This is a genomic window from Burkholderia oklahomensis C6786, from assembly GCF_000959365.1.
Lineage (GTDB): Bacteria > Pseudomonadota > Gammaproteobacteria > Burkholderiales > Burkholderiaceae > Burkholderia > Burkholderia oklahomensis.
Genome location: NZ_CP009555.1, coordinates 3,070,599 through 3,128,269, shown reverse-complemented (window position 1 = coordinate 3,128,269; position 57,671 = coordinate 3,070,599). Strand labels below are relative to the sequence as shown.

The 57,671-nt window shown below is 67.4% G+C and carries 45 protein-coding genes and 1 tRNA gene (2 of these 46 cut by a window edge); 21 read left to right on the top strand and 25 right to left on the bottom strand.

Going from position 1 to position 57,671, the window contains the following annotated elements:
• The 3 genes in view from BG90_RS14090 to BG90_RS14080 are tightly spaced (at most 4 nt apart) and all read right to left on the bottom strand, a layout consistent with a single transcriptional unit that may run on beyond the window.
• On the bottom strand, positions 1 to 541 hold the 5' portion of the coding sequence (locus BG90_RS14090; protein ID WP_010116194.1) for a TatD family hydrolase. 248 nt of this gene lie to the left of the window's left edge; only the first 541 of its 789 coding nucleotides appear in the window; it begins with the start codon at positions 539 to 541; its stop codon lies beyond the left edge, outside the window.
• A 4-nt stretch (positions 542 to 545) separates the two neighbouring features.
• Positions 546 to 1,295 (bottom strand): lipoprotein-releasing ABC transporter ATP-binding protein LolD, encoded by a 750-nt coding sequence (gene lolD, locus BG90_RS14085; RefSeq protein WP_045568178.1) that lies wholly within the window; start codon positions 1,293 to 1,295, stop codon positions 546 to 548.
• The gene (locus tag BG90_RS14080; RefSeq protein ID WP_010104965.1) at positions 1,288 to 2,541 is read right to left on the bottom strand and encodes a lipoprotein-releasing ABC transporter permease subunit; all 1,254 of its coding nucleotides are present in this window, start codon (positions 2,539 to 2,541) and stop codon (positions 1,288 to 1,290) included. The genes lolD and BG90_RS14080 overlap by 8 nt, the downstream gene beginning before the upstream one ends.
• Before the next feature lie 337 nt (positions 2,542 to 2,878).
• On the opposite strand from BG90_RS14080, the gene BG90_RS14075 reads away from it, so the two are divergent.
• From BG90_RS14075 to BG90_RS14055, 5 genes are all read left to right on the top strand, one after another.
• Positions 2,879 to 3,961, top strand: coding sequence for a regulator (locus BG90_RS14075; protein WP_082094623.1), 1,083 nt, complete (start codon positions 2,879 to 2,881; stop codon positions 3,959 to 3,961).
• Between the two features lie 15 nt (positions 3,962 to 3,976).
• On the top strand, positions 3,977 to 5,671 hold the full coding sequence (recJ, locus tag BG90_RS14070; RefSeq protein ID WP_010104975.1) for a single-stranded-DNA-specific exonuclease RecJ: 1,695 nt from the start codon (positions 3,977 to 3,979) through the stop codon (positions 5,669 to 5,671).
• A 421-nt stretch (positions 5,672 to 6,092) separates the two neighbouring features.
• Positions 6,093 to 7,197, top strand: a protein-coding gene (gene prfB / locus BG90_RS14065) for a peptide chain release factor 2 (protein WP_099976032.1) whose coding sequence is annotated in 2 segments (ribosomal slippage) — positions 6,093 to 6,173 and positions 6,175 to 7,197 — 1,104 coding nt in all. Because the reading frame shifts where the segments join, the coding sequence is not laid out codon by codon here.
• Between the two features lie 90 nt (positions 7,198 to 7,287).
• Positions 7,288 to 8,814: a lysine--tRNA ligase gene (gene lysS / locus BG90_RS14060; RefSeq protein ID WP_025989904.1), complete on the top strand. Its 1,527-nt coding sequence runs from the start codon at positions 7,288 to 7,290 to the stop codon at positions 8,812 to 8,814.
• Positions 8,815 to 9,169: 355 nt separating this feature from the next.
• Positions 9,170 to 9,889 (top strand): glycine zipper 2TM domain-containing protein, encoded by a 720-nt coding sequence (locus tag BG90_RS14055; RefSeq protein ID WP_010104984.1) that lies wholly within the window; start codon positions 9,170 to 9,172, stop codon positions 9,887 to 9,889.
• Positions 9,890 to 10,242: 353 nt separating this feature from the next.
• Here BG90_RS14055 and iscX read toward each other — a convergent pair whose 3' ends face one another.
• From iscX to BG90_RS13990, 12 genes are all read right to left on the bottom strand, one after another.
• On the bottom strand, positions 10,243 to 10,452 hold the full coding sequence (gene iscX, locus BG90_RS14045; protein ID WP_010104988.1) for a Fe-S cluster assembly protein IscX: 210 nt from the start codon (positions 10,450 to 10,452) through the stop codon (positions 10,243 to 10,245).
• An 18-nt stretch (positions 10,453 to 10,470) separates the two neighbouring features.
• Positions 10,471 to 10,812: an ISC system 2Fe-2S type ferredoxin gene (gene fdx / locus BG90_RS14040; protein WP_010104990.1), complete on the bottom strand. Its 342-nt coding sequence runs from the start codon at positions 10,810 to 10,812 to the stop codon at positions 10,471 to 10,473.
• A 92-nt stretch (positions 10,813 to 10,904) separates the two neighbouring features.
• Positions 10,905 to 12,773: a Fe-S protein assembly chaperone HscA gene (hscA, locus tag BG90_RS14035; protein WP_010116215.1), complete on the bottom strand. Its 1,869-nt coding sequence runs from the start codon at positions 12,771 to 12,773 to the stop codon at positions 10,905 to 10,907.
• 56 nt (positions 12,774 to 12,829) lie between these two features.
• Positions 12,830 to 13,357 (bottom strand): Fe-S protein assembly co-chaperone HscB, encoded by a 528-nt coding sequence (gene hscB, locus BG90_RS14030; RefSeq protein WP_010116216.1) that lies wholly within the window; start codon positions 13,355 to 13,357, stop codon positions 12,830 to 12,832.
• Positions 13,358 to 13,474: 117 nt separating this feature from the next.
• A complete protein-coding gene (gene iscA, locus BG90_RS14025) occupies positions 13,475 to 13,798 on the bottom strand; it encodes an iron-sulfur cluster assembly protein IscA (RefSeq protein ID WP_010104993.1) in 324 nt (107 codons plus the stop codon).
• A gap of 85 nt (positions 13,799 to 13,883) precedes the next feature.
• A complete protein-coding gene (gene iscU / locus BG90_RS14020; protein WP_010104994.1) occupies positions 13,884 to 14,291 on the bottom strand; it encodes a Fe-S cluster assembly scaffold IscU in 408 nt (135 codons plus the stop codon).
• Positions 14,292 to 14,356: 65 nt separating this feature from the next.
• A complete protein-coding gene (locus BG90_RS14015) occupies positions 14,357 to 15,580 on the bottom strand; it encodes an IscS subfamily cysteine desulfurase (protein WP_010104995.1) in 1,224 nt (407 codons plus the stop codon).
• Positions 15,581 to 15,650: 70 nt separating this feature from the next.
• The gene (gene iscR, locus BG90_RS14010; RefSeq protein ID WP_010104996.1) at positions 15,651 to 16,190 is read right to left on the bottom strand and encodes a Fe-S cluster assembly transcriptional regulator IscR; all 540 of its coding nucleotides are present in this window, start codon (positions 16,188 to 16,190) and stop codon (positions 15,651 to 15,653) included.
• Between the two features lie 101 nt (positions 16,191 to 16,291).
• Entirely contained in the window at positions 16,292 to 16,771 is a 480-nt protein-coding gene (locus BG90_RS14005; protein ID WP_010104998.1) for a low molecular weight protein-tyrosine-phosphatase, read from the bottom strand.
• A 91-nt stretch (positions 16,772 to 16,862) separates the two neighbouring features.
• Positions 16,863 to 17,072, bottom strand: coding sequence for a hypothetical protein (locus BG90_RS14000; protein ID WP_010105000.1), 210 nt, complete (start codon positions 17,070 to 17,072; stop codon positions 16,863 to 16,865).
• 195 nt (positions 17,073 to 17,267) lie between these two features.
• Entirely contained in the window at positions 17,268 to 18,707 is a 1,440-nt protein-coding gene (locus tag BG90_RS13995; RefSeq protein WP_010116217.1) for a lactate utilization protein B, read from the bottom strand.
• A gap of 68 nt (positions 18,708 to 18,775) precedes the next feature.
• A complete protein-coding gene (locus BG90_RS13990) occupies positions 18,776 to 19,498 on the bottom strand; it encodes a (Fe-S)-binding protein (protein ID WP_010105003.1) in 723 nt (240 codons plus the stop codon).
• 181 nt (positions 19,499 to 19,679) lie between these two features.
• On the opposite strand from BG90_RS13990, the gene BG90_RS13985 reads away from it, so the two are divergent.
• Positions 19,680 to 20,492, top strand: coding sequence for an IclR family transcriptional regulator (locus tag BG90_RS13985; RefSeq protein WP_010105004.1), 813 nt, complete (start codon positions 19,680 to 19,682; stop codon positions 20,490 to 20,492).
• A 123-nt stretch (positions 20,493 to 20,615) separates the two neighbouring features.
• On the opposite strand, the gene pbpG is transcribed toward BG90_RS13985, so the two are convergent.
• Complete coding sequence (gene pbpG, locus BG90_RS13980) at positions 20,616 to 21,737, bottom strand: D-alanyl-D-alanine endopeptidase (protein WP_050814377.1); 1,122 nt, start codon at positions 21,735 to 21,737, stop codon at positions 20,616 to 20,618.
• Between the two features lie 662 nt (positions 21,738 to 22,399).
• On the opposite strand from pbpG, the gene BG90_RS13975 reads away from it, so the two are divergent.
• Positions 22,400 to 22,972: a phasin family protein gene (locus BG90_RS13975; protein ID WP_025989906.1), complete on the top strand. Its 573-nt coding sequence runs from the start codon at positions 22,400 to 22,402 to the stop codon at positions 22,970 to 22,972.
• Positions 22,973 to 23,241: 269 nt separating this feature from the next.
• On the opposite strand, the gene lpdA is transcribed toward BG90_RS13975, so the two are convergent.
• From lpdA to BG90_RS36455, 4 genes are all read right to left on the bottom strand, one after another.
• A complete protein-coding gene (gene lpdA, locus BG90_RS13970; RefSeq protein ID WP_010116219.1) occupies positions 23,242 to 24,996 on the bottom strand; it encodes a dihydrolipoyl dehydrogenase in 1,755 nt (584 codons plus the stop codon).
• 299 nt (positions 24,997 to 25,295) lie between these two features.
• Complete coding sequence (gene aceF, locus BG90_RS13965; protein WP_038802695.1) at positions 25,296 to 26,912, bottom strand: dihydrolipoyllysine-residue acetyltransferase; 1,617 nt, start codon at positions 26,910 to 26,912, stop codon at positions 25,296 to 25,298.
• A gap of 129 nt (positions 26,913 to 27,041) precedes the next feature.
• Positions 27,042 to 29,738 (bottom strand): pyruvate dehydrogenase (acetyl-transferring), homodimeric type, encoded by a 2,697-nt coding sequence (aceE, locus tag BG90_RS13960; protein ID WP_025989907.1) that lies wholly within the window; start codon positions 29,736 to 29,738, stop codon positions 27,042 to 27,044.
• Positions 29,739 to 29,870: 132 nt separating this feature from the next.
• Entirely contained in the window at positions 29,871 to 30,092 is a 222-nt protein-coding gene (locus BG90_RS36455; protein ID WP_010105030.1) for a hypothetical protein, read from the bottom strand.
• Between BG90_RS36455 and fixL the strand changes: the two genes are divergently transcribed.
• The 4 genes from fixL to BG90_RS13940 all read left to right on the top strand — a co-directional run bounded on the left by fixL (position 30,012) and on the right by BG90_RS13940 (position 37,039).
• Positions 30,012 to 32,522: an oxygen sensor histidine kinase FixL gene (gene fixL, locus BG90_RS13955; RefSeq protein WP_010105032.1), complete on the top strand. Its 2,511-nt coding sequence runs from the start codon at positions 30,012 to 30,014 to the stop codon at positions 32,520 to 32,522. The two genes, BG90_RS36455 and fixL, sit on opposite strands and share 81 nt — an antisense overlap.
• The gene (gene fixJ / locus BG90_RS13950; RefSeq protein ID WP_006025940.1) at positions 32,519 to 33,157 is read left to right on the top strand and encodes an oxygen response regulator transcription factor FixJ; all 639 of its coding nucleotides are present in this window, start codon (positions 32,519 to 32,521) and stop codon (positions 33,155 to 33,157) included. The genes fixL and fixJ overlap by 4 nt, the downstream gene beginning before the upstream one ends.
• Positions 33,158 to 33,440: 283 nt before the next feature.
• Entirely contained in the window at positions 33,441 to 34,298 is an 858-nt protein-coding gene (gene folD / locus BG90_RS13945) for a bifunctional methylenetetrahydrofolate dehydrogenase/methenyltetrahydrofolate cyclohydrolase FolD (RefSeq protein ID WP_010116227.1), read from the top strand.
• A 581-nt stretch (positions 34,299 to 34,879) separates the two neighbouring features.
• Positions 34,880 to 37,039, top strand: a complete 2,160-nt coding sequence (locus tag BG90_RS13940; protein WP_010116232.1) for a M3 family metallopeptidase — start codon at positions 34,880 to 34,882, stop codon at positions 37,037 to 37,039.
• A gap of 161 nt (positions 37,040 to 37,200) precedes the next feature.
• On the opposite strand, the gene dinB is transcribed toward BG90_RS13940, so the two are convergent.
• A complete protein-coding gene (dinB, locus tag BG90_RS13935) occupies positions 37,201 to 38,385 on the bottom strand; it encodes a DNA polymerase IV (protein WP_010105037.1) in 1,185 nt (394 codons plus the stop codon).
• Between the two features lie 366 nt (positions 38,386 to 38,751).
• A tRNA-Met gene (locus BG90_RS13930) sits at positions 38,752 to 38,828 on the bottom strand.
• 203 nt (positions 38,829 to 39,031) lie between these two features.
• On the opposite strand from BG90_RS13930, the gene BG90_RS13925 reads away from it, so the two are divergent.
• The 10 genes from BG90_RS13925 (at position 39,032) to xth (ending at position 53,610) form a co-directional block, all read left to right on the top strand.
• The gene (locus BG90_RS13925; protein WP_010116234.1) at positions 39,032 to 40,312 is read left to right on the top strand and encodes an MFS transporter; all 1,281 of its coding nucleotides are present in this window, start codon (positions 39,032 to 39,034) and stop codon (positions 40,310 to 40,312) included.
• A 41-nt stretch (positions 40,313 to 40,353) separates the two neighbouring features.
• Entirely contained in the window at positions 40,354 to 41,739 is a 1,386-nt protein-coding gene (locus BG90_RS13920) for a NarK family nitrate/nitrite MFS transporter (protein WP_010116236.1), read from the top strand.
• Between the two features lie 256 nt (positions 41,740 to 41,995).
• Positions 41,996 to 45,721 (top strand): nitrate reductase subunit alpha, encoded by a 3,726-nt coding sequence (locus BG90_RS13915; protein ID WP_010116237.1) that lies wholly within the window; start codon positions 41,996 to 41,998, stop codon positions 45,719 to 45,721.
• On the top strand, positions 45,718 to 47,271 hold the full coding sequence (gene narH / locus BG90_RS13910; RefSeq protein WP_010116239.1) for a nitrate reductase subunit beta: 1,554 nt from the start codon (positions 45,718 to 45,720) through the stop codon (positions 47,269 to 47,271). Before BG90_RS13915 ends, narH begins: the two co-directional genes overlap by 4 nt.
• Positions 47,268 to 47,972 (top strand): nitrate reductase molybdenum cofactor assembly chaperone, encoded by a 705-nt coding sequence (gene narJ / locus BG90_RS13905; RefSeq protein ID WP_010116241.1) that lies wholly within the window; start codon positions 47,268 to 47,270, stop codon positions 47,970 to 47,972. Before narH ends, narJ begins: the two co-directional genes overlap by 4 nt.
• 36 nt (positions 47,973 to 48,008) lie before the next feature.
• Complete coding sequence (gene narI, locus BG90_RS13900; protein ID WP_010105052.1) at positions 48,009 to 48,695, top strand: respiratory nitrate reductase subunit gamma; 687 nt, start codon at positions 48,009 to 48,011, stop codon at positions 48,693 to 48,695.
• Between the two features lie 150 nt (positions 48,696 to 48,845).
• The gene (locus tag BG90_RS13895) at positions 48,846 to 50,780 is read left to right on the top strand and encodes a type IV pili methyl-accepting chemotaxis transducer N-terminal domain-containing protein (RefSeq protein ID WP_010116243.1); all 1,935 of its coding nucleotides are present in this window, start codon (positions 48,846 to 48,848) and stop codon (positions 50,778 to 50,780) included.
• Between the two features lie 23 nt (positions 50,781 to 50,803).
• A complete protein-coding gene (locus BG90_RS13890) occupies positions 50,804 to 51,505 on the top strand; it encodes a response regulator (protein ID WP_010116246.1) in 702 nt (233 codons plus the stop codon).
• Between the two features lie 384 nt (positions 51,506 to 51,889).
• The gene (locus tag BG90_RS13885; protein ID WP_232288886.1) at positions 51,890 to 52,687 is read left to right on the top strand and encodes an FkbM family methyltransferase; all 798 of its coding nucleotides are present in this window, start codon (positions 51,890 to 51,892) and stop codon (positions 52,685 to 52,687) included.
• Positions 52,688 to 52,833: 146 nt separating this feature from the next.
• Positions 52,834 to 53,610 (top strand): exodeoxyribonuclease III, encoded by a 777-nt coding sequence (xth, locus tag BG90_RS13880; RefSeq protein WP_010116251.1) that lies wholly within the window; start codon positions 52,834 to 52,836, stop codon positions 53,608 to 53,610.
• A gap of 203 nt (positions 53,611 to 53,813) precedes the next feature.
• Here xth and ntrC read toward each other — a convergent pair whose 3' ends face one another.
• From ntrC to glnA, 3 genes are all read right to left on the bottom strand, one after another.
• Positions 53,814 to 55,343: a nitrogen regulation protein NR(I) gene (ntrC, locus tag BG90_RS13875; protein WP_010116263.1), complete on the bottom strand. Its 1,530-nt coding sequence runs from the start codon at positions 55,341 to 55,343 to the stop codon at positions 53,814 to 53,816.
• Positions 55,344 to 55,380: 37 nt separating this feature from the next.
• Positions 55,381 to 56,523, bottom strand: coding sequence for a nitrogen regulation protein NR(II) (glnL, locus tag BG90_RS13870; RefSeq protein WP_010105082.1), 1,143 nt, complete (start codon positions 56,521 to 56,523; stop codon positions 55,381 to 55,383).
• Positions 56,524 to 56,689: 166 nt separating this feature from the next.
• Positions 56,690 to 57,671: the 3' portion of a type I glutamate--ammonia ligase gene (glnA, locus tag BG90_RS13865; protein WP_025989908.1), read on the bottom strand. The gene runs 434 nt beyond the window's last position; only the last 982 of its 1,416 coding nucleotides appear in the window; its start codon lies off the right edge, out of view; the stop codon is at positions 56,690 to 56,692.

The following is a 57,671-nucleotide window of genomic DNA, read 5'->3' as shown; positions in this document are numbered from 1 at the left end:
TCACGTTGCCGCCGAAGCCGAGCTTGAGCCCTTGCGCGAGATACGCATCGGCCTGCTGGAAGCTGCCGTTGAACGCGTGCGCGATGCCGCGCCGCACGCCCGCGCGCCGCAGCCCGGCCAGCACGCGATCCTGCGACTTGCGCACGTGGCACACGACCGGCAGATCGAAGTCGCGCGCGAGCCGCAGCTGCGCGTCATAGAAGCATTGCTGCCGGTTCTCGTCGAGCCCCGGCACGAAGTAGTCGAGGCCGATCTCGCCGATGCCGACGAAACGCGGATCGTCGAGGCTCGCCTCGACCTCCATCCGCAACCGGTCGAGATCCTCGTCGCGCGCATGCGGCGTGTACATCGGATGAATGCCGAGCGCGTACGCGCCGCCCTCCGTCGCGTGCGCGAGCTCGCGCACCGTCGCGAAATTCATGCGCCCGACGCTCGGGATCACGATCCGCGACACGCCTGCCGCCCGCGCCGCATCCGCGACGGCCTCGCGATCGGCGTCGAACTCGGCCGCGTCGAGATGGCAGTGCGTGTCGATCCACATCGCGTCACACCGGCACGGCCGGCTCCTCGTGCAGCACGCCGTCGCGCAGCCGCAGGATGCGGTCGCAGCGCGCGGCGAGATCGGGATCGTGCGTGACGATCACGAAGCTCGTGTCGAGCGTCCTCGACAATTCGAGCATCAGGTGGAACACGTGATCGGCGGTCGAGCCGTCGAGGTTGCCGGTCGGCTCGTCGGCGAGCACGCACGCCGGCTTCGTGACGAGCGCGCGCGCGATCGCGACGCGCTGCCGCTCGCCGCCCGACAGCTCGCCCGGCCGGTGCTTCGCGCGTGCGCCGAGCCCCACCTCCTCGAGCATCTCGCGCGCGCGCTGGCGCGCCTCCTCGGTCGACATCCGGCGGATCCGCAGCGGCATCGCGACGTTGTCGAGCGCGGTGAACTCGGGCAGCAGATGGTGAAACTGATAGACGAAGCCGAGCGCGCGGTTGCGCAGGTCGTTGCGCTCGCGCTCGGCGAGCTGCGTGAACGGCTTGCCGAGCAGCGACACCTGTCCCGCGCTCGGCTCGTCGAGGCCGCCCAGCACGTGCAGCAGCGTGCTCTTGCCCGAGCCCGACGCGCCGACGATCGCAAGCTTCTCGCCGCGCCGCACCGACACCTCGGCGTTGTCGAGCACCTGCACGTTGAAGCCGCCCTGCACGAACGTCTTCGTGATCCCGTGCGCCTCGAGCACGCACTCGCGCGCGGCGCCATCCTGATAGTTCTGATTCATCGTTTGTTCGAAGACCCGGTCATTCATAGCGCAGCGCCTCCGCGGGGCGCACCTTCGCGCCGCGCCAGCTCGGATAGAGCGTCGCGAGCGCGGACAGCGCGAACGCGATCACGCCGATCTTGATCACGTCGCCCGGCACGAGCTCGGACGGCAGCTCGCTGATGAAGTACACCGACGGCGGCAGGAACTGCACGCCGAACGCATGCTCGATCATCGGGATGAGCCACGGGATGCTCCACGCGATCAGGCAGCCGAGCGCGACGCCCGTCGCGGTGCCGACGAAGCCGATCGTCACGCCCTGCACGACGAAGATCTTCATGATCGAGCCCGGCTGCGCGCCGAGCGTGCGCAGGATCGCGATGTCCGCCTGCTTGTTCGTCACGGTCATCACGAGCGACGACACGAGATTGAACGCCGCGACCGCGATGATGAGCGTCAGGATGATGAACATCATCCGCTTCTCGATCTGCACCGCGGAGAACCACGTCTTGTTCTGCTGCGTCCAGTCGCGGATGTACAGGTCGCCCGACAGCGTGTGCGCGAGCTCGCGCGCGACCTGCGGCGCCTTCTGCATGTCCGTGAGACGCAGCCGCACGCCCGTCGGCGCGGGCAGCCGGAACAGCGCCTGCGCGTCCTGGATGTCGATCATCGCGAGCGAGCTGTCGTATTCGTAATGGCCGGATTCGAAAAGGCCGACGACCGTGAACTGCTTCAGGCGCGGCATCATCCCGGCCGGCGTGATCGTGCCTTCCGGCGCGACGAGCGTGACCTTGTCGCCGACGCCCACGCCGAGATTGCCCGCGAGCGCGTTGCCGAGCACGATCCCGAACTGGCCGGGCGCGAGCGCCGTGAGCGCGCCCGCCTTCATGTCCTTGCCGATGTCGGACACCTGCGGCTCGAGCGACGGCTCGACGCCGCGCAGCATCACGCCGCTCACCGCGTCCTGGCGCGTGAGGAGCGCCTGCGCGTCGACGTAGGGCGCCGCGCCGATCACGGACGGATTCAGGCGCGCCTCCTTCGCGGTCAGCTGCCAGTCGGGCATCGAGCCCGTCGGCGAAAAGACCTCGACGTGCGCGAGCACCGACAGCATCCGGTCGCGCACTTCTTTCTGGAAGCCGTTCATCACGGACAGCACGACGATGAGCGCCGCGACGCCGAGCGCGATCCCGAGCATCGACACGAGCGCGATGAAGGAGATGAAGCCGTTGCCGGTCGTGCGTTTGCCGGCGCGCGTGTAGCGCCAGCCGATCTGCCATTCGTACGGAAGTTTCAAGCGTATCCTTTCTGCTGGTTGGGACGCCGCGCGCTGCGCGAGTCCGCGCGCAGGAACCGGGCCTGCCCGGTCACGCGCGCAGTGTGCCACACAATGCTTAACCGACCCTGAAAACGTTCCGGATCGGAGCGGCCGGCGGCGGCGCGGCGGATTCGATCGATGCGGCGTCGACCGATACCCGCGGGCGCGCCTTCGCCGCAGGCCGCGTGCGTCGGCGAGCGACGCGCGCGCTGCGCCGATCCGCAATTTTACCAACGCCGCCATGCACGCCGCGCATGCGGCGCGCGGCGCGACATCGGCGACCGGCCCCGCCGTTTGGCCTACAATGCGCACCATCATGCGCGCCCAACGTCTTCACCTCCTCGTGCCTTTCGCGCTGCCGTCGGCCGCCGACGCCGCGTCTTCCCTCCACACGCTCGACAGCCCCGCGCTCGACAAGCTTCTCGCGCGCGCGCGCCTCGTCGAACACACGGTCGGCGAAGATTTCCAGCGCACGCTGCCGAACGAACGCTGGCTCGCGCGCCAGTTCGGCGCGATTCCCGCCGACGCCGACGACGCGCCGCTCGCGCCGTACATGCTCGTCGCCGACGGCGGCACGCCGGGCGACGACACATGGGCGTGCGTCGAGCCCGTGCACGTGCGGATCGCGACCGATCACCTCGTGCTGATCGATCCCGCGTCGCTCGAGATCGGCGACGACGAAGCCGCCGCGCTCCTCGACACGGCGCGCCCGCTGATCGAGGAGCTCGGCGTGAAGCTGCAGGCGCCGCGGGCATCGCGCTGGTATCTGTCGAGCCCGCAGCTCGCCGGGCTCGCGGGCGCCGCGCCGCTGCGCGCGAGCGGACGCAACATCGAGATCTGGCTGCCGCACGAGACGCAGACGGGCGAACGCTCGCGCACATGGATGAAGCTGCAGAACGAAGTGCAGATGGCGTGGTTCCAGCATCCCGTCAACGAGGCGCGCGAAGCGCGCGGCTACCCTGCCGTCAATTCGATCTGGTTCCACGCGCAAGGCGCGATGAAGCCGGTGACGAGTCCGTTCGCGCGCGTGCTGTCGCGCTCGCCCGGCGCACGCGGGCTCGCGCTTGCGGCGGGTTCGGCCGCGGGCGAGCCGCCCGCCGCGTTCGACGCGCTCGCCGCCGGCGCCGGCGCCGCGTCGCAATCGAGCGACACGACGCTTATCGAGCTCGATGCGCTGACGGCGCCGTTCATCGAGCAGGACTGGGCGCGCTGGCACGACGCGCTCGCCGCGCTCGAGCGCGACTGGTTCGCGCCCGCGCTCGACGCGCTCGCGCAAGGCCGCATCGGCGAGCTCACGCTCACGCTCTGCGGCGACACGAGCACCGCGACGCTCGCCGCGACGCGCGGCGATCTGCGCAAATTCTGGCGCCGCCGCACGCTCGCCTCCCTGTTCGAATAACGACAACCGCTTCGCATGACCCACATCGTCACCCGCTCAGCCGCCCCCGCCGCGCTCGACGCGCTCGCCCGCCACGGACTGCATCCCGTGCTCGCCCGCCTCTATGCGGCGCGCGGGATCACGTCGCCCGCCGACATCGAGACCGCGCTGTCGCGCCTCGTGCCGCCCGCGCAGTTGAAAGGCTGCGCCAACGCCGCCGCGCTGCTCGCGGACGCGCTCGAGGCCGGCCGCAAGATGCTCGTCGTCGCCGACTACGACTGCGACGGCGCGACCGCATGCGCGGTCGCCGTGCGCGGCCTGAGAATGTTCGGCGCGACGATCGACTACCTGGTGCCGAACCGCTTCGAGTACGGCTATGGCTTGACGCCCGAGATCGTCGAGCTCGCCGCCGCGCGCAAGCCCGATCTGCTGATCACCGTCGACAACGGGATCGCGAGCGTCGACGGCGTCGCGGCCGCGAACGCGCGCGGCATCGACGTGCTCGTCACCGATCATCACCTGCCCGGCGACACGCTGCCCGCCGCGCGCGCGATCGTCAATCCGAACCAGCCGGGCTGCGCGTTTCCGAGCAAGCACATCGCGGGCGTCGGCGTGATGTTCTACGTGCTGCTCGCGCTGCGCGCCGAGCTGCGCGCGCGCGGCGCGTTCGGCGACGCACGCCCCGAGCCGCGTCTCGACGGCCTCCTCGACCTCGTCGCGCTCGGCACGGTCGCCGACGTCGTGCGCCTCGACGGCAACAACCGCGTGCTCGTCGCGCAGGGCCTGCAGCGGATCCGCAACGGCCGGATGCAGCCCGGCATCGCGGCGCTCTTTCGCGCGGCGGCGCGCGAAGCGCGCAGCGCATCCGGCTTCGACCTGGGCTTCGGCCTCGGCCCGCGCCTGAACGCGGCAGGCCGCCTGTCGGACATGTCGCTCGGGATCGAATGCCTGACGACCGACGACATCGGCCGCGCGTGGGAACTCGCCCAGCAGCTCGACGCGATGAACCGCGAGCGGCGCGAGATCGAAGCGGGCATGCAGCAGCAGGCGCTCGCCGATCTCGCGTCGGTCGACCCGGCCGAAGCGGCGACGATCACGCTCTTCAACCCCGAATGGCACCAGGGCGTGATCGGCATCGTCGCGGGGCGGCTGAAGGAGCGCTTTCACCGGCCGGCGTTCACGTTCGCGCACGCGGACGACAGCGGCGCGCGCGTGAAGGGCTCGGGCCGCTCGATCCCCGGCTTCCATCTGCGCGACGCGATCGACCTGATCTCGAAACGCGAGCCCGATCTGATCGTCACGTTCGGCGGCCACGCGATGGCGGCGGGCGTCACGCTCGACACCGAGAACGTGCCGCGCTTCGCCGCCGCGTTCGAGGCGGTCGCGCGCGAATGGCTGTCCGACGACGCGCTCGCGCGCGTGATCGAGACGGACGGCGATCTCGAGGACGCGTATTTCACGCCGCAGGTCGTCGAGCTGCTCGACTCCGCCGTCTGGGGCCAGGGCTTTCCGGCGCCGCTCTTCTCGGGCGAATTCGACGTGGCGTCGCAGGCGCTCGTCAAGGACAAGCACCTGAAGCTGCAGTTGATGCGCGGCCGGCAGCGCTTCAACGCGATCTGGTTCAACCACGCCGAGCCGCTGCCCGCGCGCGCGACGGTCGCGTTCCGGCTCGCGAGCGACACGTGGAACGGCATGACGCGCGTGCAGCTGATCGTCGAGCACGCGGCGTAGGGCGCGCCGCCGCTCGTCGGAGCCGCGCCGAGCCGAGCCGACGAGCCGCATCGATGCACGCGATCGCCCGTGCGTGACGGGCGCGGCCGCCTGCGGGACGGGCTGCGTCGCGGCGCGGCATCGCGCCTGCCCTCGCGCCGAACGCGGACGCGCCGTGCGACGAGGACGCCCGCCCCGCGCGCCTCCCGCCGCGCCCCGCTCCCGATGCCGCCACGCGCGCCCGCATCCGAACGCCGATCCGTCACGGATTCCTGACGAATCGAATCGGCACGATCGGCGCGCAGCCGTCCCGCCCCGCCTGCGCATGGCCTCGAATGCCGCGGCTCCAATCGGCGCCCCCCGCGAGCCGCGCCGTACCGGCCGAGGCCGTCGATCGGCTATAATTTCCCCTTTTCACGAAGCGTCAAAAGCGAACAAGATCATGGAAGCGGAACGTCTGAACGCGATCGAAAGCTCCCTCGCGGACCTGCGCCGGCGCGCGGGCGAGCTACGGGGGTATCTTTGACTACGACGTCAAGTCTGCACGTCTAGCCGAAGTCAACAAGCAACTCGAAGACCCGAACGTCTGGAACGACTCGAAGAACGCCCAGGCGCTCGGCCGCGAGAAAAAGTCGCTCGAAGGCGTCGTCATGACGCTCACGGCGCTCGATAGCGACCTGCGCGACGCGCAGGACCTGTTCGACCTCGCCCGCGACGAAGACGACGAAGACACGCTCGTCGCGACCGAAGAGGACGCGGCGAAGCTCGAGGCGCGCGTCGCCGACATCGAATTCCGCCGGATGTTCTCGAACCCGGCCGACCCGAACAACTGCTTCATCGACATCCAGGCCGGCGCCGGCGGCACCGAAGCGTGCGACTGGGCGTCGATGCTGCTGCGCCAGTACCTGCGCTACTGCGAGCGCAAGGGCTTCAAGGCGGAAGTGCTCGAAGAATCCGACGGCGACGTCGCCGGCATCAAGAACGCGACGATCAAGGTCTCGGGCGAATACGCGTACGGCTACCTGCGCACCGAAACGGGCATCCACCGCCTCGTGCGCAAGTCGCCGTTCGATTCGTCGGGCGGCCGCCACACGTCGTTCTCGTCGGTGTTCGTGTATCCGGAAATCGACGACTCGATCGAGGTCGAGGTCAACCCGGCCGATCTGCGCATCGACACGTACCGCGCATCGGGCGCGGGCGGCCAGCACATCAACAAGACCGACTCGGCCGTGCGGATCACGCACATGCCGACGGGCATCGTCGTCCAGTGCCAGAACGACCGCTCGCAGCACCGCAACCGCGCGGAAGCGATGGCGATGCTGAAGTCGCGCCTGTACGAAGCCGAGCTGCGCAAGCGCCAGGCCGAGCAGGACAAGCTCGAATCGAGCAAGACCGACGTGGGCTGGGGCCACCAGATCCGCTCGTACGTGCTCGATCAGAGCCGCGTGAAGGATCTGCGCACGAACGTCGAAATGAGCAACACGAAGGCCGTCCTCGACGGCGACCTCGACGACTTCATCGGCGCGAGCCTCAAACAGGGCGTGTAAGCGCCCCCGCGCGGGCGCGGCCCGGCCGGCCCCGCGCCGGCCGCGTCGGCGCCGCGCCCCGCCGCCGCATTACCATCGAACCCGACCATCATGACCGAACCGACCCAACCGCAGGCCGCTGTCGCAGCGGACGAAAACCAGATCGTCGCGGAACGCCGCGACAAGCTGCGCGCGCTGCGCGACCAAGGCATCGCCTTTCCGAACGACTTCCAGCCGACCCACCATGCGGCCGATCTGCAGACCGAATACGCGGACACCGACAAGGAAGCGCTCGAAGCGAAGAGCCTCGAAGTCGCGATCGCCGGCCGGATGATGCTCAAGCGCGTGATGGGCAAGGCGAGTTTCGCGACGGTGCAGGACGGCTCGGGCCAGATCCAGTTCTTCGTGACGCCGGCCGACGTCGGCGCCGAGACCTACGACGCGTTCAAGAAATGGGACCTGGGCGACATCGTCGCCGCGCGCGGCGTACTGTTCCGCACGAACAAGGGCGAGCTGTCGGTGAAGTGCACGGAGCTGCGGCTGCTGTCGAAGGCGCTGCGCCCGCTGCCCGACAAGTTCCACGGCCTCGCGGATCAGGAGACGCGCTATCGCCAGCGCTACGTCGACCTGATCGTCACGCCCGAGACGCGCTCGACGTTCCGCGCGCGCACGAAGGCGATCGCGTCGATCCGCAAGTTCATGAGCGACGCCGACTTCATGGAAGTCGAGACGCCGATGCTGCACCCGATCCCGGGCGGCGCGGCGGCGAAGCCGTTCGTCACGCATCACAATGCGCTCGACATGCAGATGTTCCTGCGCATCGCGCCCGAGCTGTACCTGAAGCGCCTCATCGTCGGCGGCTTCGAGCGCGTGTTCGAGATCAACCGGAATTTCCGCAACGAGGGCGTGTCGCCGCGCCACAACCCGGAATTCACGATGATGGAGTTCTACGCCGCGTACACCGACTACCGCTGGCTGATGGACTTCACCGAGCAGCTGATCCGTCAGGCGGCCGTCGACGCGCTCGGCACCGCGACGATCCAGTACCAGGGCCGCGAGCTCGATCTCGCGAAGCCGTTCCATCGGCTCACGATCACGCAGGCGATCCAGAAGTTCGCGCCGAACTACACGGACGGCCAGTTGTCGGACGACGCCTACCTGCGCAGCGAACTGAAGCGCCTCGGCGTCGACGTCACGCAGCCGGCGTTCCTGAACGCAGGCATCGGCGCGCTGCAGCTCGCGCTCTTCGAGGAAACCGCGGAATCGCAGCTGTGGGAGCCGACCTTCATCATCGACTACCCGATCGAAGTGTCGCCGCTCGCGCGCGAATCGGACACGGTGCCGGGCATCACCGAGCGCTTCGAGCTCTTCATCACCGGCCGCGAGATCGCGAACGGCTTCTCGGAGCTGAACGACCCCGAAGACCAGGCCGCGCGCTTCAGGAAGCAGGTCGAGCAGAAGGACGCGGGCGACGAGGAAGCGATGTTCTTCGACGCCGACTACATCCGCGCGCTCGAATACGGGATGCCTCCGACAGGCGGCTGCGGAATCGGCATCGACCGTCTCGTGATGCTGCTCACCGACAGCCCGACGATTCGCGACGTGCTGCTGTTCCCGCACCTGCGCCGCGAGGACTGAGCCCCGCGCGAGCCGTTTTCCGCCCGTTTTCCGCCCGCTTCCCCGGGGCGGAAAACGGCGGCGGACGGCGGCAAGCCCGCCTCGTTTGTAACCGCCCGTAAATCCCGGCCGCCGCGCCGCCCCCCTCTTCCGTCCCCTTCTCTTCGCGTCCTTTGCGCCGCTTGCGCGAGCGGGCATTTGACAGTGTTTGACACGCAAGTTTCCGCAGCGAATCGTTACAACTTGAAACGGCGTGCCCACGGCGTTTGATCGACACTTAGCTCCAGAAAATAACGCACAACCGTGTGCGGCAGCTTTGCACGGGATCGGAGTCAGTACTCAAGCACAAACTCCGATCGACACAGGAGAGTCGAAAATGGACAACCAGAACACCACCACGCAACAACGTCAGCGCATCCATCCGCTCGTCGCGACGGCCGCGGGCGCCGTCATCATCGCGAGCCTCGCCGCGACGGCCGCCGTCACGGGCCTGTTCCCGAAGGCGAGCAGCACCGATGCGCAGAACCCGCAGACGCAGGCCGCGCTGATCGCGTCGCAGCCGGCCGTCGACACGGCCGCCGCCGCGAGCGCCGCACTCGCCGCGCAAGCCGCGCAGCGGCAGGCCGCGGAACGTCAGGCGGTCGCGCAAGCGGCGCCGAAGCCCGCGCCTCGCCCGGTTCATCATCACCGCACGTCGACCGCGCCGCAGCCGCCGCAATATGCGCAGCAGCCGTATCCGCAACAGCAGCAGCAATCGACGTACTGCGCGACCTGCGGCACCGTCGCCGCGATCGTGCCCGTGCGCACGGCGGGCACGAGCTCGGGGATCGGCGCGATCGGCGGCGCGGCCGCGGGCGGCCTCGTCGGCAACCAGTTCGGTCACGGCAACGGCCGCACCGCGATGACGATCATCGGCGCGTTGGGCGGCGGCCTCGCCGGCAATGCGGTCGAAAAGCAGGTCCGCAGCGAAACCGACTATCAGGTCCAGGTGCAGATGCAGGACGGCTCGACGCGTACGTTCACGTACCACAACCCGCCGCCGTTCGGCCAAGGCCAGCGCGTGCGCGTCGAGAACGGCTCGCTCGTCGGCGCGTGACGCGAACCGCGCGGCGTCGCGGCCGCGCGCCGTCCGCCGGCCGATTGGTAGTCGCGCCGACCGTATCGGCCGGCCATGAAAAAACGGCTCGTGAGGCGATCACGAGCCGTTTTTCTTTGTGCGATCGCGGCGGGCTTCGCCGAAGCCGTGCGGTCGCGACGCCGGCACGGTCCGGTTCGCCGCGCCGCTGCGCTGCCAGGCGACCGATTGCGGCGATAACCTCGACTGCGGCGCACGCCGATCCGACATCCGGCCATCGAACACTCGCCATCCGCGCACGACGCGCGACTGCGCCACGTCGCTCCGCCAAGCGGCCGCGCCAATCGACCGACGCCAATCGGCGCCGGCCCACGTCAGTCTTCGTCGTCGAAGTCCGATTCGTCGATCCAGTGCGCCTGGATCGCCTCGAGGATCTTCTCGCCCGAATGCTTCGGATCGTCGTCGAAACCATCCAGCTCGAGCACCCACTGGCGCAGATCGACAAAATTGATCCGCTGCGGATCGACGTCCGGATGCTTGTCCGCGAGCGCGATCGCGATCTCGCGTGAATCGGTCCATTTCATCGTCGAACCTCCTCGCCGTCAGTGATTTTCTTTCGCGTGGTTGATCGAATACTTCGGAATCTCGACCACCAGATCCACGTCTTCCTTCACGATCGCCTGGCACGACAGGCGCGACGTCGGCTCGAGGCCCCACGCCTTGTCGAGCAGATCGTCCTCGTCCTCCTCGGACGGCTCGAGGTCGTTGAAGCCTTCGCGAATGATCACGTGGCACGTCGTGCACGCGCACGACTTCTCGCACGCGTGTTCGATCTCGACACCGTTGTCGAGCAGGTTGTCGCAGATGCTCTTGCCGGGCACGGCGTCGATCACCGCGCCGTCCGGGCACAATTCGACGTGCGGCAGTACTACGAGTTGAGGCATGTTCGTTCCGTTCGTTCAGCAGGTGCGCGGCGTCCGGCCGCGCCGTCCATCGCTGCGCCGGCGGCCGTTCGGCCGCGCGGCACAGATCGTTTTCAGATCTCGTCGAGCTTGCGGCCGGCGAGCGCCCGCTTGATGCTCTTGTCCATCCGGCGCGCCGCGAAATCGTCGGTGCCCTCGGCGAGCGACTTCGTCGCCGCATCGATTGCGTTCGTGTCGTCGCTCGTCGCGAGCGCGCGCAGCGACGCGACGAGGCCGTCGACCGTCGTGCGCTCGTCCGCGCCGAGCAGATCGCCGTCGGCGGCGAGCGCCACCTCCGTCGCCTCGACGAGGCGCTGCGCCTCGACCTGCGCCTCGCGCAGCGCGCGCGCGCGCATGTCGACCTCGGCCGTCTTGAAGCTGTCCTCGAGCATCCGCGCGATGTCGTCGTCGCCGAGGCCGTACGACGGCTTCACGACGACCGACGCCTCGACGCCCGAGTGCTGCTCGCGCGCGAACACCGACAAGAGGCCGTCCGCATCGACCTGATAAGTCACGCGGATCCGCGCGGCGCCCGCCGCCATCGGCGGAATGCCGCGCAGCTCGAAGCGCGCGAGCGACCGGCAATCGGACACGAGCTCGCGCTCGCCCTGCACGACGTGGATCGCTATTGCGGTCTGGCCGTCCTTGAACGTCGTGAATTCCTGCGCGCGCGCGACGGGGATCGTCGAATTGCGCGGGATGATCTTCTCGACGAGACCGCCCATCGTCTCGACGCCGAGCGACAGCGGGATCACGTCGAGCAGCAGCCAGTCGTCTCCGCCGCTGCGGTTGCCGGCGAGCAGATCCGCCTGGATCGCCGCGCCGAGCGCGACCACCTGATCCGGATCGAGATTGACGAGCGGCGGCTGGCCGAAGAATTTCGCGACCGCGTCGCGGATCACCGGCATGCGCGTCGCGCCGCCGACGAGCACGACGCCCTTGATGTCGGCGGGGCTCACCTGCGCGTCGCGCAGCGCCTTGCGGGTCGGCGCCAGCGTGCGCTGCACGAGCGGCTCGACGAGCGCGGCGAATGCATCGCGCGCGACCGTCTGCACGAGCTTCGCGCCCGTCGACAGCTTCACGTCGAGATGCGCCTCCGGCGCAGCAGACAGCGCCTCCTTCGCGCTGCGCACGCGATCGAGCAGCAGGCGCACGTCTTCGGGCGCGAGCGTCGCCGCATCGATGCCGGCCTGCGCGAGCACGTGCGCGAACAGCGCGTGATCGAAATCGTCGCCGCCGAGCGCGGAATCGCCGCCCGCCGCGAGCACTTCGAACACGCCCTTCGTGAGCTTCAGGATCGACAGGTCGAACGTGCCGCCGCCGAGGTCGTAGACCGCGTAGAGGCCCTCCGAACCGTTGTCGAGCCCGTACGCGATCGCGGCCGCGGTCGGCTCGTTCAGCAGTCGCAGCACGTTCAGGCCCGCGAGCCGCGCGGCGTCCTTCGTCGCCTGGCGCTGCGCATCGTCGAAGTACGCGGGCACCGTGATCACCGCGCCGACGAGCTCGTCGCCGAGCGTGTCCTCGGCGCGCTGGCGCAGCGTCGCGAGAATCTCCGCCGACACCTCGACCGGGCTCTTCACGCCGTCGATCGTGCGGATCTGCACCATGCCGGGCGCATCGACGAACTCGTACGGCGCGTTCGCCGCGCCTTCGACTTCCGCCTTGCCGCGTCCCATGAAGCGCTTGACCGACACGATCGTATTGCGCGGATCGAGCGCCGCCTCGTCCTTCGCGGCGTGACCGATCCGCCGGCCGCCCTTTTCGAGGTAACGGACGACGGACGGCAGCAGCACGCGGCCCGCGCCGTCCGGCAGCGCCTCCGGGATGCTGTTGCGCACCGCGGCGACGAGCGAATTCGTCGTGCCGAGGTCGATGCCGACGGCGAGGCGCCGCTGATGCGGCGCGGGCGCCATGCCGGGTTCGGAAATTTGCAGTAAAGCCATCTGTGTGTTCGATGAGGGCCGAAGCCCCGCTTGCATCGCGTGCGTAAAGCGCGCGGTTAGTTTTCGAGGCGCTCGATCTGAGCGCCGATCTCGGCCGACACGCGCTCGACGAACATCAGTTGCCGCACGGCTTCCGCCGCGCCCTGGTCCGAGCCGCTGTCGAGCAGCGCGCCCAGCTTCGCGAGGCGCGCGTGCCGCTCGTCGCGCAACTCGGCGAGAAGCGCGTCGAGCTCGCCGACGTTCCTCGCGGCGGCCGCATCCTCGATGCGCTCGCGCCACTCCATCTGCTGCATCAGGAACGCCGGCTCCATCGCCGTGTTGTTCTCGGCGCCGACGTCGACGCCGCGCAGCGTCAGCAAGTACGTCGCCCGCTTGAGCGGATCGCGCAGCGTCCGATACGCCTCGTTCGCGCGCGTCGCCCATTGCATCGCGATGCGCTTTTGCGCGTCGCCCGCCGCGGCGAAGCGATCCGGGTGCACCTGCGACTGCACGGTGCGGTACGCGGCGTCGAGCGCATGCTCGTCGAGCGCGAACTGCACCGGCAGGTGAAAGAGATCGAAGTGGCTGTCTTTCAGCGAAACCATCGCGTAGTAGCTGTAGCGCTCAACTCGTTGTCGACTGCGGCACGACGTGGAACCGATGTGCCGCCCATTAAAAAGGCGGCCCGCGCCGCCTCTTGCCCGCCTCACGCGGATCAGCCGTCACACGCGGAACGATTCGCCGCAGCCGCACTCGTCCTTCACGTTCGGGTTGTTGAACTTGAATCCCTCGTTCAATCCTTCTCGCGCGAAGTCGAGCTCGGTGCCGTCGATGTACGCGAGGCTCTTCGGATCGACGAAGACCTTCACGCCATGGCTTTCGAACACCTGATCCTCGACGGCGCAATCGTCGACGTACTCGAGCTTGTACGCGAGGCCCGAGCAGCCGGTCGTGCGCACGCCGAGCCGCAGGCCCAGCCCCTTGCCGCGCCGCGTCAGATACTTCTGCACGTGTTGCGCAGCCTTTTCGGTCAGTGTGATAGCCATAATGTCCCTGGTCGCACGGAGCGAGCCCCGTGCGTCATGCGTCCAAACCAAAACCCATCGACGTCCGTCGAACCCGCGGCGCCGCTTACGCGGCGACCTTGCCGTCTTCAGCGCCGTCGTGACGCTTCTTGTAGTCGGCCACGGCCGCCTTGATCGCGTCCTCGGCGAGGATCGAGCAGTGGATCTTCACGGGCGGCAGCGCGAGCTCTTCGGCGATCTGCGTGTTCTTGATCGTGAGCGCCTCGTCGAGCGTCTTGCCCTTCACCCATTCGGTCACGAGCGAACTCGACGCGATCGCCGAGCCGCAGCCGTAGGTCTTGAACTTCGCGTCCTCGATCACGCCGTTTTCGCCGACGCGAATCTGCAGCTTCATCACGTCGCCGCACGCGGGCGCGCCGACCATGCCGGTGCCGACCGCGTCGTCGTCCTTCGAGAACGAACCGACGTTACGCGGGTTTTCGTAGTGATCCAGAACCTTGTTGCTGTAAGACATGATCAAACTCCTTGCTTCGTTTCGTCTGCGCGGCGCTCAGTCGCCCGCGAATAAAGTCGCTGCGCTCAGTGCGCCGCCCATTCGATCGTCGACAGATCGATGCCTTCCTGATGCATTTCCCAAAGCGGCGACAAATCGCGCAGCTTCGCGATCTTGCCCTTCAGCAGATCGATCACGTAGTCGACTTCCTGCTCCGTCGTGAAGCGGCCGACCGTGAAGCGGATCGAGCTGTGCGCGAGCTCGTCGTTGCGGCCGAGCGCGCGCAGCACGTACGACGGCTCGAGCGACGCCGACGTGCACGCGGAGCCCGACGACACCGCGACGTCCTTGATCGCCATGATCAGAGACTCGCCTTCGACGAAATTGAAGCTGATGTTCAGGTTGTGCGGAATGCGGTGCTCGAGGTCGCCGTTCACGTAGGTTTCGTCGATCTCGGACAGGCCGCGCAGCAGCTTGTCGCGCAGCATCCGGATGCGCTCGTTCTCGGTCGCCATCTCTTCGCGCGCGATGCGGAACGCTTCGCCCATGCCGACGATCTGGTGCGTCGGCAGCGTGCCCGAGCGCATGCCGCGCTCGTGGCCGCCGCCGTGCATCTGCGCCTCGATGCGCACGCGCGGCTTGCGGCGCACGTACAGGGCGCCGATGCCCTTCGGGCCGTAGGTCTTGTGCGCGGAGAACGACATCAGGTCGACCTTCAGCTTCGCGAGGTCGATCTCGACCTTGCCCGTCGCCTGCGCGCCGTCGACGTGGAAGATGATGCCCTTCTCGCGGCAGATCTCGCCGATCGTCGCGATGTCCTGGATCACGCCGATCTCGTTGTTCACGTGCATCACCGACACGAGGATCGTGTCCGGGCGCAGCGCGGCCTTGAACGCGTCGAGGTCGAGCAGACCGTCGTCCTTCACATCGAGGTAGGTCACTTCGAAGCCTTCGCGCTCGAGCTCGCGGCAGGTGTCGAGCACCGCCTTGTGCTCGGTCTTCACCGTGACGATGTGCTTGCCCTTGCCTTGGTAGAAGTGCGCGGCGCCCTTGATCGCGAGGTTGTCGGATTCGGTCGCGCCGGACGTCCAGATGATTTCGCGCGGATCGGCATTGACGAGTGCAGCCACCTGCTCGCGCGCCTCTTCGACCGCGCGCTCCGCATCCCAGCCGTACGCGTGGCTGCGGGACGCCGGGTTGCCGAACTGCTCGCGCAGATACGGCACCATCTTGTCCACGACGCGCGGATCGACGGGCGTCGTCGCGCTGTAGTCCATGTAGATGGGCAGGTGGGGGATCTCGTTGTTCATCTATCGCTCCGGGTATGCGTTCAGTGCGGGGACTATTCGTTGTGCTGGCCGCGTTCAGTGCGCGGCAATCTCATGAGCTTGCGATGTTGAAAACCGAATTCGGGCCGAGCGGGACCGTGCGGACCGGCTCGACGCTCGCCGCGACGGGCTCCGGCTTGCGCTTGTCGCGCAGCACGGCGGGCGTCCCTTCGCGGGCGCGCTGCTGATCGACGAGATCCTGCAGCGACACCGAATCGAGGTATTCGACCATTTTCTGGTTCAGCGTCGACCAGAGCTCGTGCGTCATGCAGTGGCCGTCGGGCTGCTTCGTGCCTTCGCACGCGCCCTTGCCGCCGCATTGGGTCGCATCGAGCGGCTCGTCGACCGCGATGATGATGTCGGCGACCGTCACGTCCTGCGCGCGGCGCGCGAGGTTGTAGCCGCCGCCCGGCCCGCGGACCGATTCGACGATTTCGTGCCGGCGCAGCTTGCCGAACAATTGCTCGAGGTAGGAGAGCGAAATCCGCTGGCGCTGGCTGATGCCTGCAAGCGTCACCGGGCCTTGCTCCTGGCGCAGAGCCAAGTCGATCATCGCCGTGACGGCGAAACGGCCTTTCGTGGTGAGTCTCATGGTATTGAATGGGCAGCAATCTTGACGATTTTGGTCAAGTATAAATATTTGACCGTTTTAGTCAAGTATCCCTGCTTCTAAAAGGGGTTGTATGCGGCGCTTCAGCGCGCCGTTTCACGCAAGCTTTCGAGGAGGCCGCGGCACGCGTCCTCGCACTGATCGAGCACCTGCTCGAAGCCGCGCGCGCCGCCGAAATACGGATCGGCGATCTCGCGCGCCGACGTGTCGCTCGCATATTCGATCAGCAGCCGGATCTTGCCCCGATATTGCGGCGGGCAGCGCTCGTGCAATTCGGCGAGATTGGCGGAATCCATCGCGAGCACGAGATCGAAGCGCTCGAAATCGGCCCGGCCGATCTGCCGCGCGCGCAACGCCGACAGATCGTAGCCCCGCGCCCGCGCCGCCTGCTGCGCGCGTGCGTCGGGCGCCTCGCCGACGTGCCAGTCGCCGGTGCCGGCCGAATCGATCGCGATTGCTTCGTCGAGCCCCGCGGCCGCCACCTGATGACGCATCACCCCTTCGGCGGTGGGCGAGCGGCAGATGTTGCCGAGGCAGACGAAACAGATCGCGACGCTTTTCATCACGCAGCCAGACAATCGCGGCGAACCGCTCGGATGGGTAACGCGCCATTATACAAAGGCGCACCGATTCCCGCTTGCGGTAGATCCGGCTTCACAGCGCCTTCGCGCCGGCGAGCGGCGCGCCGTGCGACGCGGCCGGCAGCGGCTGCGACGCGTCGTCGACGAGCCCGTACGACACCGCGCGCGCGAGCTCGGCCGACGCATCGCGCGCAACCGAGGGCGCGCGCGCCGGCGCGGTTTCGGACAAGTACAGGTAAGCGGCGGCGGCGAGCGGCACGACGATCGCAAGCGGCCAGTACATCGATATTGTCTTTCTCATGATGCGACCTCTCTCGGCTGGCGCACTGGGCGTCGCCCAATGCTGACATGTCGAGATTCTATAGATCGCACCTATCAAGATAAATCCATGAATAGCGAACGCAGTGTTGTCGCTCGATGAACAGTCGCGGCGCGCGGCGTTCCCTGCCCGCGCGCGCCGTGCTTGCGCGCGATCGAATCATGGCGTCGACGAATGGTCGAGATGCGTGCGCGACGCCGCGTACAGTTCGCGGAAGGTGCGGCCGGCGGGCGCCGGGATGTCGCGCGTATCGGTCCAGCCGCGCGCGAACGGGAACCGCCTGAGCGCGCCTGCCACGCCGCCCGACGTGCCGCCCGCGCGCTCGAGCACGCGAACCGCGAGCTTCGTCGCGAGCGCGTAAAGCGCCGGCCGCCGTGCGAAGAAGCCCCACGCGGCGAGCCCCGCCCGCTCATGCCACGGCCGCAGGTGCCGCTCGACCTGCTTCTCGCGCAGCTTGCGCAGCAAGCCGGAAATCGGGATGCCGACCGGACAGACGCTGTCGCACTCGCCGCAGAGCGTCGCCGCCTGCGGCAGGTCGAGCGCCTGGTCGAGCCCGACGTAGCTCGGCGTCAGCACCGAGCCCATCGGCCCCGGATACACCCAGCCGTACGCGTGTCCGCCCACCTTCTGATACACCGGGCAATGGTTCATGCACGCGCCGCAGCGTATGCAGCGCAGCATCTCCTGGAATTCGCCGCCGATGAGCCCGCTGCGGCCGCCGTCGACGAGCACGACGTACGAATGCTCGGGCCCGTCCTCATCGCCGTCGGCGCGCACGCCCGTCAGCAGCGAGAAATAGTTCGACGTCTTCTGCCCGGTCGCGGAGCGCGGCAGGAGACGCATCGCGGTCGCGAGATCCTCGAGCGTCGGCAGAACCTTCTCGATCCCCGTCACCGCGACGTGCACGCGCGGCAGCACCGTGCACATCCCTTCGTTGCCCTCGTTCGTCACGAGCACGACGGAGCCCGTCTCCGCGATCACGAAGTTGCCGCCAGTCACGCCCATGTCCGCCGACAGGAAATGGGGACGCAGCACCTCGCGCGCCTCGCGGGTCATCTCCGGGATCTCGGTCAGGCGGGGCCGTCCGTGCGTCTTCGCGAACAGCTCGGCGACCTCCTCCTTGTCCCGATGCAGCACGGGCGCGATGATGTGGCTCGGCGGCTCGTTGTCGTTGATCTGCAGGATGTACTCGCCGAGGTCGGTCTCGATCGACTGCACGCCGAGCCGGCCGAGCACCGCATTGAGGTTCGCCTCCTCGGTCACCATCGACTTCGTCTTGATGACCTTCTTCACGTCGTGCCGGCGCGCGATGTCCGCGACGAGCTTCGCCGCGTCGGCCGTCGTCTCCGCGTACAGCACGGTCGTCCCGCGCCGCGCCGCCTCGCGCTCGAACATCTCGAGCCACACGTCGAGCCGCTCGAGCGCGCGGTCGCGGCGCGCCTTCAGCTCGGCGCGCGTCGCGACGAAGTCGATCTGCGTGACCGCTTCCGCGCGCCCCGACACGAATTTCGTCGACAGCCTCCTGAGGTTTTCCTGCAGGCGCGCATCGGCGAGCTTTTCGCCCGCGCGCGCCTTGAAATGCATCGATTGGACTTGCATGGCGGCTCGTGGGGTTCGTGGTTCTCGATCGTGGGCCTTCGAATCGTGCGGCGAATCGCTCGCGGCGCTCAGACGTCGCCGGCGAGCACCTGCGCTACGTGCAGCACGCGCGTGTCGCGGTCGCCCGTGCGGCGCAGGCGCCCTTCGATGTTCAGCATGCAGCCGAGGTCGCCGAGCACGACGGCCGGAACGCCCGTCGCGCGCACGTTCGCGCATTTCTCGTCGACGATCGCGGTCGAGATGTTGCCGTACTTCACCGCGAACGTGCCGCCGAAGCCGCAGCAGTGCTCGCAGTCCTTCATCTCGTCGACGGCGACGCCGCGCTGCGCGAGGAGCGCGCGCGGCTGCGCCTTCACGCCGAGCTCGCGCAGGCCCGAGCAGGAATCGTGGTACGTGACGGGCCCCTTGAATTCGCCCGGCTCGAGCTTCACCTGCGCGACGTTGACGAGGAAATCGGTCAACTCGTAGACCTTCGTGCGCAGGCGCCCGTAGCGCGCCATCAGCTCGGGATCGTCGCGAAAGAGATCGCCGTAATGGACGCGGATCATCCCGCCGCACGAGCCCGACGGCACGACGACGTAGTCGAACTGCTCGAACTCGCGCAGCGTCTTCTCGGCGAGATCGCGCGCGAGCGCGCGTTCGCCCGAGTTGTACGCGGGCTGGCCGCAGCAGGTCTGCGCGGGCGGCACGACGACCTCGCAGCCCGCCTGCTTCAGCAGCTTGAGCGCCGAAAAACCGATTTCGGGCCGCATCAGGTCGACGAGACACGTGACGAACAAACCGACTCGCATAGCCGCTCCTCCGAGAAAACGGCGCTCATTATCCGCCGTTTGCGCGGCGGCACCAACGCCGCGCCGCCAAGAGACTCCGCCACGGCCCCGAGCGAGGACTTCCTCGAACACCGTTCGCTTTTTTCACTATACGAGATACAATCGCCGCATTGGTATTTGATGCGGCAATCGATTTCTCACGATGAGCAACCCGAACCCGGATTCCAAGACATCGATCCAAGTGATCGAACGGATGATGCGGCTCCTCGATGCGCTCGCCGCGCACAGCGATCCGGTCAGCCTGAAGGAGCTCGCGCAGCGCACCGAGCTGCACCCGTCCACCGCGCACCGGATCCTGAACGACATGGTGACCTGCCGTCTCGTCGACCGGTCCGACCCCGGCACGTACCGGCTCGGCATGCGTCTCCTCGAGCTCGGCAATCTCGTGAAGGCGCGCCTGTCGGTGCGCGACGCCGCGCTGATGCCGATGCGCGACCTGCACCGGCTGACGGGCCAGACCGTGAACCTGTCGGTGCGCCAGGGCGACGAGATCGTCTACATCGAGCGCGCGTATTCGGAGCGCTCGGGGATGCAGGTCGTCCGTGCGATCGGCGGCCGCGCGCCGCTGCACCTGACGTCGGTCGGCAAGCTGTTCCTCGCGGCCGACGAGACGTCGCGCGTGCGCGCATACGCGACGCGCACGGGCCTCGCCGGCCACACGCAGAACAGCATCACCGATCTGCCGAAGCTCGAGCGCGAACTCTCGCTCGTGCGCCAGCAGGCGTGCGCACGCGACAACGAAGAGCTGGAGCTCGGCGTGCGCTGCATCGCGGCCGGCATCTATGACGATTCCGGCAAGCTCGTCGCGGGGCTGTCGCTGTCCGCGCCCGCCGACCGGCTGCAGGACGCGTGGCTCGGCCAGCTGAGCCGCACGGCGCTCACGATCTCCGAATCGCTCGGCTATCACGCGGCGGCCACGAAGGAAATGGACGCGCCGACGCAAAAGCAGGCGTAGGCAGGCACATGGCGCGCGCAAGCCTGCGTCGAGCGCCCGCTTCAGCCGGCGCACCCGACAAAAAGCCCCGCAATTGCGGGGCTTTTTGTCGTTGGGCGACGCGGCGATCGGCCGCGTCTGCGATCAGGTCCCGCCCGTCGACGTGTTCGCCGCCGTCAGACGCTCGCCGCCGCCGTTGTCGAGCCAATTGCGCACGCGCGACGCATCGGCGAAGCGCGAATACTTGCCGAACGAATCGAGCAGCACCATCACGATCGGACGGCCGTGGATCGTCGTCTGCATCACGAGGCACTCGCCCGCTTCGTTGATGAAGCCCGTCTTCTGCAGGCCGATGTCCCACGACGGATTGCGCACGAGCGCGTTCGTGCTGTTGTACGCGAGCGTCCGCTTGCCGGTGTCCACCTCGTAGCTGCGATCGGTCGAGAACTTTCGGATGAGCGGGTACTGGTACGCCGCGTTCACCATCTTGACGAGATCGCGCGCGCTCGACACGTTCTGGCTCGACAGGCCCGTCGAGTTCTCGAAATGCGTGTCGGTCATGCCGAGCGCCTTCGCCTTCGCGTTCATCGCGGCGATGAACGCCGGACGGCCGCCCGGGAAGTAGCGCGACAACGCGGCCGCCGCGCGATTCTCCGACGCCATGAGCGCGATGTGCAGCATGTCCTCGCGCGACAGCACCGAGCCGACCGACAGGCGCGAGCCCGTGCCTTTCTCGTAGTCGCGATCCTCGTCGGTCACTTCGATCTGGTCGGTGAGCGGCGCCTTCGAATCGACGACGACCATCGCCGTCATCAGCTTCGTGATCGACGCGATCGGCACGACCGCATGCGAGTTCTTGTCGAAGAGCGGCTCGGACGTGTTCTGGTCGACGACGTACGCGACGCTCGAGCGCAGCGCGAGCGAGTCGGGCGTCTCGTGCAGGCCGAACGCCTGGCCGACCGACGGCGAACGCGGCTGGAACGCGACCCGGCGCACGCCGCTGTGGTGACGGCCGTTCGACACGTAGGTCACGCGCTTGCGTGCGCCTTTCGCGCGCGGCTCGGCGCTCGACGATGCGGCGCGCAGCGACTTCTTCGCCGCGCTCTTCTTGCCCTTCGCGCTCTGCGCGGTCTTGGCAGTGGCGGCGAACGCGTCCGCGGGCGCGACGGCGGTCGTGGCCACCATCAGCGAGACGGCGACCGAAACGGCGGTGCCGAGCGCCAGGCTCTGCATCATCCTGAGCGGTGCAAACAATTGGGCTTTCATTGGGGTCCGAACAAAACGGCGGGAGGTTTCCGCAAGTGTAGTAAAAGCTGAAAAAATAAGCAATATTAGGCACTTACCGATCTTCGTTAAACCGAAATGTAAGAATCGATCGTACCAGACCAATCGGCCCCGCCTCTCCCATCGAAAAATACGATGAAGGAAACGAGACTCCCGACGCGCGCGACACACAAATCACCCACCGGTTGATCAGAATATCGACACCGCGACGGACGAGCTGAAGCAGGGGAAACCACGATTACCGCAGGCGAAGCGGGCCGGACGACCCGCCGACAGGCGTGGCGACGAGCGTTCGTGCCCGCCGCCACGCCGAAAACAGCGAGCGCTCTGACACGCCAGAATGTTAAACGTTCCGCAACACCAATCGGTTTACTCGCGTCGTGATGGTGCGTCGGCGTCGATGCGGCAAGCCCCCGAACCGGCCTGGGGCACGGGCTGCAACCGATCCCACGACGATAATGCAACCCATTGTTTTGTCTAAGAATTGCCAGTTTTGTGCAATGCACCAAAAGTACTTGACATTCAATTCTGACGCCCTAAAATAAGAACCATTGTTGCGTTGCACAAAGCAGTTTCAGGAATCTGTTCCCCAAAGTTGTGCCCTTTTTCTTCACGATCTTCGATCGAACTTCAGGAGCATGAACATGTCCTTGCTGACCCCCGAGCAAATCGCCGCCGCCCAGAAAACCAACATCGAAAGCCTCTTCGGCCTCACGACGAAGGCGTTCGAAGGCGTCGAAAAGCTGATCGAACTGAATCTGCAAGTGGTGAAGTCGACGCTCGCTGAAAGTCAGGAAAACGTGCAGCGCGCGCTGTCCGTGAAGGACGCGCAGGAACTCCTCGCGCTGCAAGCCAGCCTCACGCAGCCGATCGCCGAGAAGGTGCTGGCGTACGGCCGTCACGTGTACGAAATCGCGTCGGCGACGCAAGCCGAGTTCGCGAAGGTCGCCGAAGCGCAATACGAGGAACAGAACCGCAAGGTGCAAGCCCTCGTCGACAACGTCGCGAAGAATGCGCCGGCCGGCTCGGAAACCGCCGTCGCCGCGCTGAAGTCGGCGATCAACGCCGCGAACACGACGTACGAAACGGTGCAGAAGGCCGCGAAGCAAGCGGTCGAAATCGCCGAAACGAACTTCAACGCCGCAGCCGCCGTCGCCACCAAGGCGGCGAACACCGCGGCCGCAGCGTCGCGCCGCAGCGGCAAGACCGCCGCGTAAGCGCCGGGCGTCACCGCCCGCTTCGTTTGGAGAAGGCCGCGCAATCGCGCGGCTTTTTTCTTGGGTGACACTTTTTTCGATTCGGCGAATCGAACAGGTGCCGAGCGGAGCAAGGGGTCGAGCGAACGCAGCGGAACGGCCGTCTGGCTTTTGATCTGTCGATCGCGCGCAAACCAGCGCTCCGTCCGCTCTCCGCAAAATAAAACGGCGCCTCCCCGTTTCGGGTGGCGCCGTTTTTTTGCGCGGCCGCTGCCTGTCGGCCGGCTTGCCTATTTCTTGCGCTGCGGCGGCAGGTCCGTGCAGACGCCTTCGTACAACTCGGCCGCCATGCCGATCGATTCGCCGAGCGTCGGGTGCGGATGGATCGTCTTGCCGATGTCCTCCGCGTCCGCGCCCATCTCGACTGCGAGACACACTTCGCTGATGAGGTCGCCCGCGTTCAGGCCGACGATGCCGCCGCCGATCACGCGATGCGTCTCCTCGTCGAAGAGCAGCTTCGTGAAGCCCTCGTCGCGGCCGTTCGCGATCGCGCGGCCCGACGCCGCCCACGGGAACACGGCCTTGCCGTACTTGATGCCTTCGGCCTTGCACTGATCCTCGGTCTTGCCCGCCCACGCGACTTCCGGATCGGTGTACGCGACCGACGGAATCTGCAGCGCGTCGAAGTACGCCTTCTCGCCGTGCGCCGCCTCCGCCGCGACGTGGCCTTCGTGCACCGCCTTGTGCGCGAGCATCGGCTGGCCGACGACGTCGCCGATCGCAAAGATGTGCGGGACGTTCGTGCGCATCTGCTTGTCGACTTCGATGAAGCCGCGATCGGTGACGGCGACGCCCGCCTTGTCGGCGCCGATCTTCTTGCCGTTCGGGCTGCGGCCCACCGCGACGAGCACGAGGTCGTAGCGCTGCGCTTCCGCCGGCGCCTTCTCGCCCTCGAACTTCACGTAGATGCCGTCTTCCTTCGCTTCCGCGCCGACCGTCTTCGTCTTCAGCATCACGTTGCCGAAGCGCTTCGCGTTGTACTTCTCCCAGACCTTCACGAGGTCGCGGTCCGCGCCCATCATCAGGCCGTCCATCATTTCGACGACGTCGATGTCGGCGCCGAGCGTCGAGTAGACGGTCGCCATTTCGAGGCCGATGATGCCGCCGCCGATCACGAGCATCCGCTTCGGCAACTGGCGCAGCTCGAGCGCGCCCGTCGAATCGACGACGCGCGGATCCTCCGGCATGAACGGCAGCTTCATCGCCTGCGAGCCGGCCGCGATGATCGCCTGCTTGAACTTGACGACCTTCTTGCCGCCGTCCGTCTGCACTTCCATGTGATGCGGATCGACGAACGTGCCGACGCCCGTCACCACGTCGACCTTGCGCGCCTTCGCCATGCCGGCGAGGCCCGTCGTCAGCTTCTTGACGACGCCGCCCTTGAAGTCGCGCAGCTTGTCGAGATCGACCTCGGGCGCGCCGAACGAGATGCCGTGCGCGGCGAGCGCTTTCGCTTCCTCGACGACGAGCGCCGTATGCAGGAGCGCCTTCGACGGAATGCAGCCGACGTTCAGGCATACGCCGCCGAGCGTGGAATAGCGCTCGACGAGCACTGTCTTCATCCCGAGATCCGCCGAACGAAACGCGGCCGAATAGCCGCCGGGGCCCGCGCCGAGCACGAGCATGTCGCACTCGATGTCGGCCGAGCCGCCGAAGCTGCCGGCTTGCGGCGCGGGCGCCGGTGCGGCTGCGGGCGCGGCCGCAGCCGGTTTTGCCGGCTCGGCGGGCTTCGCGGGCGCTGCTGCGGCGGCCGCCTCGACGAGCGCGATCACCGTGCCCTGCGAGACCTTGTCGCCTGCCTTGACCTTGATTTCCTTCACCGTGCCGGCGACGTCGCTCGGCACTTCCATGGACGCCTTGTCCGATTCGAGCGTGATGAGCGTCTGCTCTTTTTCGATCACGTCGCCCGGCTTGACGTTGACTTCGATGACGTCGACGCCGCTGAAATCGCCGATATCCGGCACCTTGACTTCGATGAGACTCATTACTGTCCCCTTCTTGTTTAGCTGCTGAAAGAGGGAGGGAAACTCGCGCACCACTGAACTACGGCCTGACTCGAAAACGACGCCCCGGGCGGAACCACCTTTGCCGCCCGCCCAAGGACGCGCCTTTCTGTTGGTTACTTTTCTTTGGAAGACGCCCCGAAGGAAGTCCCCTTGCGGGACAAAGAAAAGCGACCCCCGCCCCGGGAGGAGCAACGCACGCAGACCGCCAAGAAAGCAAGTTCAATGGCAAGGCATGAATACCGACATAGCATTCACGCCCCGCGAGGTCCCCACGCTCATCAAAGAATCACACGCCGGAAGTCGCCGAGCAGCGACGCCAGATACGCGTTGAACCGCGCCGCTTCGGCGCCGTCGATCACCCGATGGTCGTACGACAGCGACAGCGGCAGCGTGAGGCGCGGCACGAACTGCTTGCCGTCCCACACGGGCTTCGTCGCGCTTCGCGACAGGCCGAGGATCGCCACTTCCGGCGCGTTGATGATCGGCGTGAAGTTCGTGCCGCCGATCCCGCCGAGCGACGAGATCGAGAAACAGCCGCCTTGCATCTGGTCCGGCTTCAGCTTGCCTTCGCGCGCCGCCTTCGACAGCTCGCTCATTTCCTTCGCGATGTCGACGAGGCCCTTCTTGTCCGCGTCCCGGATCACCGGCACGACGAGGCCGTTCGGCGTGTCGGCGGCGAAACCGACGTGGTAGTACTGCTTGAAGACGAGGTTGTCGCCGTCGAGGCTCGCGTTGAACGTCGGGAACTTCTTGAGCGCGGCCACGACCGCCTTGATCACGAACGCGAGCATCGTGAACTTCACGCCCGCCTTCTCGTGCTCCTTGTTCAGCTGCACGCGCAGCGCTTCCAGCTCGGTGATGTCCGCTTCGTCGTTGTTCGTGACGTGCGGGATCATCACCCAGTTGCGATGCAGGTTCGCGCCGGAGATCTTCTTGATCCGCGACAGCGGCTTCGCGTCGACCGGGCCGAACTTCGTGAAGTCGATCTTCGGCCACGGCAGCAGGTTCAGCTCGCCGCCGCCCGCCGGCGCGGCCGCGGCGGCGGGCGCCGCGCGCTGGCCCGTCATCACGCCCTTCACGAACGCGGTGACGTCTTCCTTCGTGATGCGGCCCTTCGGACCCGTGCCCTGCACGCGCGACACGTCGACGCCGAGCTCGCGCGCAATCTTGCGCACCGACGGCGACGCATGGCTCGCGCGGTACTCGCCGCTCGCGGCAGGCGCCGGCGCGGCGGCGGGCGCCGCGGCGGGCGCGGGTGCGGAAGCCGCGGCGGGCGCGGGCGCGGCCGCCTGCGGCGCGCTCGCTGCGCTGCCCGTCGATTCGAGCACGACGATGAGCGAGCCTTCCGACACCGCGTCGCCGACCTTCACCTTGATGTCCTTGACGACGCCCGCAGCCGGACTCGGCACGTCCATCGTCGCCTTGTCGGATTCGAGCGTGACGAGCGACTGCTCCTTCTCGACCGTATCGCCGACCTTCACGGCGATCTCGATGACGGGCACGTCCTTGTAGTCGCCGATATCCGGCACTTTCACCTCGACCGTGCCGCCGCCCGCCGCCGCGGGCGCAGCCGCCGCGGGGGCTGCCGCGGCCGGCGCCGGCTGCGCGGCGGGCGCCGCGACGCCGTTCGCCTGCGCGGGCTTCGCCGCCGCTTGCGCGCCGTCGAGCAGCACGATCAGCGAGCCTTCCGACACCGCGTCGCCCACCTTGACCTTCACTTCCTTGACCATGCCGCCGACGGGGCTCGGCACGTCCATCGTCGCCTTGTCGGACTCGAGCGTGACGAGCGACTGCTCGGGCTCGACCGCATCGCCCGGCTTCACGAGCACTTCGATGACGGGCACGTCCTTGTAATCGCCGATATCCGGCACCTTGACTTCGATCGCTTGACTCATCTGTTTGTGTCTCCTGTCAATCGGAGTTACCGCTTTAGCGGCCCACTCCGATCCCATGCAAGGCGGAGCCGCGCCGCCCGCCTCCGCGCTGGAGCGGAGGCGGGCGCGCAGCGTCACGCCGCGCGTGCGTTAAACCGACATCGGGTTGGGTTTGGCCGGGTCGAGGTTGTACTTCGCGATGGCGTCGGCCACGACCTTGCGGTCGATCGCGCCTTCGTCGGCGAGCGCGTTGAGCGCCGCAACCGTGACCCAATAGCGATCCACTTCGAAGAAGTGGCGCAGCGCGTTGCGCGTGTCCGAGCGGCCGAAGCCATCGGTGCCGAGCACGACGTAGCGGCGATCGACGTGGCCGCGGATCTGGTCGGCGAGCGCGCGCACGTAGTCGGTCGACGCGATCACGGGGCCCTGCGTGTCCTTCAGACACTTCTGCACGTGCGACACGCGGCGCGCCTCGGCCGGATGCAGCAGGTTCCAGCGCTCGACGTCATGGCCTTCGCGCGCGAGCTCGGTGAAGCTCGGCACGCTCCAGAGGTCGGCCGCGACGCCCCAGTCGTTCTTCAGCAGGCCGGCGGCGGCGATCACTTCGTTGAAGATCGTGCCCGCGCCGAGCAGTTGCACGCGCGGCGCCTTCTTGTCGGCGTCGGCCTTCTTGAACAGGTACATGCCCTTCACGATGTCGGCCGCCACGTGCTCGCCCTGCGGGATCGCCGGGTGCTCGTAGTTCTCGTTCATCACCGTGACGTAGTAATACACGTCCTCCTGCTCCTGCACCATCCGGCGCAGGCCGTCCTGCATGATGACGGCGAGCTCGTAGCCGAACGTCGGGTCGTAGCTCACGCAATTCGGCACCGACGCCGCCCACATCAGCGAATGGCCGTCTTCGTGCTGCAGGCCTTCGCCGTTGAGCGTCGTGCGGCCCGCGGTGCCGCCGAGCAGGAAGCCGCGCGAGCGCATGTCGCCCGCCGCCCACGCCAGATCGCCGATCCGCTGGAAGCCGAACATCGAATAGAAGATGTAGAACGGCACCATGATCTCGCCGTGCGTGGAGTACGACGTCGCCGCCGCGATCCAGTCGCACATGCCGCCCGCTTCGTTGATGCCTTCCTGCAGGATCTGGCCGGTTTCCGATTCCTTGTAGAACATCAGCTGGTCGGAATCTTCCGGCACGTACTTCTGGCCTTCCTGGTTCCAGATGCCGATCTGGCGGAACAGGCCTTCCATGCCGAACGTGCGCGACTCGTCGGGCACGATCGGCACGACGCGCTTGCCGAGCGCCTTGTCCTTCAGCAGGATGTTCAGGATCCGCACGAACGCCATCGTCGTCGAGATCTCGCGGCCCTCGCCCGTGCCCTTCAGGAGCGGCTCGAACGCCTCGAGCGGCGGCACCGGCAGCGATTCCGCCTTCTGGCGGCGCTGTGGCAGATAGCCGCCGAGCGCCTGGCGGTGCGCGCGCATGTATTCGAGTTCCTTCGAGCCTTCCTCGAACTTCAGGTACGGCACGTCGGCGATCACGTCGTCGGCGATCGGCAGGCGGAACTGGTCGCGGAACTTCTTCAGTTGCTCGACGGGCAGCTTCTTCTGCTGGTGCGTGATGTTCATCGCCTGGCCGGCTTCGCCCATCCCGTAGCCCTTGATCGTCTTCGCGAGGATCACCGTCGGCGCGCCCTTCGAGTTGCTCGCCTGGTGGAACGCCGCATAGATCTTGTGCGGATCGTGGCCGCCGCGGTTCAGGTTCCAGATGTCGTCGTCGGACCAGTCGGCGACGAGCGCCTTCAGCTCCGGCGTGTTGAAGAAGTGCTCACGGACGAATGCGCCCGATTCCGACTTGTACGTCTGGTACTCGCCGTCGACGACTTCCATCATCCGGCGCATCAGCGCGCCCGTCTTGTCGCGCGCGAAGAGCGCATCCCAGCGGCTGCCCCAGATCACCTTGATCACGTTCCAGCCCGCGCCGCGGAACTCCGACTCCAGCTCCTGGATGATCTTGCCGTTGCCGCGCACCGGGCCGTCGAGACGCTGCAGGTTGCAGTTGATCACGAACACGAGGTTGTCGAGCTTCTCGCGGCTCGCCATGCCGATCGCGCCGAGCGATTCCGGCTCGTCCGTCTCGCCGTCGCCGAGGAACGCCCAGACCTTGCGGCCTTCCGTCGTCACGATCCCGCGCGACTGCAGGTACTTCATGAAGCGCGCCTGGTAGATCGCCATGATCGGGCCGAGACCCATCGACACGGTCGGGAACTGCCAGAAATCCGGCATCAGCCACGGGTGCGGGTACGACGAGATGCCGTTGCCGCCGACTTCCTGGCGGAAGTTGTCGAGCTGCGCTTCCGTCAGGCGGCCGAGCAGGAACGCGCGCGAATACACGCCAGGCGACGAGTGGCCCTGCACGAACACGAGATCGCCGCCGTGCTCGGCGGACGGTGCGTGCCAGAAGTGGTTGTAGCCGACGTCGTACAGCGTCGCGGCCGACGCGAACGACGCGATATGGCCGCCGACGTTCGTGTCCTTGCCCGCGCGCAGCACCATCGCGATCGCGTTCCAGCGCGTGTACGAGCGGATTCGGTGCTCGATGTCCTGGTCGCCCGGAATCTTGGCCTGGGCTTCGACGGGAATCGTGTTGATGTACGGGGTGTTCGCGGAGAACGGCAGGTGCTCGCCGTGCATCCGCGCGAATTCGATCTGCTTCTCGATCAGGTAGTGCGCGCGGCCGGGACCGACGGAGGAGATCACGCCGTCGAGTGCTTCGAGCCATTCGACGGTTTCCTGCGCGTCGTCGTCGCGTTCGGCTGCGACGTACTTCATCACTTCGTTAGGTACAGCGGACATTCTCGTCTCCTGGGTGTCCTGGAATATGAAGATGGCCTTCGAGCGACGACGCATGCCGCCGGCTGCAACAAGCTCCCGCGGATTGTAAAGAGCGTCGCACGCAACGCGCAACAAAATTTTCGAATTGTGAGATCATTTCTCGCAATATGAAATATTGCTGCGCCGCATCCATCTGACCAGCGTTTGCGGCTCATCATGTATCGACAATTCCGCTTTCGGTTCAATCTTTCTTGTACGCCTTTTGTGCATGACGCGCTGAGCTACAATCCTGCCATGTTGACCGATCGGCTTTTCGCACGCTCGGCGCGACCGTCGGGCTCGCCGACGGAGTCGCAGCCGTCCCGCTGGCACCACGGACCGTGGTGGTCCAACTCTTACCTGCTGACGCCCCTCCTCTCGATCCTGGTCTTTCTCGTGGTGATGAGCCTCATCCTGTGGAGCCTCAACCGCCGCGAGCAACAGCAGCAGGAAGACACGCTGTTTCGCAACGTCGCGTGGGCGCAGCAGCAGATCCGGCTGTCGATGACGGGCGCGCAGGAGCAGTTGCAGGCGTTCGCGCGCGACGTCGCCGCGGGCCGCATCGACGAGCACGCGTTCCAGGCCACGGTCGGCGACGTGATGCAGGCGCATCCCGAGATCCTCTACCTGAACTGGTACACGACGCCCGGCGCGAAGCGCTGGCCGACGATGCAGCTGCCGGTGCTCGGCCAGCGGCTCGCGAAGCCCAACGACGCGCAGATGGACGAAGTCGTGCGCGGCGCATTCGGCGAAGCGCGCAGCACGCGCCGGCAGTCGTACTCGCCGCTCGTCTACGACGACTTCGGCAACGGCTTCCTGACGCTGCAGACGCCCGTGATCCGCGACCGCGAGTACCTGGGCTCGATCGCCGCGGTGTTCTCGGTCGAAGGGATCCTGAAGCACGACATCCCGCCCGAGCTGTCCGCGAAGTACAAGATCTCGATCACCGACGCGAACAATCGCGAGCTCGCGTCGACGTCGTCGCGCCCGCGGCTGCCGCGCGACGCGCACTACGACCTGCCGCTCGATCCGCCCGGCCAGGGCCTCACGGTGCGCGTGTACGCATACCCGCAGACGACGAACCTGACCAACAACACGCTCGTGTGGCTCGTCGCCGGCCTGTCGTGCTTCGTGCTGTGGAGCCTCTGGAGCCTGTGGAAGCACACGCGCCAGCGCTTCGAGGCGCAGCAGGCGCTGTACGCGGAAGCGTTCTTCCGCCGCGCGATGGAGAACTCGGTGCTGATCGGCATGCGCGTGCTCGACATGCACGGCCGCATCACGCACGTGAACCCGGCGTTCTGCCGGATGACGGGCTGGGACGAGAGCGACCTCGTCGGCAAGATCGCGCCGTTCCCGTACTGGCCGCGCGACGCGTACCCCGAAATGCAGCGCCAGCTCGACATGACGCTGCGCGGCAAGGCGCCTTCGTCCGGCTTCGAGCTGCGCGTGCGCCGCAAGGACGGATCGCTGTTCCATGCGCGCCTCTACGTGTCGCCGCTCATCGACAGCTCCGGCCGGCAGACGGGCTGGATGTCGTCGATGACGGACATCACCGAGCCGAAGCGCGCGCGCGAAGAACTCGCCGCCGCGCACGAGCGCTTCACGACGGTGCTCGAGAGCCTCGACGCGGCGGTGTCGGTGCTCGCCGCCGACGAAGCCGAGCTCCTGTTCGCGAACCGCTATTACCGGCATCTGTTCGGCATCCGCCCGGACGGCCATCTCGAGCTGTCGGGCGGCGGCTTCGACAGCGCGCAGGCGTCGTCGGACTCGATCGACATGGTCGACGCATACGCGGGCCTGCCCGCCGCCGCGCTCACCGAGAGCACGGCGGACGCGCAGGAGGTGTACGTCGAGAGCATCCAGAAGTGGTTCGAGGTGCGCCGCCAGTACATTCAGTGGGTCGACGGCCACCTCGCGCAGATGCAGATCGCGACCGACATCACGACGCGCAAGAAGGCGCAGGAGCTCGCGCACCAGCAGGAGGAGAAGCTGCAGTTCACGAGCCGGCTGATGACGATGGGCGAGATGGCGTCGTCGATCGCGCACGAGCTGAACCAGCCGCTCGCCGCGATCAACAACTATTGCTCCGGCACGCTCGCGCTCGTGAAGAGCGGCCGCTCGACGCCCGAGACGCTGCAGCCCGCGCTCGAGAAGACCGCGCAGCAGGCGCTGCGCGCCGGGATGATCGTCAAGCGGATCCGCGAGTTCGTGAAACGCAGCGAGCCGAAGCGGCAGCCGTCGCGCGTCGCCGATATCGTCGCCGACGCGGTCGGCCTGGCCGAAATCGAGGCGAGAAAGCGCCGGATTCGGATCGTCACCGAAATCCGCGCAAGAATGCCTATTATTTATGTCGACCCCGTGTTGATCGAGCAGGTGCTCGTGAACCTGATGAAGAACGCGGCCGAGGCGATGCAGGAAGCGCGGCCGCAGGCGGAGAACGGCGTGATTCGCGTCGTCGCCGACCTCGAATCGGGCTTCGTCGACATCCGCGTGATCGACCAGGGTCCGGGCGTCGACGAGGCGACGGCCGAACGCCTGTTCGAACCGTTCTACAGCACGAAATCGGACGGGATGGGCATGGGGCTCAATATCTGCCGCTCGATCATCGAATCGCATCGCGGGCGTCTGTGGGTGGTCAACAACGTCGAGCCGGACGGCTTCGTGTCGGGCGCGACGTTCCACTGCAGCCTGCCCATTGGGGAACCGGAGGATCTCGGTCACGGATCCGAGACATCGCCATCACAAACCGTAACGGGAGAGATATGAATAGCCCTGTCACCACCTCTCAGGAAACCGTCTTTGTCGTCGACGACGACGAGGCCGTGCGCGACTCGCTGCGCTGGCTGCTGGAGGCAAACGGCTATCGCGTGCAATGCTTCTCGAGCGCCGAGCAGTTCCTCGATGCATACCAGCCCGCGCAGCAGGCGGGACAGATCGCGTGCCTGATCCTCGACGTGCGGATGTCGGGGATGAGCGGCCTCGAGCTGCAGGAACGCCTGATCGCCGAGAATGCGGCGCTGCCGATCATCTTCGTGACGGGTCACGGCGACGTGCCGATGGCCGTGTCGACGATGAAGAAAGGCGCGATGGACTTCATCGAGAAGCCGTTCGACGAAGCCGAGCTGCGCAAGCTCGTCGAGCGCATGCTCGACAAGGCGCGCAGCGAGAGCAAGAGCGTCCAGGAGCAGCGCGCGGCGAGCGAGCGCCTGTCGAAGCTGACGGCGCGCGAGCAGCAGGTGCTCGAGCGGATCATCGCGGGCCGCCTGAACAAGCAGATCGCCGACGACCTCGGGATCAGCATCAAGACGGTCGAGGCGCACCGCGCGAACATCATGGAAAAGCTCAACGTCAACACGGTCGCCGATCTGCTGCGGCTCGCGCTGTCGAAGAAGCAGGCGTAACACGCCGCGCCGCGTCCCACTCTCCCGCCCGGCGCATGCCGGGCGAGCAGCCGCTTTTTTGCGGCGCGGCATCCCGCGCGATCCATCCGGTTCCCGCTCCCCGCCCTCCCGCTTGCGGCGCACGCCGTCCCTGTTTTTCTCCCGCATCGCACGCCGCGCATGGCGCAAATCGACCCGGTCGGTGTCGGGTGACGGCAGGCGGGCGGTATAATTCGATGCTTCGCTGCAGCGCAACCTGGCGCCGCACGCCCGCATACCCAACCTTGCCAAGCGAATTCCCACCATGACAGCCACTCTGATCGACGGCAACGCCCTTTCGAAGACCCTGCGCGCGCAAGCGGCCGAGCGCGCCGCCGCGCTCGCCGCGCGCGGCCGCCGGCCGGGTCTCGCGGTGATCCTCGTGGGCGAGAACCCGGCGAGCGAAGTCTACGTGCGCAACAAGATCAAGGCGTGCGAAGACAACGGCTTCTTCTCGCTGAAGGACCGCTATCCCGCGACGCTCTCCGAGCCCGAGCTCCTCGCGCGCATCGACGAGCTGAACCGCGATCCGAAGATCCACGGCATCCTCGTGCAGTTGCCGCTGCCCGCGCACATCGACAGCCACAAGGTGATCGAGGCGATCGCGCCCGAGAAGGACGTCGACGGCTTCCACGTCGCGAACGCCGGCGCGCTGATGACGGGCAAGCCGCTCTTCCGCCCGTGCACGCCGTACGGCGTGATGAAGATGTTCGAAGCGCACGAGATCCCGCTGCAAGGCGCGAACGCGGTCGTGATCGGCCGCTCGAACATCGTCGGCAAGCCGATGGCGCTCCTGCTCCTCGAAGCGGGCGCGACCGTCACGATCTGCCACAGCAAGACGCGCGACCTCGCCGCGCATACGCGTCAAGCGGACGTCGTCGTCGCGGCGGTCGGCAAGCGCAACGTGCTGACGGCCGACATGGTGAAGCCGGGCGCGACGGTGATCGACGTCGGGATGAACCGCAACGACGAAGGCAAGCTGTGCGGCGACGTCGACTTCGCGGGCGTCTCGGAAGTCGCGAGCCACATCACGCCGGTGCCGGGCGGCGTCGGCCCGATGACGATCACGATGCTGCTCATCAACACGATCGAAGCCGCCGAGCGCGCCGCCGCGGCGGCCTGACGGCGGTCGACGCCGGCTCGGCGCCGGTCGGATGGATCGGCGCCGGCCCGACGGCCCGGTGCGGCGGCGGCCGCGGCGCCCGTCGTCGGTCAACGACGGGCGGCGCCGATCGATATCCCGCCGGCGTCGTCCGATGCGCCGCGGCACGTCGATACCCTCGATGCCGCCGGATGCGCCACGGCACCTTCGCCTTTTTTCATGCAGCAAACCGCAACGGCGCCGCAGACCGCCCCGGGACGGCTGTACACCCCGTCACTCGCAATACTCGCAATACTCGCGTCATTCGCGTCATTCGCGTTACTTGCGTCACTCGCCGCCCGCACGCGGCTTGCGCGAAGCAGACGGCCCGGAGCACGCCGACGCCGGCGCCCGACCGGCCGTCGAACGCCTTGCCCGGCTTCCGCCATCGCATGCGCCCGGCCGCCCGCCGCCGCACTCCGTTCCCGCCCCAATCGCCGCGTTAGAAACTATCGATTGGAAAGCGCGCCATGCGCCCCAATAATGTCGACATGACTCGACGGCCGGCGCGATGCGCTGCCCGTCTTCCGCCCAACCCGAATCCGAAACCGCCAGGGAGCACTATGTCCGTCAGCGAAAACGCCAACCCGCTTCTCGATTTCTCCGACCTGCCCCGCTTCGGCGAAATTCGCCCCGAGCACGTGACGCCCGCGCTCGACACGCTGCTCGCGAACGCGAACGATGCCGTCGAGCGCGCCGCGCAGCCCGATACGCCGGCAACCTGGGCCGACATCGTCGAGGCCATCGAGCATGCGACCGAGCCGCTCGGCCGCGCATGGGGCGTCGTCGGCCATCTGAACGCGGTCGCCGACACGCCCGAGCTGCGCGCCGTCTACGGCGAGAACCTGCCGCGCGTGACCGAGTTCTGGTCGAGCGTCGGCCAGAATCTCGCGCTCTACGAAAAGTACAAGGCGATCGCCGCGAGCGCCGAATATCCGACGCTGTCCGCCGAGCGCAAGAAGATCCTCGACAACGCGCTGCGCGACTTCCGCCTGTCGGGCGCCGAGCTGCCCGAGGACCAGAAGCCGCGCTTCGCCGAACTGCAGGAACAGCAGGCGGCGCTGTCGAAATCGTTCTCCGATCACGTGCTCGATGCGACGAACGGCTACGCGTATTTCGCGCAGAGCGAGGACGAGCTGGCCGGCCTGCCCGCCGATGCGATCGCAGCCGCGCGCGAAGCCGCACAGAAGGAAGACAAGGCCGGCTGGAAGTTCACGCTGCACTTCCCGTCGTATTTCCCGGTACTGCAATACGCGGAGAACCGCGCGATGCGCGAGGCGATGTACCGCGCGTACGTGACGCGCGCGTCCGAGCTCGGCCCGCAGTACGGCGACGGCAAGGCCGACTGGGACAACACGACGATCGTCGCCGACCAGCTGGCGCTGCGGCGCGAAGAAGCGCGGATGCTCGGCTATCACGACTTCGCCGAGGTGTCGCTCGCGCCGAAGATGGCGGAATCGCCGCGGCAGGTGATCGCGTTCCTCGAGGATCTCGCGAAGCGCGCGCGCCCGTTCGCGGAAAAGGACTGGGACGAGCTGCGCGCGTTCGCGTCGGGCGAGCTCGGTCTCGCGGCGCTCGAGCCGTGGGACGTCGCATACGCGGCCGAGAAGCTGCGCGAGCGGCGCTACGCGTTCTCCGAGAACGAGGTGAAGCAGTACTTCCCCGAGCCCGCGGTGCTGAAGGGTCTCTTCACCGTCGCCGAGGCGCTGTTCGGCGTGCGGATCGCGCGCGACGAAGCGCCCGTCTGGCACGAGGACGTGCGCTTCTTCCGCGTCGAGAATCGTGACGGGTCGCTCGTCGCGCAGTTCTATCTCGACCTGTACGCGCGCGAAGGCAAGCGCGGCGGCGCGTGGATGGACGACGCGCGCTCGCGCGCGAAGCGCGGCGACGGCAGCGTGCAGACGCCCGTCGCGTATCTGACCTGCAATTTCTCCGCGCCGATCGGCGGCAAGCCCGCGTGCTTCACGCACGACGAAGTGATCACGCTGTTCCACGAGTTCGGTCACGGGCTGCATCACATGCTGACGCGCGTCGACGAGATCGGCGTGTCGGGCATCAACGGCGTCGAATGGGACGCGGTCGAGCTGCCGTCGCAGTTCATGGAGAACTTCTGCTGGGAATGGGACGTGCTGAAGACGATGTCGTCGCACACGGACACCGGCGAGCCGCTGCCGCGCGCGCTCTTCGACAAGATGCTCGCCGCGAAGAACTTCCAGAGCGGGCTCGGCACGCTGCGCCAGATCGTGTTCTCGATGTTCGACATGCTGCTGCACGTCGACTTCGATCCGGCAGGCGATCCTGCGGCAGGCGCTCCCGCGGCAGGCGACGCGACGACGGACGCCCCTGCGGCCGGCAAGACGAGCGTCAACGACTTCGCGCGCGCGATCAACGAGCGCTTCCACGTGATCCCGCAGGCGCCGTTCTCGCGCTGGCCGAACACGTTCAGCCACATCTTCGCCGGCGGCTATGCGGCCGGCTACTACAGCTACAAGTGGGCGGAAGTGCTGTCCGCCGACGCCTATGCGGCATTCGAGGAAGCCGCCGGCTCCGCGGGCAGCGTGCTCGATTCGGCGACGGGCGCGCGCTACCGGCGCGAGATCCTCGAAGTCGGCGGCAGCCGTCCGGCGATGGACTCGTTCAAGGCGTTCCGCGGCCGCGAGCCGAACATCGACGCGCTGCTGCGTCATAGCGGGATGGCCGACGCCGCGCCGGCGCGGGCGTAACGCTCCCGGCGCGGCACGCGCGAGCTCGACCGGCCGCACGTGCCGCTGACTGCGGCGTCCCATCGAGCCGCCATCCGTCGAAACGAACGGCAACCCGCATCGGCGGGTTGCCGTTTTTCTGTCGCTCGCTCTTGTTCATGCGGCGAGCGCGCATCGAGCGATCACGCGCCGGGCGACGTGTCGTTTTCGCCGTCGTCGTCGCGGCCGTTATCGCCATTGTCATTATCTTCGTCGAAGAGCGCGATCTGCCCGTGCCGCTCGGCCGTGTCCTCGTCGATTCGCACGCCGACGCCCAACAGCCGCACCGGCTGCTTGCGGCGCACGAGCCCTTTCGCGAGCAGCGCGACCGCCGTCTCGGCATCGGTCGCGTCGGCGACGCATTCGACCGTCGTGCGCTGAAAATCCGCGAAGCGGATCTTCACGTACAGCTTCCTGATCGAGCGCACCGCCCCTGCCCGCTCGATCCGCGCGTCGAGCAGCGCCGTCAATCGCCGGATCTCGGCCGCGCACTGGTCGAGCGTGTCGAGATCCTGGACATAGGTCGTCTCGACGCTCACCGACTTGCGCTCCTGGTCGGCGCGCACCGGCCGCTCGTCGATGCCGTGCGCAAGCTCGTAGAGCCGCCGGCCGAATGCGCCGAACTCGTGATGCAGATCGAACAGCGACCAGCCGCGCAGCTCGTCGCAGGTGCGGATGCCGAGCCTGTCGAGCCGCGCGGCCGTCACCTTGCCGACGCCGTGCAGCTTGCGCACGGGCAGCGCGGCGACGAACGCGTCGACTTCATGCGGCCGCACGACGAAGAGACCGTCGGGCTTGTTCCAGTCGGACGCGATCTTCGCGATGAACTTGTTCGGCGCGACGCCCGCCGACACCGTGACGCCCACCGTATCGTGCACGCGCTCGCGGATCTCGCGCGCGATCAGCGTGCCGCTGCCCTGACAGCGCGTCGCGCGGCTCACGTCGAGATACGCCTCGTCGAGCGACAGCGGCTCGACATCGGGCGTGTAGTCGCGATAGATCGCCATGATGAGCCGCGACGCCGCGCGATACCTGTCCATCGCGGGCGGCAGGATCAGGAGCTCGGGACACTTGCGCATCGCGAGCGCCGACGACATCGCCGAATGCACGCCATAGCGGCGCGCCTCGTAGTTGCAGGTCGCGATCACGCCGCGCTGGTCGGGCCGCCCGCCGACCGCGAGCGGGCGGCCGCGCAGCGACGGATCGTCGCGCATCTCGACCGACGCGTAGAAGCAGTCGCAATCGCAATGGATGATCTTGCGCGCGAACGGAGCCGCGTCGCCCGAAGGCGGCGGAGGCGTGTCGGAGGAAGGCGTCGGCTTGTCCAAGGTGCCGATACTGTACAAAAACACAGTGCGCGTTTCAACTGCGCGATGCGCCATTGCGCGCCGCGCATGCGCCGGGGCGCAGACCGCGCCGCTTTGAATACGATGTGCGCGATGCTTCGGGCACGCAACGGCGACGTGACGGCGCGCGAGCACCCGGTGCAGAGAAAGTCGGGGGCCGGCCGATGCGAGCGCATCGCTCGCCCGGCAGCGAGAGCCCGACGAGATGTGACGGACCGGACCGCCCATTCGAAATCGAAAGATGCGAGTTGCGGAACCGGCCGCTGAAAAGCAAAAACCCGGCTCGAAGCCGGGTTTTTGCTTTGACGACTCGCGCATCGGTCATTTGCGCGTGGACATCGCCGAATTTGGTTGCGGGGGTAGGATTTGAACCTACGACCTTCGGGTTATGAGCCCGACGAGCTGCCAGACTGCTCCACCCCGCGTCAGAGAAATAAAAGTATATGGCTTTTAAGCAGACGCGTCAAATCTTATTTCAAACAATCGTCACACATGCCGCCGCGCCCCCGCCGATCGAACTAGTCCGGTCGACGCTGCGACACCGGCGCGCCCGTTCTCCCGGCGAATAGGCAAGCGCATCGCCCGTCCCTACTCTTGAGACGCTCCTCCTCGTCTCGAGAGAACCATCATGGCTGCAACCTCCGCTCCTCCCGCATCGCTCGACAAGCGCGCGATGCCCGTGCTCGCATCGAGCACGATCGCGTTCACGCTGTGCTTCGCTGTCTGGATGATGTTCGCGATCCTCGGCATTCCGCTCAAGAAGACACTCGGCCTGAACGACACCGAATTCGGCCTCGTCGCCGCGATGCCGGTGCTCACCGGATCGCTGATCCGCGTGCCGCTCGGTATCTGGACCGACCGCTACGGCGGCCGCATCGTGTTCTTCATCCTGATGCTCGTCACCGTCGTGCCGATCTGGCTGATCTCGTATGCGACGCAGCTCTGGCAATTCCTCGTGCTCGGCCTCTTCGTCGGGCTCGCGGGCGGCTCGTTCTCGGTCGGCACGCCGTACGTCGCGCGCTGGTTCCCGAAGGCGCGCCAGGGCCTCGCGATGGGCGTGTTCGGCGCCGGCAACTCGGGCGCCGCCGTCAACAAGTTCGTCGCGCCCGCGCTCATCGCGGCGGCGGGCACGTGGACCATCGTGCCGCGCGTCTATTCGATCGCGATGCTCGCGATGGCGCTCCTCTTCTGGGTGTTCTCCGCGACCGATCCCGCGCACCGCTCGATCAACGCGGCGTCGCTGCGCGCGCAGCTGCGCGTGCTGAGGAATCCGCGCGTGTGGCGCTACTCGCAGTACTACTCGGTCGTGTTCGGCGGCTACGTCGGGCTGTCGCTGTGGCTCACGCAGTACTACGTCGGCGAATACGGCTTCGGCATCCAGTCGGCCGCGTTCCTCGCCGCGTGCTTCTCGCTGCCGGGCGGCGTGCTGCGCGCGATCGGCGGCTGGCTGTCCGACCGCTACGGCGCCTACCGCACCACGTGGTGGGTGATGTGGGTCTGCTGGGTCACGTTCTTCATCCTCAGCTACCCGCCGACCGACTTCACGATCCGCTCCGCGCACGGCCCGCTCGGCTTCCATCTCGGCCACACGCCCGTCGCGTTCACCGTGCTGCTGTTCGCGGTCGGCATCGCGATGGCGATCGGCAAGGCATCGGTCTTCAAGTTCATCGCCGACGAGTTCCCGGACGACATCGGCGCGGTGTCGGGCGTCGTCGGCCTCGCGGGCGGCCTCGCCGGCTTCGCGCTGCCGATCCTGTTCGGCGCGCTCGTCGACCTGACGGGCGTGCGCTCGACCTGCTTCATGCTGCTCTACGGCGCCGTCAGCGTGAGCCTCGTCTGGATGTACTTCAGCTTCCGCGCCGAGCGTGCGGCGCACGACCAGCGCGTGCTCGCCGCCCGCTCCGCGTGAGCGCCTTCTTCGTCACCTTCGTTCATTCAACGGATTCGATCATGTCCACTTCTCTACTCGTGCGCTGGGATCCCGAAAACCCGGCCTTCTGGCAAGCCAAGGGGCGCCCCGTCGCGTGGCGCAATCTCGCGATCTCGATTCCCGCGTTGATGCTCGCGTTCATCGTCTGGTCGCTGTGGAGCGTCGTCGTCGTCAATCTCGATCGCGCGGGCTTTCACTTCGGCAAGAACCAGCTGTTCTGGCTCACCGCGCTGCCCGCGCTCTCGGGCGCGACGCTGCGCATCTTCTACTCGTTTCTCGTGCCGATCTTCGGCGGCCGCCGCTTCACCGCGATCTCGACCGCGACCCTCCTGATCCCCGCGCTCGGGATGGGCTTCGCGCTGCGCGATCCGGGCACGGGCTATCCGACGCTCCTCATCCTCGCGCTCCTGTGCGGCTTCGGCGGCGCGAACTTCAGCTCGTCGATGGCGAACATCAGCTTCTTCTTCCCGAAGGCGAAAAAAGGGCTCGCGACCGGGCTCAACGCGGGGATCGGCAACCTCGGCGTGTCGGTCGTGCAGTTCGTCACGCCGCTCGTGATTTCGGCCGGCATCTTCGGCGCGCTCGCGGGCGATCCGCAAACCACCGTCGCGCACGGCGCGACGACGAACCTGTGGCTGCAGAACGCGGGCTTCGTGTGGGTGCCGTTCATCGTCGTCGCGACGTTCGCCGCATGGTTCGGGATGAACGACATCGCCGACGCGAAGGCGTCGTTCGCCGAGCAGGCGGTGATCTTCCGCCGGCTGCACAACTGGCTGATGTGCTGGCTGTACGTCGGCACCTTCGGCTCGTTCATCGGCTTCTCCGCCGGCTTCGCGCTCCTCACGAAGGCGCTCTTCCCGAACGTGAACCCGACCGCATACGCGTTCATCGGCCCGCTCGCGGGCGCGCTGATGCGGCCCGTCGGCGGCTGGGTGTCCGACCGGATCGGCGGCGCGCGCGTCACGTTCTGGACGTTCGCCGCGATGATCGCGGCGGTGGCGGGCGTCATCGCGTTCCTGCCGGCGGGCGGCGACGCGGGCAACTTCGCGGGCTTCCTCGCGATGTTCATCGTGCTGTTCGCGCTGACGGGCATCGGCAACGGCTCGACGTTCCGGATGATCCCGGTGATCTTCCTGACCGAGCGGCAGCGCGCCGCGCAGGGCCAGGACGAAGCCGCGCAGAAGCAGGCGCTCCTCGACGCCGGCAAGGAATCGGCCGCGGTGCTCGGCTTCTCGGGCGCGATCGGCGCATACGGCGGCTTCTTCATTCCGAAGAGCTTCGGCACGTCGCTCGACATGACGGGCTCGGCCGTGCCCGCGCTCGCGTGCTTCATCGTGTTCTACGTGTCGTGCGTCGCGATCACGTGGTGGTTCTACGCGCGCCGCAACGCGTCGATGCCGTGCTGAAGGCGCGCTGACGCCGGCCGTTTCCGGATGCGGTCGCGCGAATGCGGCGGCGTGTCGCAGCGCGACCGCATCCGGCCCGCATTTCACGAGGGCGCATCGCGCCCTCTAGTTCTTTCGAACTAGTTCTTCTCCCTCCTCTTTCCCGCTCCATCGGCGAATGGGCGCGCAAGCGCGCGCGCCGTAATCTCGGAGTGTCCCCTGACACAAGCATTCGCAGCACCCTGGGCGACCGCGGATGCGCTTGGAGAAACACACGATGAGTCATTTTCTGGATCGGCTGAAGTTCATGTCGCGCGTGAAATCCACGTTCTCCGACGGCCACGGCGCCGTCGTCGACGAGGATCGGCGCTGGGAAAACGGCTACCGCAGCCGCTGGCAGCACGACAAGATCGTCCGCTCGACGCACGGCGTGAACTGCACCGGCTCCTGCTCGTGGAAGGTCTATGTGAAGAACGGCCTCATCACGTGGGAAACCCAGCAGACCGACTATCCGCGCACCCGCGCCGACCTGCCGAATCACGAGCCGCGCGGCTGCCCGCGGGGCGCGTCGTACAGCTGGTACGTCTACTCCGCGCAGCGCGTCAAGTATCCGATGATCCGCGGCCGCCTGATGGAGATGTGGCGCGAGGCCCGCAAGACGATGGACCCGATCGCCGCGTGGGAATCGATCAGCCAGAACCCCGAAAAGGCGCGCCGCTACAAGAGCGTGCGCGGCCTCGGCGGCTTCGTGCGCGCGGACTGGAACACCGCGACCGAGATCATCGCCGCCGCGAACGCGTACACGATCAAGCGCTACGGGCCGGATCGCGTCGTCGGCTTCTCGCCGATCCCGGCGATGTCGATGGTGTCGTACGCGGCGGGCGCGCGCTATCTGAGCCTCATCGGCGGCGCGTGCCTGTCGTTCTACGACTGGTATTGCGACCTGCCGCCCGCGAGCCCGCAGGTGTGGGGCGAGCAGACCGACGTGCCCGAATCGGCGGACTGGTACAACTCGAGCTACCTGCTCGTCTGGGGCTCGAACGTGCCGCAGACGCGCACGCCCGACGCGCACTTCTACACCGAGGTCCGCTACAAGGGGACGAAGACGGTCGCGATTTCGTCCGACTACGGCGAGATGGTCAAGTTCGGCGACATCTGGCTCGCGCCGAAGCAAGGCACCGACGCCGCGCTCGCGATGGCGATGGGCCACGTCGTGCTGAAGGAATTCCACGCGGCCGGCAAGTCCGCGTACTTCCGCGACTACGTGAAGCAGTACACCGACATGCCGATGCTCGTGCTGCTGCGCGAGCGCGACGGCATGCGCGTGCCCGATCACTTCCTGCGCGCGTCGCATCTCGCCGATTCGCTCGGCGAAGCGAACCATCCCGAATGGAAGACGCTCGCGATCGACGCCGCGACGGGCGACATCGTCGCGCCGAACGGCTCGATCGGCTTTCGCTGGGGCGAAGCCGCGCACAACGGCGGCGAGAAGGTCGGCCGCTGGAATCTCGAAATGAAGGACGGCGGCAGCGGCCGCGCGATCGATCCGAAGCTCTCGCTCGTCGACGCGCACGACGAAGTCGTCGAAGTCGGCTTCCCCTACTTCGGCAGCGAGCACGAGTCGCTGCTCGCGCGCCGCGTGCCCGCGAAGCGCGTTGCGCTCGCCGACGGCACGACCGCGCTCGTCGCGACCGTCTACGACCTGCAGATGGCGAACTACGGCGTCGACCAGGGCCTGGGCGGACCGAACGTCGCGGCGAGCTTCGACGACGACGTGCCGTACACGCCCGCGTGGCAGGAAAAGCACACGGGCGTCGCGCGTCATCTCGTGATCCAGGTCGCGCGCGAATTCGCCGACAACGCGGACAGAACGCGCGGCAAGAGCATGGTGATCGTGGGCGCGGCACTCAACCACTGGTATCACAACGACATGATCTACCGCGGCATCATCAACCTCCTGATGATGTGCGGCTGCATCGGCCAGAGCGGCGGCGGCTGGGCGCACTACGTCGGCCAGGAGAAGCTGCGTCCGCAGTTCGGCTGGGCGCCGCTCGCGTTCGCGCTCGACTGGTCGCGCCCGCCGCGCCAGATGAACGGCACGTCGTTCTTCTACAGCCACACGAGCCAATGGCGTCATGAAAAGCTCGCGGTCGACGAGATCCTCGGGCCGACCGCCGATCGTTCGAAGTACGAAGGCATGACGCTGCTCGATCTGAACGCGAAGTCCGAGCGGATGGGCTGGCTGCCGTCGGCGCCGCAGCTCGGCCGAAATCCGCTCGACGTCGTCGACGAGGCGGAGCGCGCGGGCAGGGAGCCCGTCGCATACGCGGTCGAGCTGCTGAAGAGCGGCAAGCTCGCGTTCGCGTGCGACGATCCCGACAACCCCGCGAACTTCCCGCGCAACATGTTCGTGTGGCGCTCGAACATTCTCGGCAGCTCGGGCAAGGGCCACGAGTACTTCCTCAAGTATCTGCTCGGCACGCAGAACGCGCTCTTCAGCGACGAGGCCGATGCGCTGAAGCCGTCCGAAGTGAAGGTGCGCGACGCGGCCGAAGGCAAGCTCGATCTGCTCACGGTGCTCGACTTCCGGATGAGCACGACGTGCCTGTACGGCGACATCGTGCTGCCGACCGCGACCTGGTACGAGAAGGACGACCTCAACACGTCGGACATGCATCCGTTCATCCACCCGCTGTCCGAAGCCGTGCAGCCGCTGTGGGAGAGCAAGACCGACTGGGAGATCTACAAGGCGATCGCGAAGAAGTTCAGCGAGATCGCGGGCCCGTACCTCGGCACGCGGCGCGACCTCGTCTGCACGCCGCTGCTGCACGACACGCCGGGCGAGCTCGGCCAGCCGTTCGAGCCGAAGGACTGGCGTCGCGGCGAATGCGACCTGATCCCCGGCAAGACCGCGCCGTCGATGACGGTCGTCGAGCGCAACTACGGCGACATCCACAAGAAGTTCACGTCGATCGGGCCGCTCCTCGACAAGCTGGGCAACGGCGGCAAGGGAATCAACTGGAGCACCGAGCACGAAGTGAAGGAGATCGGCGCGCTGTCCGACACGGTCGCCGAGCCCGGCGTGAGCCGCGGCCGCCCGCGCCTCGACACGGCGATCGACGCGGCCGAGATGATCCTCACGTTCGCGCCGGAAACGAACGGCCACGTCGCGGTGAAGGCATGGGACGCCCTCTCGAAGATCACGGGCCGCGATCACGCGCATCTCGCGGTCGGCCGCGAGCACGACAAGATCCGCTTTCGCGACGTGCAGGCGCAGCCGCGCAAGATCATCTCGGCGCCGACCTGGTCCGGCCTCGAATCGGAGGAAGTCAGCTACAACGCCGGCTACACGAACGTCCACGAGCTGATTCCATGGCGCACGCTGACGGGCCGCCAGCAGTTCTATCAGGACCACCGCTGGATGCTCGACTTCGGCGAAGGCTCGTGCGCGTACCGGCCTGCGATCGACACCAAGACGGTCGCGCCGCTGCACAAGCGGATGTCGAACGGCCAGCCGGAACTCGTGCTGAACTGGATCACGCCGCACCAGAAATGGGGCATCCACTCGACCTACTCGGACAACCTGCGGATGCTGACGCTGTCGCGCGGCGGCCCGCACGTGTGGATCTCGGAGGTCGAAGCGCAGCAGGCGGGCATCCGCGACAACGACTGGGTCGAGGTGTTCAACGTGAACGGCACGCTGACCGCGCGCGCGGTCGTGTCGCAGCGCGTGCCGGCCGGCATGTGCCTGATGTACCACGCGCAGGAAAAGATCGTGAACGTGCCGGGCGCGGAGACGAGCGGCAAGCGCGGCGGGATTCACAACTCGGTCACGCGCACCGTGACGAAGCCGACGCACATGATCGGCGGCTACGCGCAACAGGCATACGGCTTCAACTACTACGGGACGGTCGGCAGCAACCGCGACGAATACGTGATCGTGCGCAAGATGAACCGGGTGGACTGGCTCGAAGAGCCGCTTAACGAAGGAGCAGCACAATGAAGATCCGCGCACAAGTGGCGATGGTGCTCAATCTCGACAAATGCATCGGATGCCACACCTGCTCCGTCACCTGCAAGAACGTGTGGACGTCGCGCGACGGCGTCGAGTACGCGTGGTTCAACAACGTCGAGACGAAGCCGGGCGTCGGCTACCCGCGCGAGTGGGAAAACCAGGACAAGTGGCAAGGCGGCTGGAAGCGCAACGACGCAGGCAAGCTCGAGCCGCGCCAGGGCGGCAAGCTGAAGATCCTCGCGAACATCTTCGCGAATCCCAACCTCCCCGGCATCGACGACTACTACGAGCCGTTCACGTACGACTACGCGCATCTGCAGAACGCGCCGCTGTCGCAGACGCCGCCGACCGCGCGCCCGGTCTCCGCGATCACCGGCCAGAAGATGGACAAGATCGAATGGGGGCCGAACTGGGAAGACGACCTCGGCGGCGAGTTCAAGTCGCGCGGCCGCGACAAGCTGTTCGAGGACGTGCAGAAGGAGATGTACTCGACGTTCGAGAACACCTTCATGATGTACCTGCCGCGTCTTTGCGAGCACTGCCTGAATCCGACCTGCGTCGCGTCGTGCCCGTCCGGCTCCGTCTACAAGCGCGAGGACGACGGCATCGTGCTCGTCGACCAGGACAAGTGCCGCGGCTGGCGGATGTGCATCTCGGGCTGCCCGTACAAGAAGATCTACTTCAACTGGCAGACCGGCAAGGCCGAGAAGTGCGTGTTCTGCTTCCCGCGCATCGAGGCCGGGCAGCCGACCGTCTGCTCGGAAACCTGCGTCGGCCGCATCCGCTATCTCGGCGTGATGCTGTATGACGCGGACCGCATCGAGCAGGCGGCGTCGGTCGCCGATCCGCAGAAGCTCTACGAAGAGCAGCTCGCGGTGTTCGTCGATCCGCACGATCCGGCGATCGAGCGTCAGGCGCTCGCCGACGGCGTCCCGCAAAGCTGGATCGACGCGGCGAAGCGCTCGCCCGTCTACCGGATGGCGTGCGAATGGAAGGTCGCGTTCCCGCTGCATCCGGAATACCGGACGCTGCCGATGGTCTGGTACGTGCCGCCCCTGTCGCCGATCCAGGGCGCCGCGCAGTCGGGCCACATGGGGATGAACGGCGTGATCCCCGACGTGCGCAGCCTGCGCATTCCGCTGCGCTATCTCGCGAACCTGCTGACGGCGGGCGACGAAGCGCCGGTCGCCGCGGCGCTCGACCGGATGCTCGCGATGCGCGCGTACAAGCGCGCGCAGACCGTGCACGGCGAGCACGACGCGCAGGTGCTCGCGCAAGTCGGACTCACCGCCGAGCAGATCGAGGACATGTATCAGTTGATGGCGATCGCGAACTACGAGGACCGCTTCGTGATTCCGTCGTCGCACAAGGAAATGGCCGAAGACAGCTTCGACGAGAAAGGCAGCTGCGGCTTCTCGTTCGGCAACGGCTGCTCGGGCGGCACGTCGGACGGCACGCTGTTCGGCCGCAAGAAGGAAACGGCGGTGTCGTACGCGGCGCTGCCGACCGTCACGCGCAAGAAAGCGAGCGCCGCATGAGCGCGTCGCACGAGGAAAACGTCATGTCGATCTATCCGATTCTGTCCGCCCTGCTGATCTATCCGGAGCAGGCGTTGCTCGACGCGCTGCCCGACGTCGAGCGCGCGCTCGACGCGTTCCCCGACGCACGGGAGGCGCTCGCGCCGCTCGTCGCGTCGCTGCGCGCGACGCCCTTGATCGAGCTGCAGGAACGCTATGTCGCGACGTTCGACCGCACGCCGTCGCATTCGCTGCATCTGTTCGAGCACGTGCACGGCGAGAGCCGCGACCGCGGCCAGGCAATGGTCGATCTGCTCGACGAATACCGCCGTCACGGCTTCGAACCGGTCGGCAACGAGCTGCCCGACTACGTGCCGCTCTTCGTCGAATTCCTCGGCGCGATCGCCGATGACGGCGACGGCGAGCACGCGGCGCGCCTGCTCGGCGATGCGATCGACGTGCTCGCCGCGCTCGGCGAGCGCCTCGCTCGCGCGCAGAGCCCGTATGCGGCCGCGTTCGCGGTGCTGCGCGCGCTGAGCCCGGTCGAGCCGCGGCCCGTGGCCGAGCCGCCGCCGCGCACGATGGACGAGGCGCTCGAGCGCTTCGGCCCCGGCCACGACGGCGTCGAGCCGCTGCTCGCGCCCGCGGCGAACGCGCCGCTCGCGCAGCCGATCCGCTTTCATCCGCCGCGCCGCGCGGCGACGCCCGCTCCCCGCGCGTGACGCGGGGGCGTCGCGAACCCGTTTCGAGGTCACGTCATGGATTATCTGAATAGTTTCGTCTACGGCATCTATCCGTACATCGCCGCCGCCATCTTCCTGTTCGGCAGCCTCGCGCGCTTCGAGCGCGAGCAATACACGTGGAAGTCCGACAGCTCGCAGCTGCTGCATCGCGGCGCGCTGCGCACGGGCAACATCCTGTTCCACGTCGGCGTGCTCGGGCTGTTCTTCGGGCATCTCGTCGGGCTGCTCACGCCCGTCGCGGTATGGGACGCGCTCGGCGTCACCCATCATCTCAAGCAGCTCGTCGCGATGACGGCGGGCGGCGTGATGGGCTCGCTCGCGCTCGTCGGCCTCGTGATCCTGCTGCATCGGCGCCTGACGAACGCGCGCATCGCCGCCGTCACGCGACGCGGCGACAAGGTGCTGCTCGCGTGGCTGCTGATCACGCTCGTGCTCGGGCTGTCGACGATCCTCGAATCGGCGAGCCACACCGACGGCCATCTGATGGTGCAATTGATGACGTGGGCGCAGCACATCGTCACGTTCCGCGGCGACGCGGCGAGCTTTGTCGCCGATGCGCCGTGGCTCTTCAAGGCGCATCTGTTCATGGGCATCTCGCTCTTCGCGATCTTCCCGTTCACGCGGCTCGTCCACGTGTGGAGCGGCTTCGCGTCGGTCACGTATGTCGGCCGCGCATGGCAGCTCGTGCGCGCGCGCCGCTAGGGTCCGCTCACGTTTCACGCGGGAGGGTCGGAGCCAATCGGTCGCGGCGCGCCGGCGGGTGTGCCGCGATGCCTCACGCGCCGCTATGTCGCAGCTGGAGCGCAACATTCGGCAGGACAATTGTCATGTCCAAAAAAATCATGACGTGCTATGGCTCCCGCCCTCCCCGACTCCGCCGCCCCGTGGCGGCACCGCCTGTCGACGCGAATCGTCGCGCTGTCGGCGATCGCGTGGGCGCTCGTCCTCGCGATGGTGGGCGGCACGCTATGGCTGTCGTGGCAGCTCGAAGGCGCGGGCGCGGCGATCAACGATGCCGGCAGCCTGCGGATGCGCGCGACGCGCACGTACGTCGAGCTGTCGGGCGCGGGCATCGAGCCGCAGCGCCAGCTCGCGGCCGAAGTCGACGCGGTCGACGGCACGCTCGCGCGGCTGCGCCGCGGCGATCCGTCGCGGCCCCTGTTCCTGCCGAACACGGCCGTCGTCCAGCATCAGCTCGACATCGTCACCGATCGCTGGAACGCCGCGCTGCGACCGCTCGCCGCAGCGGCGCTGGCGGGCGCGCCGGAACCTGACGCGGCCGCCGCCTATCTCGTCGCGCTGCCGGACTTCGTCGACGAAGCCGATCTGCTCGTGCGCGAGATCGAATCGGACAACGCGCGCAAGACGACTTGGCTGCGCCTGTCGCAGATCGGGCTCGGTCTGCTCGCGTGCTCGGGCACCGTCGCCGTCATCTACCTGCTGTTCCTGTGGATCATCCTGCCCGTGATGCAGCTGCGCGACGGCCTGAAGCGCATGGCCGCGCGCGAATTCGCCGTGCGGCTGCCCGTGCAGACGCGCGACGAGTTCGGCGATCTCGCGCGCGGCTTCAACCGGATGGCGAGCGAACTGCAGGAGCTGTACGCGGGGCTCGAAGAGCGCGTGCAGCAGAAGACCGCGCAGCTCGCCGCGCAGAACCGCGAACTCACCGCGCTCTACGAAATCACCGCATTCCTGAACCGCCCGCAGGCCGTCGACGCGTTGTGCGCGGGCTTCCTGTCGCGCGCGATCGCGCAATTCGACGCCGACGCGGGCAGCATCCGCGTCACCGATCCGGCGGGCGAGAAGCTGCATCTCGTGATCGCCGAAGGATTGTCGGCCGAGCTCACCGAGCTCGAACGCTGCATGCCGGTCGACGACTGCTTCTGCGGCACCGCGACGCGCGCGGAGACGGCCGTGCTGCACGACCTGCGCGGCAGCGCCGCACGCGCGCCGACGCCGTGCTCGCGCGAAGGCTTCGCGGCCGTCGCCGTGTTCAAGGTGATGACGCAGGACGCGGTGCTGGGCTCGTTCTCGCTGCACTACCGCGACGCGTCGCGGCTGCCCGACGCCGAGCGGCGCGTGCTCGAAACGCTCGGCCGCCATCTCGGGATCGCGCTCGATCACGTGCGTCTGTCCGCGAGCGCGCGGCAGCTCGCCGTCGCCGAAGAGCGCAATCTCGTCGCACAAGGGCTGCACGACAGCATCGCGCAGAGCCTCAATTTCGTGAACCTGCAGACGCAGATGCTCGGCGACGCGATCGCGCACGACAACCTCGTCGATGCGCGCGAGATCGTGCCGATGCTCAGGCACGGCGTCGAGCAGAGCTACGCGGACGTGCGCGAGCTGCTCCTCAACTTCCGCACGCGCCTCACGCAAGGCGAGCTGAAGGCGGCAATCGAGGAAACGATCGCGCGCTTCGAGAAGCAGACGCGCATCGCATGCGATCTCGACTATCGCGAGACGGGCGGCGCGCCGCTGCCGCCCGACGAGCAGTTGCAGGTGCTGTTCATCCTGCAGGAAGCGCTGTCGAACGTGCGCAAGCACGCGCATGCGCGGCACGTCGCGGTCGAGGTCGAGAACGGCGCCGCGTTCAGGCTGTCCGTCGCCGACGACGGCTGCGGCTACGATCCGGCCGCGCTCGCCGCGCGCGCCGACACGCACGTCGGACTCACGATCATGCGAGAGCGCGCCGCCCGCCTGCGCGCGACGCTCGCGTTGACAGGCGCGCCGCAGCGCGGCGCGCGCATCGAGCTGGTGTTGCCGGCCGACGCGCGACAGGCGGCATAGACACAAGAACGAGGACAAGCATCATGACCATACGCGTACTGTTGATCGACGACCACACGCTCTTTCGCAGCGGCGTCAAGCTGCTGCTGCAACGCCAGCCGGATTTCGAAGTCGTCGACGAAGCGTCCGACGGCGTCGAAGGCGTGAAGCGCGCGAAGCAGCATCAGCCCGACGTGATCCTGCTCGACCTGAACATGCCGGGGCTGTCCGGACTCGAGACGCTGCAGCTGCTCGTGCAGGACGTGCCGTCGGCGCACGTCGTGATCCTCACGGTGTCGGAGGACGCCGAAGAGCTGACGACCGCGCTGCGCGACGGTGCGTGCGGCTTCCTCGTGAAGAACATCGACGCGGAAACGCTCGTCGCGGGCATTCGCAAGGCGGCCGCGGGCGAGCCCGTGATCGCCGAAAGCATGACCGCGAAATGGATCGCGAGCCTGCGCGCGCCGCAGGCGGCGACACGGCTCGCGCAGGCCGCCGCGCCCGCCCCCGTCGCGCATGCGTCGGTCGATCCCGACCAGTTGACGCCGCGCGAGCACGACATCGTGCGCGCGCTCGCGCGCGGCACGAGCAACAAGGAAATCGCGCGCGAGTTCGACGTCGCCGAGAGCACGGTGAAGATCCACGTGCAGAACATCCTGAAGAAGCTGAATCTGACGAGCCGCGTGCAGATCGCGGTCTATGCGGTCGAGCGCGGGCTGACCACGCCGCATCCGGCCGAGGCATGACGCGACGCCAAACGGCTGCGCGCGAACGCGCATTGCCGTGACGCCCGCGCAGCGATGCGTCGCGCCGCATCCATTCGCGAACGACGACGCGCCCGCACCGGTCCTCGTTCTTCTTTCGCACAACGAGAAAACACCCGCGAGAGAAAACGCGCGCGGGCCGTCGCCCCGCTCCGCCACGCGCCGAAGCCCCCGAAAGAAAGACGCTCACCTCGCCAACCATGCGCATCCCTAACGAACGCGCCCGCCCGGCGACGGCCTGCCGAAAGCCATGAAAGGGGCATGCAACATGCGCGAATCCGGCGATATCGACCGCCACAACTCCTGTGATACGATCGCCCGGCGACAAGTAAAAACATCTTTGACGACCATAGGGACGAGGACAAGGTGGAGAACTCTGCTAGCCGCGCCAAACTGATACAGATTCGCGAATTGCTCGATATCGGGGCCGTCAGGTTCGACTTCGAAGCGCTGCTCGAATACCACTATCGGAAGTGGGTGAAGCAAGGCGACACGATCATCGACATTGGTGCGCATATCGGTCGCCATCTCGGACCTCTCGTCGACTGCATCGGGCCGAGCGGCACCGCGCTCGGCTTCGAGCCGCTGCCGTTCGCCTACGAGATCCTGCGCCAGAAATTCGCGAACACGCCCAACGTCCAGTTGCTCAATCTTGCACTGAGCAATCAGCCGGGCACGGCGTCGTTCACGTATGCGCAGGGCACGCCGGAAGAAAGCGGCTTGCGCCAGCGTCAATTCAATCTGCCCGACGCCGCGAATCCCACGCAGATCGACGTCACCGTCAGCACGCTCGATGCGCACACCACCGATCTCAAGTCGCTCGCGTTCATGAAGATCGACATCGAAGGCGGCGAGATCGACTGCCTGCACGGCGCGCAGGTCACGCTGAACCGATTCCGTCCGCTCGTGTCGGTCGAATACGGACGGCCGTCGTACAGCGCATACGGCAACACGGCCGAAACGCTGTTCGATTTCGCGCAGCATCACGGATACGTGCTGTACAGCATCTTCCTCACGCCGTTCGAGACGCGCGAAGACTGGAAGTTCGGCTGCGACTACGTGTGCTGGGACTACTTCATGGTCCCCGACGAAAAGCGCGCCGAATTCGACAGCGCGATGGCCGGCAACGCGGCCGCGCTCGCGCGCATGGCGTCGCCCGCCTGATCGCCCCGCCTTCCCTGCCTCGACAGGCGGCCGCCGTCCGCGACGCCGGCCGCCCGCCCCTTCCCTCCGATACGCAACCACGCTTTCCGGTCGCCGCGGGCGGCTCGCGGTAAGATGACGGCCTTACGCATCCTGCCGATCCGCCCATGAGAATTGCCACCTGGAACGTCAACTCCCTGAACGTGCGCAAGCAACACGTGCTCGACTGGCTCGCGCAGAGCGACGTCGACGTGCTGTGCCTGCAGGAGCTCAAGGTCCCCGACGAGAAATTCCCGCGCGCCGATCTCGAAGCGGCCGGCTACCGCAGCTGGTTCACGGGCCAGAAGACCTACAACGGCGTCGCGATCCTCGCGCGCGCGAGCCTGCCGTTCGGCGAGACGAACGTCGTGCGCAACATCCCCGGCTTCGAAGACGCGCAGCAGCGCCTGATCGCCGCGACGATCGACGGCGTGCGGATCGTGTCCGCGTATTTCCCGAACGGCCAGGCGCCCGACTCGGACAAGTTCGTCTACAAGATGCAATGGCTCGACGCGCTGCAGGCGTGGTTGAAGGACGAGATGCAGCGCTACCCGAAGCTCGCGCTGCTGGGCGACTACAACATCGCGCCCGAGGATCGCGACGTGCACGATCCCGCGAAATGGGAAGGCCAGAACCTCGTGTCGCCGCAGGAGCGCGCGCACTTCGCGCAGCTTCTCGCGCTCGGCTTCGTCGACGCGTTCCGCCGCTTCGATCAGCCGGAGAAGACGTTCACGTGGTGGGATTACCGGATGCTCGCGTTCCGCCGCAACGCCGGGCTCCGGATCGACCACATCCTGCTGTCGCCCGCGCTCGCCGACACCTGCACGAGCTGCACGGTCGACCGCGTGCCGCGCACGTGGGAGCAGCCGTCCGATCACACGCCCGTCGTCGCGCAGATCGGCTGAGCTCGCGCACGGCAATCGTCGCGCGCGTCGATGCTCGGCGGCGCCGCGCGCGACGATGCGGCGCGTGCGCCGAGCGCCGCATCATCGAGCCCGCATCGGCGAACGCATCGCCATCCAACGCAAACGGGGCGCTCGAGGCGCCCCGTTTTCTCTTGTCGATCGATGCGGGCGCCGCATGCGGGCCCGCATCGCGTCGCATCGGATCACGACTCGAGGTGCAGCTCCTGGATCTTGCGCGTGATCGTGTTGCGGCCGATGCCGAGCCGTTCCGCCGCCTCGACCTTGCGGCCGCGCGTGAAGTCGAGCGCCTCGCGGATCACCGCGGCTTCGAAGCGGCGCGCGAGCGCATCCATCACGTCGGCCGAGTTCTCGCGCAGCAAGCGCGCGACCTCGGTGCGCAGCCCGTGCTCCCACAGCGGATGTCCGGCGGTCATGCCCGCCGCCGCAGGCGCGCTCGCCACGACGGGCGCGGCGACGGCCACGCTGGCCGCCTGCGGCTCGCCCGCGCCGTTGCCGGCGACGGACGTGTTTGCGATCACCACGGCGTCCGCCGGCGCCACGCCGCCCGACGCCGTCTGCGTCGCGACGAGATCGGGCGGCAGGTCCTTGATCTCGACCGTCTGCGCGGGCGCCATCACCGTCAGCCAGTTCGCGAGGTTCTCGAGCTGCCGGACGTTGCCCGGAAACGGCAGCGACGTCAGGTACGCGAGTGCCTCGTCCGACACGCGCTTCGGCTCGACGCCCAGGTCGCGCGCGCTCTTCTGCAGGAAGTGGCGCGTGAGGAGCGCAATGTCCTCGCTGCGTTCGCGCAGCGGCGGCAGCCGCAGCCGGATCACGTTCAGCCGGTGATACAAGTCCTCGCGGAACAGGCCCTGCCGCACGCGCGCCTCGAGATTCTGGTGCGTCGCCGCGATCACGCGCACGTTCGCGCGCAGCGGGCTGTGGCCGCCGACGCGATAGAACTGCCCGTCCGACAGCACGCGCAGCAGGCGCGTCTGCAGATCGAACGGCATGTCGCCGATTTCGTCGAGGAACAGCGTGCCGTTCTCGGCCTGCTCGAAGCGGCCCTGGCGCGTCGTCTGCGCGCCCGTGAACGCGCCGCGCTCGTGGCCGAACAGTTCGGACTCCAGCAGGTCCTTCGGGATCGCCGCCGTGTTGAGCGCGATGAACGGCCCATTCGCACGCGGGCTGTGCCGATGCAGCGCGCGCGCGACGAGCTCCTTGCCGGTGCCCGACTCGCCCGTGATCAGCACGGTCGCGGCCGAATGCGACAGCCGCCCGATCGCGCGGAACATGTCCTGCATCGCGGGCGCCTGGCCGAGCATCTCGGGCGCTTCGGCGAGCTTGTCGTCGTCGGGCACGCCGCCGCGCAGGCTCTCTTCGACCGCCCGCCGGATCAATTCGACCGCCTTGTCGACGTCGAACGGCTTCGCGAGGTATTCGAACGCGCCGCCCTGAAACGCCGCGACCGCGCTGTCGAGATCCGAGAACGCCGTCATGATGATGACGGGCAATCCCGGCAGCCGGTCGTGCATCGCCTGCAGCAGCTCGAGTCCCGAGCCGCCCGGCATCCGGATGTCGGATACGAGCACCTGCGGCGTTTCCTGTTCGAGCGCGGCGAGCGCTTCGCGCACGTTCGCGAAGCTCCTCGTCGCGAAGCTCTCGCGCGCGAGCGCTTTCTCGAGCACCCAGCGGATCGATTGGTCGTCGTCTACTATCCAGATCGGCTTCATGGTCGGTCAGAGGTATGGAGAATCGCTGCGCCGCCGCTCAATGATCGAGCGGCAGCAAAATCTGAAATTCGGTGCGGCCCGGCCGGCTGTCGACTTCGATCATCCCGTCGTGCTGCTGGATGAACGTCTGCGCGAGCGTGAGCCCGAGCCCGCTGCCGTCGTCGCGGCCGGACACGAGCGGATAGAAGATCCGGTCGCGAATGTCGTCGGGAATGCCGGGGCCGTTGTCGATCACGTGCAAGTCCAGTGCCAGCTTGTACAGGCGCTTCGCGATCGTCACCTTGCGCGCGATGCGCGTGCGCAACTCGATCCGCGCGTCGCCCTGCGCGATCCGCTCGCGCAGCGCCTGCGCCGCGTTGCGCACGATGTTCAGGAGCGCCTGGATCAGCTGCTCCTTGTCGCCGCGCAGATCGGGCACGCTCACGTCGTAGTCGCGCTCGATCGTGAGGCCGCGCGGGAATTCCGCGAGCATCACGGCGCGCACCCGCTCGCACACTTCGTGGATGTTCACGTCGCCGACGATGTGCGGATGGCGATGCGGCTCGAGCAGACGATCGACAAGCGTCTGCAGCCGGTCCGATTCCTTGATGATCACCTGCGTGTACTCGCGCAATTCGTCGCGCTCGCGCTCGCCGAGCTCGAACTCGAGCAGCTGCGCGGCGCCGCGGATCCCGCCGAGCGGGTTCTTGATCTCGTGCGCGAGATTGCGGATCAACTGCTTGTTGACGGCCGTGAGGTCGTGGATCCGCTCCTCGCGGTCGGTGCGCGACTGCCGCTCGTTCTCGAACAGCTCGACGAGCACGAAGTCGGGCGCGCCTTCGAGAAAGCCGACGATCGCGTGCACGTGCAGCGGCTCGCGGCCCGGGCGGTCGAGCACGGTGTCGAGATGGGTCGCATGAAACCGCTCTTCGCCGATCGCGGTGATCGTCGTCGCGAGCTCGCTCGCGTTCGGGAAGATCTCGCCCCACGGCATCTGCGACAACTGCCGGCGCGAGATGTCGAGCATCGCCTCCGCCGACGGATTGGCGAACGCGATCCTGAGCGTGCGCCGGTCGAGCACGAGCACGACCGTCGGCAACGCTTCCAGCCCCGTGAGGAGCCCCGAGCGCACGAGCCGGTCGTCGTCCGACAGGCGCTCCGGGTGGCCGGCCCTGGCCTTGATCAGATTCTTCAGAACCATCTTGCGTGGATGCCGTGTCAAAAACCGCCGTGACGGGCGGAACAAAAAAGGGACGGCGTCACGCCGTCCCCTTCCAAGGTCCGATGCCTGCGCGCACAGCTGCCGCGCGAAGGCCGGTCGGCGCCGCGGCGCTTCGTCCGCCGACGAGACGAAGCGCCATCGCCGCTTACAGCGAGTAGTACATCTCGAACTCGACCGGATGCGTCGTCATGCGGAACTTCGCGAGCTCCTGCTCCTTCAGACCGAGGTACGCATCGATCATCGCGTCCGTGAACACGCCGCCGCGCGTGAGGAACTCGCGGTCCTTGTCGAGTGCTTCGAGCGCCTGGTCGAGGCCCGCGCACACGGTCGGGATCTTTGCATCCTCTTCCGGCGGCAGGTCGTACAGGTTCTTGTCCGCGGCCTCGCCCGGATGGATCTTGTTCTGGACGCCGTCGAGACCCGCCATCATCAGCGCCGAGAAGCACAGGTACGGGTTCGCCATCGGGTCCGGGAAGCGCGTTTCGATGCGGCGGCCCTTCGGGTTCGACACGTGCGGAATGCGGATCGACGCCGAGCGGTTGCGCGCCGAGTACGCGAGCTTCACGGGCGCTTCGAAGTGCGGCACGAGACGCTTGTACGAGTTCGTCGTCGGGTTCGTGATCGCGTTCAGCGCGCGCGCGTGCTTGATGATGCCGCCGATGTAGAACAGCGCGAATTCGGACAGGCCGGCGTAGCCGTTGCCCGCGAACAGGTTCTGGCCGTCCTTCCAGATCGACTGGTGCACGTGCATGCCCGAGCCGTTGTCGCCGACAACGGGCTTCGGCATGAACGTCGCCGTCTTGCCGTACGTGTGCGCGACGTTAAGGACGATGTACTTCAGCTGCTGCGTCCAGTCGGCGCGCTGCACCAGCGTCGAGAACTTCGTGCCGATTTCGTTCTGGCCCTGGCCCGCCACTTCGTGGTGGTGCACTTCGACCGGAATGCCGATCTGCTCGAGCAGCAGGCACATTTCCGAGCGCATGTCCTGGAACGAATCGACCGGCGCGACCGGGAAGTAGCCGCCCTTCACGCCCGGACGGTGGCCCGTGTTGCCGCCCTCGAATTCCTTCGCCGACGACCACGGCGCTTCTTCCGAGCCGATCTTCACGAAGCAGCCCGACATGTCC

Bases quoted from the DNA above. Each gene is read 5' to 3' on its own strand.
- lolD (WP_045568178.1), bottom strand. From the start codon at position 1,295: ATGAATGACCGGGTCTTCGAACAAACGATGAATCAGAACTATCAGGAT.
- BG90_RS14075 (WP_082094623.1), top strand. From the start codon at position 2,879: ATGCGCGCCCAACGTCTTCACCTCCTCGTGCCTTTCGCGCTGCCGTCG.
- recJ (WP_010104975.1), top strand. From the start codon at position 3,977: ATGACCCACATCGTCACCCGCTCAGCCGCCCCCGCCGCGCTCGACGCG.
- lysS (WP_025989904.1), top strand. From the start codon at position 7,288: ATGACCGAACCGACCCAACCGCAGGCCGCTGTCGCAGCGGACGAAAAC.
- BG90_RS14055 (WP_010104984.1), top strand. From the start codon at position 9,170: ATGGACAACCAGAACACCACCACGCAACAACGTCAGCGCATCCATCCG.
- iscX (WP_010104988.1), bottom strand. From the start codon at position 10,452: ATGAAATGGACCGATTCACGCGAGATCGCGATCGCGCTCGCGGACAAG.
- fdx (WP_010104990.1), bottom strand. From the start codon at position 10,812: ATGCCTCAACTCGTAGTACTGCCGCACGTCGAATTGTGCCCGGACGGC.
- hscA (WP_010116215.1), bottom strand. From the start codon at position 12,773: ATGGCTTTACTGCAAATTTCCGAACCCGGCATGGCGCCCGCGCCGCAT.
- hscB (WP_010116216.1), bottom strand. From the start codon at position 13,357: ATGGTTTCGCTGAAAGACAGCCACTTCGATCTCTTTCACCTGCCGGTG.
- iscA (WP_010104993.1), bottom strand. From the start codon at position 13,798: ATGGCTATCACACTGACCGAAAAGGCTGCGCAACACGTGCAGAAGTAT.
- iscU (WP_010104994.1), bottom strand. From the start codon at position 14,291: ATGTCTTACAGCAACAAGGTTCTGGATCACTACGAAAACCCGCGTAAC.
- BG90_RS14015 (WP_010104995.1), bottom strand. From the start codon at position 15,580: ATGAACAACGAGATCCCCCACCTGCCCATCTACATGGACTACAGCGCG.
- iscR (WP_010104996.1), bottom strand. From the start codon at position 16,190: ATGAGACTCACCACGAAAGGCCGTTTCGCCGTCACGGCGATGATCGAC.
- BG90_RS14005 (WP_010104998.1), bottom strand. From the start codon at position 16,771: ATGAAAAGCGTCGCGATCTGTTTCGTCTGCCTCGGCAACATCTGCCGC.
- BG90_RS14000 (WP_010105000.1), bottom strand. From the start codon at position 17,072: ATGTACTGGCCGCTTGCGATCGTCGTGCCGCTCGCCGCCGCCGCTTAC.
- BG90_RS13995 (WP_010116217.1), bottom strand. From the start codon at position 18,707: ATGCAAGTCCAATCGATGCATTTCAAGGCGCGCGCGGGCGAAAAGCTC.
- BG90_RS13990 (WP_010105003.1), bottom strand. From the start codon at position 19,498: ATGCGAGTCGGTTTGTTCGTCACGTGTCTCGTCGACCTGATGCGGCCC.
- BG90_RS13985 (WP_010105004.1), top strand. From the start codon at position 19,680: ATGAGCAACCCGAACCCGGATTCCAAGACATCGATCCAAGTGATCGAA.
- pbpG (WP_050814377.1), bottom strand. From the start codon at position 21,737: ATGAAAGCCCAATTGTTTGCACCGCTCAGGATGATGCAGAGCCTGGCG.
- BG90_RS13975 (WP_025989906.1), top strand. From the start codon at position 22,400: ATGTCCTTGCTGACCCCCGAGCAAATCGCCGCCGCCCAGAAAACCAAC.
- lpdA (WP_010116219.1), bottom strand. From the start codon at position 24,996: ATGAGTCTCATCGAAGTCAAGGTGCCGGATATCGGCGATTTCAGCGGC.
- aceF (WP_038802695.1), bottom strand. From the start codon at position 26,912: ATGAGTCAAGCGATCGAAGTCAAGGTGCCGGATATCGGCGATTACAAG.
- aceE (WP_025989907.1), bottom strand. From the start codon at position 29,738: ATGTCCGCTGTACCTAACGAAGTGATGAAGTACGTCGCAGCCGAACGC.
- fixL (WP_010105032.1), top strand. From the start codon at position 30,012: ATGTTGACCGATCGGCTTTTCGCACGCTCGGCGCGACCGTCGGGCTCG.
- fixJ (WP_006025940.1), top strand. From the start codon at position 32,519: ATGAATAGCCCTGTCACCACCTCTCAGGAAACCGTCTTTGTCGTCGAC.
- folD (WP_010116227.1), top strand. From the start codon at position 33,441: ATGACAGCCACTCTGATCGACGGCAACGCCCTTTCGAAGACCCTGCGC.
- BG90_RS13940 (WP_010116232.1), top strand. From the start codon at position 34,880: ATGTCCGTCAGCGAAAACGCCAACCCGCTTCTCGATTTCTCCGACCTG.
- BG90_RS13925 (WP_010116234.1), top strand. From the start codon at position 39,032: ATGGCTGCAACCTCCGCTCCTCCCGCATCGCTCGACAAGCGCGCGATG.
- BG90_RS13920 (WP_010116236.1), top strand. From the start codon at position 40,354: ATGTCCACTTCTCTACTCGTGCGCTGGGATCCCGAAAACCCGGCCTTC.
- BG90_RS13915 (WP_010116237.1), top strand. From the start codon at position 41,996: ATGAGTCATTTTCTGGATCGGCTGAAGTTCATGTCGCGCGTGAAATCC.
- narH (WP_010116239.1), top strand. From the start codon at position 45,718: ATGAAGATCCGCGCACAAGTGGCGATGGTGCTCAATCTCGACAAATGC.
- narJ (WP_010116241.1), top strand. From the start codon at position 47,268: ATGAGCGCGTCGCACGAGGAAAACGTCATGTCGATCTATCCGATTCTG.
- narI (WP_010105052.1), top strand. From the start codon at position 48,009: ATGGATTATCTGAATAGTTTCGTCTACGGCATCTATCCGTACATCGCC.
- BG90_RS13895 (WP_010116243.1), top strand. From the start codon at position 48,846: ATGGCTCCCGCCCTCCCCGACTCCGCCGCCCCGTGGCGGCACCGCCTG.
- BG90_RS13890 (WP_010116246.1), top strand. From the start codon at position 50,804: ATGACCATACGCGTACTGTTGATCGACGACCACACGCTCTTTCGCAGC.
- xth (WP_010116251.1), top strand. From the start codon at position 52,834: ATGAGAATTGCCACCTGGAACGTCAACTCCCTGAACGTGCGCAAGCAA.
- ntrC (WP_010116263.1), bottom strand. From the start codon at position 55,343: ATGAAGCCGATCTGGATAGTAGACGACGACCAATCGATCCGCTGGGTG.
- glnL (WP_010105082.1), bottom strand. From the start codon at position 56,523: ATGGTTCTGAAGAATCTGATCAAGGCCAGGGCCGGCCACCCGGAGCGC.